Origin of the sequence: Brucella tritici (assembly GCF_008932295.1) — a bacterium.
In the GTDB taxonomy this organism is placed as follows: domain Bacteria; phylum Pseudomonadota; class Alphaproteobacteria; order Rhizobiales; family Rhizobiaceae; genus Brucella; species Brucella tritici.
Genome location: NZ_WBWA01000015.1, coordinates 57,232 through 114,902 on the forward strand (window position 1 = coordinate 57,232; position 57,671 = coordinate 114,902).

Sequence of the window (57,671 nt, forward strand, 5' to 3'; positions counted from 1 at the left end):
TGACCATTCCGCAAGGCGGCCATCTCATCAGTTCTTATGCGCTTGGTGTTCTGATCGGCGCGCCGGTGCTGGCCGTGATTGGCGCAAGGCTCGACCGCCGCAAACTCCTCTTCCTGCTTATGGGGCTGTTCGCTTTCGGTAATCTCGCAAGCGCATTCATGCAGGACTATGGCGGTCTTTACATGATGCGGTTCGTTGCGGGTTTTCCTCACGGAGCCTATTTCGGCGTCGCTTCACTTGTCGCCGCATCCTTGGCGGAACCGGGCAAGCGCGCTCAGGCTGTAGGGCGGGTCATGATGGGGCTGACCATTGCGACGTTGTGCGGGACACCGCTTGCGACCTCTCTCGGCCAGATTGCCGGATGGCGTGCAATGTTCGGGTCGGTTGGCTTGATTGCAATTCTGACCATGGTGCTGGTCGCGATCTATGTGCCTAGACAGCCCGCAGGCGAAGGAGCATCACCTTTGCGCGAACTGGGAGCGTTCCGTCGCAAGCAGGTCTGGCTGACGCTCGGGATTGGTGCAATCGGCACTGGTGGCCTGTTTTCGGTCTTTACCTATGTTGCGGCGACAGTCACCGAGGTTTCGCATGTCGATGTGAAATGGATGCCTTTCGTCTTCGCGATGTTCGGTCTCGGTATGGTGCTTGGCAATATAGTTGGTTCGCGTCTCACAGATCGTTCTGTCATGGGAACGGTTGGTCTGGTGCTGCTCTATGATATGGCCGTTATGCTTGCTTTCCCCGTTCTCATGCAGCATCCGGCGACCGCGTTCTTGAACGTGCTTCTGGTCGGTGGTGGCTTTGCGCTCGTCCCCGCATTGCAAACGCGTCTGATGGATGTGGCGGCGGATGCGCAGACGCTTGCGGCAGCCCTCAACCATTCCGCGCTCAATCTCGCCAATGCGCTCGGTGCATGGCTCGGCGGTCTGGCGGTCGCATGGGGCTATGGCTGGACATCGACAGGAACAGTCGGAGCATTGCTCGCCTTGTCCGGTTTGATCGTCTTTGCAATCTCGGTTGCGTTCGACAGGCGCGGTGCGGCAAGGCCTGTCTCGCAAGAGGCTTAAAGCATGTCTCCCAAAAGTGGAAACCGCCTTCGCGGGGAGATCAGTCCAATGGACTGATCTCTAGTCCCGCTACGATGGGATAAGGACATGCACGAAAACAAAAGCTTAAAGCGCGTTGTGTGAATATGATAAATCGCGACACGCTTTAATGACGCCTCATAAACGAAAACACCCGTCGCGGGAGGAGGCGACGGGTGTTTTATGGGGAAGACCGGACTTGGGAGGAGGATATCCGGTCTTGAATCACCGAGGGAATGGGAGGAGGAGAAAACACCCCGGTGATATTCTGGAAACTGTAGGACCGCGCGGTTATAAAGATTCGCGATCCTTGAAGAAGGCCGATGCCTTCCAGAGGCGCTATTAGCGAGCAGCGGCCTTGCGTGCGACGAACGGGATTTCCGAAGGCAGGATGCCAAGGTCGTTCAGTTCACGTGGGCTCAGGCGGCTCAGTTCGTTTACGGTGTTACGGTAACGGCGCCAGTTGTTGTACGAGCGGATCAGGTTCATTTCTCTCACCTAGTAAAATCTTATCTCTTTGTTGCAAACAGCATATAGGCTCGAAGCATTTCGAATTGGAGAGACAGATTTGCATAGCTGCAATGCGTTAAAGCTTGTCAGTTGCACGGCTTTTGCGCAGCTTGGTCATTATGCGATCACAATCTGATGCCCTGTTAAGCAAATCGGCTGGATTCGGGCTGCTTCGGAAGCTAACTGGTTAAAACTTCTTTAAAAATTCACCGGTCTGAAAACCGCTCCACAAATTGTGGTGGAGACCCGCACCTCCAGCGGCTTTAGTTGCCGGTAAATGCGCGGTCTCGTCTGTGCCGCAATATGCATGTATTATAGAGTATAAATCTGAACCTCCCGTACGCCTTAAATTTTGTCGCAAAAGTCCGGGAAATCGTCGGTTAGAGACAACAATTCTACATGACTTGCGCGCCGGATTGGGTTAAGGGAGTTTCGTCGGGTGTCGGGACGCCATATAATGTGACGTTCTTGCACTGTCTGTCTGCGGGAGAGCGCCAATTGGCCGCCGAAGGGGAAATCGCCCGAAATCTCTCAGGTACAAGGAACCGCAGACGGGTAAGACAACTCTGGAAAGTCAGGGGCAACCCTGCGCCGAAGGTGTAAGTATAGCATTCTTGCTATGCGAGTCTCTCAGGCCTGAGACAGAGGGGCACGAAGCAACCGCATTTTGCGGAGGCACACGTGCGACTCTGGAGTTGTTATGGGCGATACCGCACATCTGAATACCCTGCCTTTGCAGGATCTGCATGAACAGGCTGGCGCGCGCTTCGGCGGCTTTGCTGGCTGGAACATGCCGATCACCTATCCGCTGGGCGTAATGAAGGAGCATCTTCATACGCGTGAACATGCGGGCCTTTTCGATATTTCTCATATGAAGCTGATCGAAATTTCGGGCGTGGAGGCAGCAGCGCTTCTTGCCGAAACCTGTCCGCTTGACCCGACTGTGTTGAAGGAAGGTCAGTCGAAATACACTTTCTTCCTCAATGATAACGGCGGTGTGCTGGACGATCTGATCGTCACGCGCCTTGGCGAAGACCGTTTCATGGTCGTCGCTAACGCTGGCAATGCCGATGCCGATATCGAGCATCTGAATGAAGCCGCATCGGGTAAGGACGTCAAAGTCAATCCGCTCGACCGCGTATTCCTCGCCATTCAAGGCCCGGAAGCGGAAGCCATCATCAATGATGCCGGTCTGGCCGGTGCCGAGCTTGCTTTCATGAGCGGCTTTGAACCCAAAACTGGCTGGTTCATGACCCGTTCGGGCTATACCGGCGAAGACGGTTTCGAGATCGGCCTGCCAGCCGATGAAGCGCGTGTGCTTGCAACGAAACTGCTTGCCGACGAGCGCGTCGAATGGATTGGTCTTGCCGCTCGCGACAGTCTGCGCCTTGAAGCCGGTCTCTGCCTGCACGGTCAGGACATAACGCCGGAAACCGATCCTGTTTCGGCTGGCCTCATTTGGGCAATCGCCAAGCCTGTGCGCGAAAAGGCTGCATTCAACGGCGCAAAGGCCGTGCTGGACGCGATCGCCAAGGGCGCATCTGCCAAACGTGTCGGCCTCAAGCCGGAAGGCCGCCAGCCGGTCCGCGGTGGAGCTGATCTCTTTGATGAATCCGGTCGCCAGATCGGCACTGTTACTTCCGGTGGGTTCGGTCCATCGGCAGGATTTCCGGTTGCCATGGGCTATGTCGAGGCAAGTCTCGCTACCCCCGGCACACGTGTTTTCGCTGACGTTCGCGGCAACAAGGTTCCCGTTGACGTTTCGGCGCTTCCCTTCACTCCGCATCGCTATCGCAAAGGATAATTTCCATGGCCAAAATCCTGTTCACCGAAGATCACGAGTGGATCAGCGTCGAAAACGGCGTCGCCACTGTCGGCATTACGATCCACGCACAGGAACAACTGGGCGACCTCGTTTTCGTCGAGCTGCCGGAAGTCGGTCGCACCGCCTCCAAGGGCGAGGGCATCGTGGTTGTGGAATCGGTCAAGGCCGCTTCCGACGTTTACGCGCCGGTTGATGGCGAAGTGGTCGAAGTCAACGAAGCCGTTGCAAGCGATCCGGCTCTTATCAATCAGGCCGCAGAAGGCGAAGGCTGGCTTTTCAAGCTGAAGCTGTCCGATGAAGGCCAGCTCTCCGGCCTGCTCGACAAGGCCGGTTACGACAAACTGGTAGGGTAAACAAATGACGCAGCAGGTTCTTCCCTTTGTTGCCCGTCATATCGGGCCAAGATTGGAGGACGAGCGCGCAATGCTTGCAGCGCTCGGTCTTCCTTCCATGGAAACCCTTATCACCCAGGCGGTTCCCGCATCTATTCGTTTGAATCGCGCGCTCGATTTGCCCGCTGCTTTGAGCGAACATGCAGCGCTTGCGGAGCTCAACGAAATCATGGACCGCAATGTGGTGAAGAAGAGCTTCATCGGTGCTGGCTATCATGGTGTGGAAACACCGCCTGTCATTCAGCGCAACCTGTTTGAAAATCCGGCCTGGTACACGGCCTATACGCCTTACCAGTCGGAAATCAGCCAGGGCCGCCTCGAGCTTCTTTTCCACTTTCAGACGCTGGTTGCTGAACTGACCGGCCTGCCGGTTGCCTGCGCCTCGCTTCTCGATGAAGCGACCGCAGTTGCCGAAGCTATAGGCGTTGCCTGCCGTCATCATCGCGACAAGCGCAGCCGTATCCTGCTTGCAGGCGAACTGCATCCGCAGACGATTGATGTCGTCAACACCCGCGCCGAACCGCTTGGCTGGCAGATCGAAACCGGCAGCACTGTCGATGACAATACCGCTGCCATCGTCGTGCCGTGGCCGGATACGCGTGGTGTCTATGGCGATTTCGGCAAGGTCATCGCCGATGCGAAGGCTAAAGGCACACTGGTTATCGCAGTTGCTGATCCGTTGGCACTGACCATCATGGAAGCGCCAGCCAGTTGGGGCGCCGACATGGCTGTAGGCTCCATGCAGCGTTACGGCGTGCCGATGGGCTTCGGTGGTCCACATGCCGCATATCTGGCGGTGTCGGAACCTCTGACCCGCATCATTCCGGGCCGCATCGTCGGTCAGTCGGTCGATGCGCATGGCCGCGCGGCCTATCGTCTGGCGCTCCAGACCCGCGAACAGCATATCCGTCGCGACAAGGCGACCTCGAACATCTGTACCGCGCAGGCACTGCTCGCCAATATGGCCGCATCCTTCGCGATCTGGCACGGTCCTGCTGGTTTGCAGGCTATTGCAACGCGTGTTGCTGGTCTTGCTGCACGCTTTGCGGCTGGCCTCAAGGCTGCTGGTGTCGAGATCGCAGGCGATAGCCTGTTCGATACGGTGACGATTAAAGTTGCCGGTAAGGCTGCGAAGATTGCCGATGAAGCCGACAAGGGCGGTCGTCTGCTCCGCATCATCGATGCGGACACGGTTGGCGTGACTTTCGATGAAACCTCGACCGAAGACGATCTGGCCGCACTGGCTGTTCTTTTCGGCGCGAAGGCTGTCGAAGGCGACGCGGCTCTCGTTCCCGGCAAGGGACGCGGTGAAGGTTTCCTCACGCAGGACGTGTTCCACTCGCATCGTTCCGAAACCGAGATGATGCGCTTCCTGCGTCGTCTGGCCGACAAGGATCTAGCGCTTGACCGCGCGATGATCCCGCTCGGCTCCTGCACCATGAAGCTCAATGCGGCGGCAGAAATGATGCCGGTGAGCTGGAATACGGTTGCAAACCTGCATCCGTTCGCGCCTGCGGCACAGACCGAAGGCTATGCGAAGATGACATCTGACGTCGAAGCATGGCTTTGCGAAGTCACCGGCTTTGCAGGTGTATCGTTGCAGCCAAATGCAGGCAGCCAGGGCGAATATGCTGGTCTCTTGGCCATCCGTCATTATCACCAGTCGCGTGGCGAAGGTCATCGCAACATCTGCCTAATCCCATCTTCGGCACACGGCACCAATCCGGCCAGTGCTTCGATGGCAGGCATGAGCGTTGTCGTTGTCAATTGCCGCCCGGATGGCGATATCGATATCGACGATCTCAAGGCCAAGGCCGAGAAGCATCGCGATAATCTCGCCGCGTTCATGATTACCTATCCGTCGACCTATGGTGTCTTCGAAGAAGGCATCAAGGCATTCTGCGAGATCGTCCATGACAATGGCGGCCAGGTCTATTTCGACGGTGCGAACCTCAATGCGCTGGTTGGCCTTGCACGTCCTTGTGACATCGGTGCCGACGTTTGCCACATGAACCTGCACAAGACCTTCTGCATTCCGCATGGCGGCGGCGGTCCGGGTGTTGGTCCGATTGGCGTTGCCAAGCATCTGGTGCCTTATCTGCCGGGTCATGTCGACCTCGGTTCCAAGCACGCTGTTTCCGCAGCACCGTTTGGCAGTGCATCCATTCTGGTCATTACGTGGATGTATATCCGCATGATGGGCGGCGCGGGTCTCAAGAAGGCAACCGAGGCTGCAATCCTCAACGCCAACTACATCGCGCATCGCCTGAAGGACGCTTATCCGATCCTTTACACCGGCGCGCATGATCGTGTGGCGCATGAGTGCATCGTGGATACGCGTGTTCTCAAGGATAGCGCAGGCATCACCGTAGAAGACGTGGCCAAGCGCCTCATCGACTATGGTTTCCATGCACCGACCATGTCGTGGCCGGTCGCTGGAACGCTGATGATTGAGCCAACCGAGTCTGAGCCAAAGTCGGAAATCGATCGTCTTTGCGATGCAATGATTGCCATTGCAGGCGAAGCGAAGAAGGTTGCCGATGGTGTCTGGCCTTCGGATGACAATCCGCTTGCCAATGCACCGCACACGGCGGGCGATACGCTGGCAACGGAATGGACGCATCCTTACACGCGTGAGGAAGCCGTGTTCCCGGCAAGCGCGATCAATGGCGATTTCGATGCGACGGCAAAATACTGGCCGCCGGTCAGCCGTGTCGACAACGTTGGCGGCGATAGAAATCTCATTTGTTCGTGCCCGCCAGTAGCAGCCTACGGCTGAAATAAAATGTAGGTCAATCAATGGAAAGCGCCGCGGAAACGCGGCGCTTTTTTGCGTCGTACCCAAGTGTATCTCGCTGATTAACTGAAAATAAGTTAATGCGCAGAAGGACGATTTTGAAAAAACTGATTTTTGTGAATTAGTGTTTTTAAAACAGTGCTTTGTACAAGTTACGTATTTTTGGTGAAAAGAAGAGAGAGCCAGAAATTTGGGCAAAAAAAGAGCCGGACTGGGAAGTCCGGCTAAGTTATGAAGGTGCCACATTGGGCAAACCTCCAGAGGGGAACACTTACCGCGCGCAATGGGAGGAGGCACAGCGGTAAGTGACTGTGATATGTATCACCTTGCTCCAATCTTCAACCCCTGAAACACGAAATTTTTGACCATTTCGGAAAATTCTGAAACTTTTCGGATTCCGGCTGTGTTCTCCAGCTTATTGGTCAGCATTTGTATCCTGTTGTGCCTGTGGCGTGCTCCAAATCGAAACAATCTCCCGTTGCAAATGGCAAGTCGGTGCGACTCGCAAATCAGCCCGCGAAGTTTTGGGATGTATTCGCACTGGCTGATGGCTAGGATGTCTTCGGGAACGACTGGCATCGCTGCGAATGGGAGATTTCATGGATTTACGGCTGCTTCTGCTTATGGTTGTCGCCGGGATAGGTTTCGGCGTTCTGCTAATTCATTTTCTGGGTGGAGGGCTGAAACGCAGCATTCTTCCCAATGACGAAAGTGTCAAAACGCGCTTTCATCTTGACTATCCCGAGATCGAAATCAGTGAGATTTGTTATACGGATGATCGTCGCACCGCATTTTTCCCGTTGTGTGGCGCATCTACCGGGCTCGTCCATAGTGTTGGGGACCGCTTTCTGACGCGATTCATGACCGCCGCTGATATCCTTGCTCTTGAGGATAAGGGCAATACCGAACTGATATTGCATATGAAGGATTTTACCTGGCCCAAAGCGCGCTTCCTTTTCAGGAATGCTGCGGATCGGGAAAGAGTGATAGTCTGGCTTTCAGGTTCGTCTGGGGAGGTGAGCCCACATGGATAGCAATCCGGTTTTTTTCGATGTGACGCGTGTTGCGATCCCGCTTTATGTGCTGGGGATTCTGATTGAGCTCGTGGCTATCCGCTATTGGCAGCGTAAGGGCGAATTTGAAACGAAAGACGCCTTCACAAGCCTGCTCATGGGGGCGGGCAATGTTGCAGCAGGCTTGTTGCTCGGCTTCGTTTCCGTGACAGCTTTGTTGTGGGTCTGGCAGTTCCGTTTTTTTGATCTCGGTCTGCATTGGTGGGTATTCGTGATCGCCTTCATCTTCGATGATTTGCGCTATTACTGCTATCACCGGATTGCGCATCGTGTGCGCTGGGTCTGGGCGGAACACGTCAACCACCACTCCAGCCAGCACTATAATCTGACGACGGCGCTGCGTCAGTCGTGGACCGGACAGATGACGGGCATGTTCGTGTTGCAGGTGCCGATGGTACTGCTGGGATTTCACCCTGCGGTGATCGCTTTCGTCTATGGGTTCAATCTTATCTATCAATTCTGGATTCACACGGAAGCCATCGGCAAACTGCCGAAGCCTATCGAGTTCATCTTCAACACCCCGTCGCATCACCGCGTACACCATGCGACCAATCCGCGTTATCTTGACGCGAATTACGCAGGCACGCTGATTGTCTGGGATCGTATGTTGGGCACCTTCGTGGAGGAGTTGCCGGAAGATATGCCTCGCTATGGTATCGTGAAAAATGTTGGCACATTCAATCCGGTGCGTGTCGCGTTTCACGAATGGGTCGGTATGTTCAAGGACGTATTCTCGTCAGGTCTCACCTTGCAGCAGCGCCTGATGTATATGATCGCGCCTCCCGGCTGGAGCCATGATGGCAGTCGTAAGACATCCGAAGATTTGAAGGCAGATTATGTCAGGCTTAATCCGTCGCAAGCCGGGAAAGCAGGTTTGCCCGGGAGATTTGAAACCTAGACCGGTTTGATTTCAGCTCGTAGTCAACCGATGTTTAATCGGGCTCGGACCATGGCTTCAGTGCATTTTCAATGACTTATACAATCGCCTCTGAACTTGGCAGATTATCATTTCTCGCTAACAAACGGACTCATAAGTTCCTGAAATAGTTAGAATAATTCTAAAACATTCCTGTACTGGTCAACTTCATTTAACTTGCAGCGCCGGCTCAGCAGATATAAAAGATGACCAAATGGCGAAGGCTTCATGCCGGGTTTGAAGAGAAGCGACCAAGGGACAGGCCGATTTCTCTGTCTTTTGGATAGTCGGAATGCTCGTACCTTTTCTCATCATGTTCCGCGAAGGCGTTGAAGCAGCGCTGATCGTCGGTATTATAGCCAGTTATCTTCACCAGACCGGGCGTAGCGCATGGATGCCGGTAGTCTGGATCGGCATTTTGCTTGCTTTGGCTATGTCGCTTACCGTTGGCGCTATCCTGCAGCTTCTGAGTGCGGAATTCCCGCAGAAAGCGCAGGAACTTTTCGAAGCCATTATTGGTCTGATTGCCGTTGTTGTGCTGACCTCAATGGTGTTCTGGATGCGCAAGGCCGCACGCTCCATCAAGTCGGAACTGCATCACTCCATCGATGCAGCCTTTCAGACATCAACGCACAAAGGCTTCGGCCTCATTCTGATGGTGTTTTTTGCGGTCGCGCGTGAGGGACTGGAATCGGTCTTCTTTCTGCTGGCGGCTTTTCAGCAGAGCGAAGGGGCCGCAGCACCGCTTGGCGCGCTTCTCGGTGTGTTGCTGGCCGCCGCCGTTGGCTACGGCATCTTTAAGGGTGGCTTGAAGCTGAACCTTCGTCGCTTCTTCCGCTGGACCGGTGTTTTCATTTTGATCATCGCGGCGGGCATTCTCGCCAATTCTGTCATGGCGCTGCACGAAGCTGGTATCTGGAACCATTTCCAGACGGTTGTTTTCGATATGAGTGATGTTCTGCCACTCGACAGCACGCTTGGCTCGGTTCTGGCGGGTGTTTTCGGTTACATCGCAACGCCGACCGTCAGTGAAGTGGTCGCCTATGTCGCCTTCCTCGTTCCGGCGCTCATCCTGTTCCTGATGCCAGCCAGTGCACCGGCAACCGCAGGCCAGGCCAAAACAAGCGCACAGTAAAAGAGATTTCAATGACGAATCCGAAACCCGCTGAACCCATGTCGCGCAATCTGGTCCGCATAGGACTTGCTCTCGCCGTGCTGTTGCTGCTCGCCGCTGGTGCTGCGTTTTATTATGCATCCCGAGTGTCGGACAAAGCCCGCCATGCAGAAGCCGGTGACAAAATACAGGTCGCGATCAACGCAAAAAGCTGCGAGCCGAACGAACTGACGGTTCCGGCCGGGCGCTCGGTATTTGAAATCGTCAATAAGTCGGACCGGACGGTCGAGTGGGAAATCCTTGACGGTGTGATGGTTCTTGAAGAACGCGAAAATATTGCGCCTGGCTTCAAGCAGACCATAACCGCCAAGCTGACACCCGGCGAATACCAGATTACCTGCGGGCTCCTTTCCAATCCGCGCGGCAAGCTGACTGTAACTGCGACTGCTGCCAGTGAAGCGGAAAAGGGCAAGCTTCCGCTTACCGCTTTCATTGGTGCACTGGCCGAGTATCAGATTTATCTGACCACAGAGGTCGCTGAATTCCAGAAAGCTGTTGCGGCACTTTCCACGGCAATAGCGAGCGGCAACCTTGAGGCCGCACAAGCGGCTTACGGTTCTGCGCGCGAAGCCTATGCGCGCATTGCTCCTGTCTCGGAGGCGTTCTCCGATCTTGATACAGCTATCAATGCTCGCGCGGATTATTTTGAAAAGCGTGAGCAGGACCCTGCGTTCGGTGGTTTGCACCGTATCGAATACGGTTTGTTCGAGCAGAAATCCGTCGATGGACTGGCGCCTGTTGCTGGCAAGCTTGAGCAGGATGCTACTGCATTGAAAGAGCGTATTCGCGGGCTTCGCATTTCACCGGATCGCATGATGGCGGGCACTGCTTCCGCATTGAACCGTTTTGCTTCGACCGCGTCTGATGCCGGTGAAGACCGTTATGCGCACACCGATCTGCAGGCTTTGTCTGGCCTCCTCGAAGGTTCCGGGAAGACTGCCGATGTCCTGCGCCCCATCGTTGTAAAGACTGATCCGAAAGCCTTTGAAGGCATCGACAAGGATGCGACTTCGATCAAGGCACTGCTTGGTACAGGGGCCGAAGGCAATGGCTACAAGGCGTATGATGCTCTGTCGTCTGATGAAAAGACGAAAATTAAGGAAGGTGCAGCTCAACTCGCTGCACAGTTTACGAAACTCCGCGATCAGCTTGGGGTAGATTGATGACCATAAAATTTTTCAAAGCCGATAAGATTACCACTGAAGAACCTGTTTCCGTCGGTCGCCGTGCACTGCTCCTCGGGGCTGGTGCAACCGGGGTTGCCGGAGCCGTTGCAGGCGTGCTTGCCCCGCAGGCGGCCCATGCTCTTTCTTCGGAAAGCGTGACCAATGCGCCGGAAAGTGAAAAGCTTCACGAAAGCCAGCCTTTTTACGGAAAGCACCAGCCGGGTATTGTTACGCCGCGACCTGCTGCCGGTCTCATAGCCTCCTTTGATGTGCTGGCGCGTGACCGCGCTGAACTCGAGCGCATGTTCAAGCTGCTGACCGAGCGGACCGAATTCTTGATGAAGGGTGGGGAGCCGCCAGAACTCGACGCGAAGTTTCCGCCCTCGGATTCCGGCATCCTTGGACCTGTCGTCACGCCGGACAATCTCACGGTTACGATCGCGCTTGGTTCATCCTTGTTCGATGATCGTTTCGGTCTGAAGCCGTTGAAGCCGAAACTTCTGCAACGCATGACCGGCTTCCCCAACGACGCCTTGCAGAAGGACATCTGCCACGGGGATATCGTCATTCAGTTTTGTTCGAATACGCCGGACACCAACATCCATGCGCTGCGCGACATCATGAAGAATATGCCTGATCTTCTGATGGTTCGGTGGAAACAGGAAGGCACGGTTCCGGTGCAGCCGCCGCATTCGCCCCGGGCGAAGGAAAGCGCGCGAAACTTCCTCGGCTTCCGCGACGGGTCCGCCAATCCGGATTCCTCCGACAAGGAATTGATGAACCGCGTAGTCTGGGTGCAGAAGCAAAATGAAGAGCCGGACTGGGCGATCAATGGCAGCTATATGGCTGTACGCATTATTCGCAATTTCGTCGAACGCTGGGATCGCACACCGCTTCAGGAGCAGGAAGCCATTTTCGGACGTCGCAAGGATAGCGGTGCGCCGTTTGACGGCAAGACCGAAGCCGATGTTCCCGACTATGCGAAGGATGCGGACGGTAAGGTGACGCCGCTCGACTCGCATATCCGTTTGGCAAATCCGCGCGATGCCAATGCCGAACAGCACCTCATTCTGCGTCGGCCATTCAACTATTCAAACGGCGTCAGCAAGTCGGGTCAGCTTGATATGGGTCTCCTCTTCATCGCCTATCAGGCTGATTTGGAAAAGGGCTTCATCACGGTTCAGAACCGGCTCAACGGCGAGCCGTTGGAAGAATACCTGAAACCGATTGGAGGCGGGTATTTCTTCGCGCTGCCAGGTGTTCAGGATCACAAGGACTACTACGCGCGCGCACTTTTGGAGGCAAGCGGTCCGCAAAATGCACGCGGGTGAGGATCGCATCTCAAGTTTTTGATTTAACGCGCATTTCCCGCAATGCGCTTTATCTGGAGAGGCTAAATATGAAGTATCGTCTGCCATTGCTCGCATCGGCATGTGCTGTTGCTCTCACGCTCAGCTTCGGCGCAGCTAAGGCCGAAGTTTCACCGCTGGACCTCGTTCAGCCGATCGCCGACTACAAAGTCTATGTGCAGGAAAACCTCGACGTTCTGGTAAAGGACACCAAGGCTTTCACTGACGCGGTCAAGGCAGGCGATCTGGAAAAGGCCAAGGAGCTTTATCCTTCATCGCGCGTTTCGTATGAAAAGATTGAGCCGATTGCCGAGCTTTTCGCCGATCTTGACGCTTCGATCGACAGTCGAGCAGATGACCATGAAAATGGTGAGAAGTCGGAAGATTTTACCGGGTTTCACCGCATCGAATATGGCCTGTTTGCGCAGAATTCGACTGAAGGGCTCGCTCCGATTGCCGACAAACTCTATGCAGATGTGCTGGAACTCCAGAAGCGCGTGAAAGACCTGACTGTTCCGCCGGAAAAGGTCGTCGGTGGTGCCGCTGCCTTGCTGGAAGAAGTGGCTGCAACCAAGATTTCCGGTGAGGAGGATCGTTACAGCCACACTGATCTTTGGGATTTCAAGGCCAATGTCGATGGTGCCCAGAAGATCGTTGAGCTCTTCAAGCCTTTGCTGGAAAAGGAAAATCCAGACCTCGTGAAGAAGGTGGAAGCCAACTTCAAGACGGTCGACGACATTCTTGCAAAGTACAAGAAGGGTGACGGGTACGAATCCTACGACAAGCTGTCGGATGATGATCGCAAGGCACTTGCTGGTCCTGTGACCACGCTTGCCGAAGATCTTTCTACTCTGCGCGGCACGCTCGGCCTGAACTAAAAGAACGGAAACTAAAATGGCGGGATAACCCGCCATTTTTATGCGCTCATGCGCAGTTTGATTTCGGCATTAAGCAAAATGCGCTGTGTTTCCGGGAGTTCCAGTCGGTCATCCGTCGTTTCGCCCAATGTTCGAAACAAGAGCTCAATCGCCAGTCGCCCGATTTCATTATAATCCTGCGCCACCGTGGTGAGCGGCGGGCACGTATATTCCGACAGCGGATTATTGTCGTGACCGGCGACACGAACGTCGCAATCCTTGAGCCTGCCGATTTTCAGACCAGCCTGCCAGAGTGCGCTGGTTACGCCAAAGGCGATGCGATCATTGGAGCACAGAACGGTGCTTGTCGGAAGACGTCCCTTTTCTCGCAGAATTCGCGCGGTTTGCTCGAAGGCATAACGCTCGAAATCCCAGCTTCGGCTTTGTTCGAGGTCAATGATGCGCGGCTCATAACCGAGCTTTTCCATGGCCTGTCTATAGGCATCTTGTCGTTTGATAGCGTTGTTATTGACCATTGGCATGGAAAAATAACAGGGCTCGCTGCCCGAGCGGCACAGGTAGTCGACGATCAGATGAAAGGACTTGAGATTGTCGGTGCCGACAAAGGGCGAGGTGTTGTCGAGCGGAGAGTCGACATAGACAATCGGAACGTCATCGGCGAGGCGCGCCAGTGTCGAATGTTGCGACGCTTCCCCAAGCGGTGCGATGATGGCGCCTGCTACATTGAGCGAACGCAGAGTTTCAATTGCCTGCTTTTCCAGCTCAGGCTTGCCATCGGATGACAGAACAATCGCAAGATAGCCGCGTTGCTCTGCGAGCGACTGCAAGCGCTTCGTCATCGCCATGTAGAAATGATCGAGCTGGTTGGGAATAATTATACCCAGAATTGTCGTGCGACGTCGATTGAGGTTCACCGCGAAAAGATTGGGTCTAAAGCCGGATTGCTTGATCGCTGCTTCGATCAGTTCGCGGGTCTTGGGACGGACGGATGATGGATCACTGAAATATTTCGAAACCGTTGGACGTGAAAGCCCAACAAACTCCGAAAAATCCTCCATGGTGCGTATTGTCTTGCGCACGTCTTTACGTCCTGTTCGTCAGTTGTCGCGGGCAGGATGCACACGACGATGCTGTTTTTTGCGAAGCCGCCGCATAAACTGGAATGTGCTGATTTCTCAGGACAAAATCTGGCCCCGGTTGCCGCTTCTTCAACGATTTCAGGATGTTCCTCCAGCTCCGCTCGCCTTTATTTTCCTCCAGGCGAAGTTCAGCCAAACTGTCAAAGGCGGGGCAAAACGTCAAGCAGACAAATGTGTTCGCAGAGAATGATGCGGTGAATATCCATATGTGCTAAAACATCGGTTCGTGAATTTGGCAGGTAGAAATGTCCGCGATTTCAGCCTTCAGAACTGTTCACAACAGCGGTCGTTTCTCCTCGCAACGCAAAATTGAAAACCGTCCTTGACAAGCTACGGACGCTCGCGCCATAAATTTTACATATGTAAGAATTTTGCTATGCATTCGTAAAGGAGGAGACGAAATGCGGACCAAGTCTTATGTTGCAGGGCTTATTGCGTCTGCTGCAGGTGTTGCAATTATGGCCGGGGCTGCGTGGGCGGAAGAGCTCACTATCGCGACGGTCAATAATGGTGACATGATCATCATGCAGAAACTGTCGCCGGAATGGGAAAAAGCCACCGGCAATAAAATCAACTGGGTTGTACTTGAAGAAAACGTGCTGCGTCAGCGCGTCACGACCGATATCGCCACCAAGAGCGGCCAGTTCGATATCCTGACCATTGGCGGTTACGAGACACCAATCTGGGGCAAGGCTGGCTGGCTTCTGTCGGTTGATGATCTGGGTGATGATTACGGCTATGACGATCTCATCAAGCCGGTTCGTGCCGGTCTGACGGTCGATGGCAAGCTCTATGCAGTGCCATTCTATGCCGAGAGCTCGTTTACGCTTTATCGCAAGGACTTATTTGACGCGGCGGGCCTCAAAATGCCCGATGCGCCAACCTATGCGGAAATTAAGGATTTCGCGACCAAGCTGACCGACAAGTCCAAAGAGCAATATGGTCTCTGCCTGCGCGGAAAGCCGGGCTGGGGCGAAAACATGGCTTACCTCGGTACGCTGATCAATACGTTCGGTGGCAGGTGGTTCGATGAAAACTGGAAGCCTCAGATCAATTCGGACGAATGGAAGAAGGCGATCAACTTCTACGTCGATCTGATGAAGGAAGCAGGCCCTCCCGGAATTACCTCGAACGGCTTCAACGAAAATCAAGCTCTGTTTTCGACCGGTCATTGCGCCATGTGGATCGACGCTACGTCTGCTGCCGGACGCATCTATGATCCAAAGCAGAGCCAGGTTGCCGACAAGGTTGCCTTTACCAAGGCTCCGGTCGAGGTGACGCCAAACGGTTCCTCATGGGCGTGGTCATGGAATCTCGCAATTCCGGCATCGAGCAAGAAGGCGGAAGCCGCCAAGTCGTTCCTGAAATGGGCAACCTCGAAGGAATATGTCGAGCTCGTCGGCAAGTCGGAAGGTTGGGTTGCTGTTCCTCCGGGTACACGCCAGTCCACCTATGCCAATGAGGAATATAAGAAGGCAGCCCCCTTCGCGGATACTGTCCTGAAAGCCATTGAATCCGCCGATCCAACAAAGCCGACCAAGGACCCGGTCCCTTATACCGGCATCCAGTTTGTGGCCATACCTGAATTCCAGGCCATAGGCACGCTCGTCGGACAGGCGATTTCGTCGGCTGTTGCCGGTCAGCAGAGCGTCGATGCGGCGCTCGACGGTGCGCAGCGTCAGGTCGAGCAGATCATGACGCAGGCCGGTTACATCAAGTAACCGTGAAATAAAGGTCTGCCGCCTTCGGTAGGAGGAAGGCGGCGGACCTGATTTTCGTAGAGGTTCGCCACGGTGAATCCGAAACGGGAAGGGGAGGATAAGTCCGAATGCCAGCAAACCATGCGTTGGCCGCAGGCACGAAATCACGCTTTGCAGCAAAGTCGCGTCGCAGTGTCCGCACTGGACCTCTGCTCGCTCCAGCAGTCATTCTGCTTTTGCTGTGGATGATCGTTCCACTGGCGATGACCTTGTGGTTCTCGTTTCAGTATTACAATCTCATCAATCCATTCATTACTGGTTTTGCCGGTTTCTCGAACTATTCCTTCCTGTTATCCGATCCGACCTTATGGTCCGCAATTGCCAAGACACTGATCCTTGTCGTGTCGGTTCTGGTGATATCGGTTGTCTTTGGTGTACTTTTCGCGGTCATCTTCGATCAGGATTTCTGGGGCAAGAACATAGCGCGGCTTCTGGTCATTGCGCCGTTCTTCGTCATGCCTACCGTTTCGGCACTGATCTGGAAAAACCTGCTGATGCATCCGGTGAACGGGCTGTTCGCCTTCATTTCACGCAGTTTCGGCCTGCCAGTCATCGACTGGTTCTCGCAGTTCCCGATGGCTTCCGTCATCATAATTGTGTCCTGGCAATGGGTGCCGTTTGCGACACTGATCCTGATGACTGCGATGCAGTCACTCGATCGGGAACAGATGGAGGCGGCGCGCCTGGACGGGGCCAAAGGCCCGGTAATGTTCTATTATATCGTGCTGCCGCATCTGCTGCGCCCGATCTCGGTCGTCATCATGATCGAGACGATCTTCCTTCTATCGGTGTTTGCGGAAATTCTTGTCACCACTTCGGGTGGACCGGGTATCGCCACGACGACGCTTACCTATTTCATCTATCTGAAAGCGCTCCTGCAATGGGATATCGGCGGCGCTTCCGCAGCCGGCGTTATCGCCATCATCCTAGCCAACATCGTTGCCGCGTTCCTGATCCGGACTGTCGCACGAAATCTGGATAATTAGGAGGGCTGACCGATGGCTGCAAAACGCAAGATCAACAAGGCTGCCGTCTCGGCCGGGATCATTGGCTGGATCGTGGCACTGCTGATGTTCTTCCCGATCCTCTGGATGCTGCTCGCCGCATTCAAGACCGAAATCGACGCCGTGGCACCGCCAAAACTGTTCTTTGAGCCAACGCTGGAAAATTTTGTCGCGGTCAATCAGCGTGCCGATTATTTCCGCTATGCCATGAACAGTGTTGTTGAAAGTCTGGGCGCGACTATTCTCTCGCTCATTATCGCGGTTCCCGCGGCTTATGCAGCAGCGTTCTTCCCCGGTAAACGCACAAAAGACCTTCTTCTATGGATGCTGTCCACCAAGATGCTGCCTGCAGTCGGCGTGCTGGTGCCGATCTATCTTCTGGCACGTGACACCGGACTTCTTGATACACGTACCGGCCTCATCATCATCTTCACCCTGTCCAACCTGCCGATTGTGGTCTGGATGCTCTACTCCTTCTTCAAGGAAGTCCCCGGTGAGATCCTCGAAGCAAGCCGTATGGACGGTGCGAAAGTTGGCCAGCAGATACGCTATCTGCTTCTGCCGCTGAGCCTTCCGGGTATCGCATCGACGGCACTGCTGTCCATTATCCTGTGCTGGAACGAAGCGTTCTGGAGCCTGAACCTGACGGCTTCGCAAGCCGGTCCGCTCACTGCATTCATAGCATCCTTCTCGTCACCAGAAGGGCTGTTCTGGGCAAAACTTTCGGCAGCCTCGACGCTCGCAATCGCGCCAATTCTTGTCTTTGGATGGGTCACGCAGCGCCAGTTGGTGCGCGGGCTTACCTTTGGCGCAGTGAAATAAAGGGAACGAAATGGCTACACTGTCACTGAAAAACGCCACCAAGTCCTTCGGCAATATTGATGTTATCAAGGGCGTCGATCTCGACATTGCAGACCGCGAATTCGTGGTTTTCGTCGGGCCATCCGGTTCGGGCAAGTCAACACTTCTGCGCATGATTGCCGGGCTTGAGGAAATCACCGGCGGCGACCTCACGATTGATGGCGAACGTATCAACGATACGCCGCCGGACGAGCGTGGTCTTGCCATGGTTTTCCAGACCTATGCGCTTTATCCGCATATGAATGTGCGCGACAATATGGGTTTTGCGCTAAAACTTGCAGGCGTTGCCAAAGCCGAACGCGATCGCAAGGTGGAAGAGGTTGCAAAAACGCTGCAGCTTGACCAGTTGCTTGACCGCAAGCCGAAACAGCTTTCCGGCGGTCAGCGTCAGCGCGTTGCCATTGGACGCGCAATGGTGCGCGAGCCGAAGATTTTCCTGTTCGATGAGCCGCTTTCCAATCTCGATGCTGCTCTACGCGTGCAGATGCGTATCGAGCTGGCGCGTCTGCACGACCGGCTCAACGCGACAATGATTTATGTCACGCATGATCAGGTGGAAGCGATGACGCTTGCACACAAGATCGTGGTTCTCCGCGACGGGAAGGTGGAGCAGGTGGGATCGCCGCTGGAGCTTTATCACCATCCGGTCAACCGTTTTGTGGCTGGCTTTATCGGCTCGCCGACCATGAACTTCATCGAGGTCAAGGCCAGTGCCGTTGATGCCTCTGGGGTAACGGTTCAGCTTGCAAATGGCCGGTCCGTCAAAGCGCCTGTCAAAAGCGAGGGCGTAATTGCTGGGGCACCGCTGGTTCTTGGCATTCGTCCGGAACATCTTCATCCGGTAGCCGATGGTATCCTCGAAGGCGAGATCATGGTCGTCGAGCGCCTTGGCGGTGAGACCTATCTCTATGTGCAAAATGAAAGTGCAACCGGACTGATCGTGGCGGAGGCAGGCGGCGGGAGCGCGGCGCGTGCACACGAAACGGCTAAGCTGGGTTTTGACCCGGCTGACGCGCATTTGTTTACACCCGACGGCAAGGCTTTGGAGCGCTTTGAACGGCACCCGTTATTGCTGACGGAAAAGAAAACGCACCTGTAAGTGCAGGCTGCAATATCCCGGAGTAACCCCATGAGACTGAAAGACAAGGTGGCCCTCATCACTGGTGCTGCGCGCGGTATCGGACTTGGCTTCGCTGAGGCCTATGCGCGCGAGGGCGCGAAGGTTATTATCGCCGATATTAATATTGAGCGAGCAGAAGAGGCCGCACGCGGTATCGGCCCATCGGTCAAGGCGGTAAAGCTTGACGTGACCGACCTCCGTCAGATCGACAAGGTCGTGGTGGAGATCGATGCGGAATATGGCGGCATCGATATTCTGGTCAACAATGCCGCGATCTTCGATATGGCCCCTATCAACGAATTGACCGAGGACAGTTATGAGCGTGTGCTCGGTATCAATCTCAAGGGACCGCTTTTCATGATGAAGGCGGTTTCGAACGTGATGATCAAGCGCGGACGCGGCGGCAAGATCATCAATATGGCGAGCCAGGCCGGTCGTCGCGGCGAGGCGCTGGTGACCCTCTATTGCGCGTCTAAGGCTGCCATCATTTCTGCTACGCAGTCGGCAGCTCTCGCGCTTGTCAAGCACGGGATCAATGTCAATGCGATTGCGCCGGGTGTGGTCGATGGCGAACATTGGGACGTGGTGGATGCGAATTTCGCCAAATGGGAAGGCTTGAAGCCGGGTGAGAAAAAAGCGGCGGTGGCAAAGTCCGTGCCGATTGGTCGCTTTGCGACGCCGGAAGATATTACCGGCATGGCCGTTTTTCTTGCCTCATCTGATAGCGACTACATCCTCGCCCAGACTTTCGGGGTCGACGGTGGCAACTGGATGGCTTGAGTAGAGGCCGGGACATCTGCAATGAAAGCGATTTATTTTACCGGCCATGGGGAAGCAGGTCTGGCTGACTTGCCGGAACCGGCATTGCAGCCGGGACACGCGCTGATCGACGTCAAGGCATCAGGCCTCTGTCACACCGACATCGATGTCCTGCATGGCCGCTACGGTTCCAGCGCGTTTCCGCTGGTGCCTGGGCATGAATATGCGGGCATTGTGGTCGCGGTGGCGGAAGACGTGACCAATCTGAAGGTGGGCGACCGCATTGCGGTCGATCCGAATATTCCCTGCGGTCATTGCCGTGCCTGCCTCAAGGGACTGACCAATCTCTGCTCCGATCTCAAAGCCTATGGTGTGACCCATAATGGTGGCTTTGCGGGCATGAGCCTTGTCAATGCCAGTCATCTCTATCCCATCGGTGATCTGCCTTTTTATGTGGCAGCACTCGCAGAACCGCTTGCCTGTGTGTTGAACGGGCTTGGTGCAGCGGAGTTGAAGACCGGTCCGCGCGGCACCGAGAACGCGCTTGTCTTCGGTGCGGGGCCGATCGGCTTGTTGCTGGCTTTATCTTTAAAGGCGCGAGGTGTGCGGCAGGTTTTTGTGGCGGATATCAACGAACATCGTCTGGCCTTTGTCGAAAGTCTCGGCCTCGAGCCTGTCGTATCGGGCTCCGAAATGCTGGATAAGCGTAAACGCAGTTTCGATTTCGTTGCCGATGCAACCGGCATTGCCAAGGTCGTTGAAAGCATGGTCAGCTTCACGGCCGACGGCGGTACGGTTCTGGTGTTTGGCGTTTGCGCACCGGATGCACGGATTTCAGTCACGCCTTTCGAAATTTTCCGTCGTCAGATTCGAATTGCAGGCTCACATTCGCTGAACTGCAACATTCCGCAGGCCCTGGAAATACTCAAACAGGACAAGGGCGAAATGGCACGCCTCGTTTCGCACCGGTTACCGCTCAGCGAAATGCTGCCGTTCTTCACCAAGCACGGTGGCGATCCAGCCACGATGAAGGTCCAGTTTGTACCCGATTGAATTGAAGGAAATCGTCATGACCAAGCTGTCGCGCGCAACGCTCCAGAGCTTCGACAAGGTACACAAACCCGGCTACGACCCAACGAGGTTGAAACCGGGCATCGTGCATTTCGGCGTCGGTAATTTTCATCGTGCCCATCAGGCTGTCTATCTGGACGATTTGTTCGGAATGGGTGAGGGGCATGACTGGGCGCTGGTTGGCGCCGGTGTACGTGGAAGCGACGATGCCATGCGCGACACGCTCAAGGCGCAAGACTGGCTTACCACAGTTGTCGAACAGGAAGCCGATTATGCGGGGGCAAGGATTACCGCTTCTATGGTCGATTATGTGACCATATCGACTGAAGAAGGGCGAAGGGCTTTGATGGCCTATCTTACATCGCCCTCTATTCGCATTGTTTCCATGACGATCACCGAAGGCGGTTATTATATCGATCCGGCCAGTCAGACCTTTGATCCTGCTCATCCAGATATTGTGGCAGATGCCACCCATCCGGATCAGCCCAAGACTGTGTTCGGCCTGATCGTGCAGGCGCTGAAACTGCGTAAGGCGGCAGGCGTTCAGCCTTTCACGGTCATGTCCTGTGATAACATTCCGGGTAACGGGCATGTGACGGAAGACGCCGTGACGGGATTGGCCAAGTTGAAAGATCCGATCTTTGCCGACTGGATTTCCGCCAATGTCGCTTTCCCGAATTCCATGGTGGATCGCATCACGCCAGCCACCGGTGCACGCGAGCGTGAAATCGCTGCGAAGGATTTCGGGGTTAAAGACGGGTGGCCGGTTTTCTGTGAAGTGTTCAAGCAATGGGTGATGGAGGACAATTTCCCCACTGGGCGTCCTGCATTGGAAAAAGTCGGCGTCACGTTCACTGATCAGGTCGCTGCTTATGAACTGATGAAAATCCGTATCTTGAATGGCGGTCATGCGGCCATCGCCTATCCTGGCGGATTGCTCGACATACATTTCGTGCATGAAGCGATGGAGCATCCACTGATCCGGCGCTATCTGGAAAAGCTCACCAAGGATGAGATCATTCCGGAAGTGCCACCCGTGCCGGATACCAATCTCGAAGACTATCGCATCCTCATCGACGAACGCTTCGCCAATCCAAGCATCGGCGATACGATCCGCCGCCTGTGCCTCGATGGCTCCAATCGACAGCCGAAATTCATTCTGCCAACTGCTGCTGATCGGGTGGCAAAAGGCAAGTCGGTGACAGGGCTGGCGCTCGTTTCCGCGTTCTGGTGCCGCTATTGCTACGGTACGACCGATAGCGGTTCGATTATTGAACCAAACGATCCGTCATGGGGTCGCCTGACCAAGCAGGCGGCCCTTGCAAAAAACAATCCCGCGGCGTGGCTTGCGATGGATGATATCTTCGGCTCGCTTGCTTCAAATCCAGCTTATGTGGCGGCTTTTTCATCCGCACTGCTGCGCGTCTGGCAGGATGGGACTGTCAAAACGCTCGAGCGTTATCTGGCAGATGAGCCACTATAACTGAAAATTACAATGCGCCCGGATAGACCCTTACCGGGCGGTTGTCCTTGACCGACTCCATCACCACAAATGTCGATGTGCTTGCGACATTGGGCAGGCTCGAAATCTTTTCGCCCAGCACCTCGCGGTAGCGCCGGATGTTGGGCGTTCGCACCTTCAGAAGATAGTCGAAAGAGCTTGCGATCATATGGCACTCTTCGACTTCACGTATCTTGCGCACGGCTGTGTTGAACGCCTCAAGCGCGGCTTCGCGTGTGTCAGATAGCTTGACCGTCGTAAAAGCAATATGGTCGAGACCAAGTTTTTCAGGGTCAATGGCAGCGCGAAAGCCGACAATATAATCTTCATCGACCAGCCTCTTCAGCCTCGCTTGACACGGAGTCTTGGAAAGGCCGACTTTTTTTGAGAGTTCCGTTACGGGGATGCGCCCGTCTTCGCTCAAGACTTCTAGAATGCGCCTGTCGAATTGATCCAGATCGTCTACGGAATCTATCTTTCGCATCCGTTTAGCCTTTTAATGAACATATAATAAGATCGATATTCCTTCATATGGGGCAAATGAAGGCAGAATGCAATTTGCACAAATGATAGTGTGCGCCCACTTAAAGCAGAGCTAAACTGGGCAGAGACGCTCGGGGCTGTTTTCATTTGTGAGCATTGCACCATGACCGACACCATACCCGCTCCTACCAATCCGGTTTTCCAGAATTTTGCGCCGCCGATCCGCGAGCAAAGCACACTGAGGCAAGCGATTACCGCCGCTTATCGCCGTCCTGAGGCCGAATGCGTTTCGGCATTGGCTGCGCAGGCCGCCCTGCCGGAAGAAACGGCGAAGCAAGTCCGCTCCACTGCTCGCAAGCTGATTGAAGCGCTGCGTGCCAAGCATAAGGGTACGGGCGTCGAAGGCCTGGTGCATGAATATTCGCTGTCGAGCCAGGAGGGCGTGGCGCTTATGTGCCTTGCCGAGGCGCTGCTGCGCATTCCGGACATGGCGACGCGTGATGCATTGATCCGTGACAAGATTTCGAATGGCGACTGGAAATCTCATATCGGCGGAGGGCGCTCGCTCTTCGTCAATGCTGCGACCTGGGGGCTTGTCGTCACGGGCAAGCTGACAAACACGGTCAATGATCGCGGCCTGTCGGCTGCCCTGACACGCCTGATCGCCCGTTGTGGTGAACCTGTCATTCGTCGCGGCGTTGATATGGCCATGCGTATGATGGGCGAACAGTTTGTCACCGGCGAAACCATTGACGAAGCGCTGAAGCGCGCCAAGCCGCTGGAAGAACGTGGCTTCCGCTATTCCTACGACATGCTGGGTGAGGCCGCGACCACCGTTGCCGACGCCGAGCGTTACTACAAGGATTACGAAACCGCCATTCATGCCATTGGTCGCGCGTCCGCCGGTCGCGGCATCTACGATGGCCCCGGCATTTCCATCAAGTTGTCCGCTTTGCATCCGCGCTATGTCCGTGCGCAAAGCGAACGCGTCATGGGGGAATTGCTGCCGAAGGTAAAGGCGCTGGCCGCTATCGCGAAGTCCTACAATATCGGTCTCAACATTGATGCCGAGGAAGCCGATCGTCTGGAACTGTCGCTTGATCTGTTGCAGAGCCTGATCGAAGATCCGGATCTCGCAGATTGGGAAGGCATCGGCTTCGTGGTGCAGGCTTACGGTAAGCGCTGCCCGTTCGTGCTTGATTTTATCATTGATCTGGCCCGTCAGAACAAGCGCCGCGTCATGGTTCGTCTGGTGAAGGGCGCCTATTGGGACGCCGAAATCAAGCGCGCACAGGTTGACGGTCTGGAAGACTTCCCGGTTTATACCCGCAAGGTACATACCGACGTTTCCTACATTGCATGCGCACGCAAGCTCCTTGCGGCGACAGATGCCGTTTTCCCGCAGTTTGCAACGCATAATGCGCAGACGCTGGCCACCATCTATCATCTGGCTGGTCCGGATTTCAAAACCGGAAAGTTCGAGTTCCAGTGCCTGCATGGTATGGGGGAACCGCTTTATGACGAAGTCGTAGGTGCCGAAAAGCTCGGTCGCCCGGCCCGTATCTATGCGCCGGTCGGCACACATGAAACGCTTCTGGCCTACCTTGTTCGCCGACTTCTCGAAAACGGTGCGAACTCGTCTTTCGTCAATCGCATCGGCGATGAAAGTGTCTCCGTCGATGAGCTGATCGCTGATCCGGTTGATGTCGTTCGCTCAATGGCTGTTGTCGGAGCACGCCACGACCAGATTGCCCTGCCGGAAAATCTCTTTGGCGCTCGCAAGAACTCTGACGGTTTCGACCTGTCGAACGAAGTCACGCTCGCTGAACTCAGCAAGATTCTGAAAGAAAGCGCTGACCGCGTGTGGACATCGGAACCACAGGTTGCCGGAACCAAGGTAAAGGGCACCAACCGCTCGGTTCTCAACCCCGGTGACCGGAATGATGTTGTCGGTACGGTGACGGAGATCGCCGAAGGAGATGTGGCGAAAGCCATGAAGGCGGCACAGAAGGCAACGGCAAGTTGGTCTGCGGTTGCGCCAGCCGAACGTGCGGCTTGTCTTGAGCGCGCAGCGGATATCATGCAGCGTGATATGCCGGTTCTGCTCGGCCTCATCATGCGCGAAGCGGGCAAATCCATGCCGAACGCGATTGCTGAAGTGCGCGAAGCCATCGATTTTCTGCGTTATTATGCAGAACAGACCCGTCGTACGTTGGGCGTCGGCCACAAGGCGCTTGGACCTATCGTCTGCATCAGCCCGTGGAACTTCCCACTGGCGATCTTTACCGGCCAGATCGCAGCCGCACTCGTTGCAGGCAATCCCGTGCTGGCAAAGCCTGCCGAAGAAACGCCGCTGATTGCAGCACAGGGTGTTCGCATCCTGCACGAGGCTGGCATTCCAGCGGATGCGCTGCAACTTCTGCCGGGGGACGGCCGGATTGGGGCCGCGCTGGTTGCTGCGGAAGAGACTTGCGGCGTGATGTTCACCGGCTCGACCGAAGTGGCGCGCCTTATTCAGGCTCAGCTTGCCTCGCGCCTGTTGCCGAACGGCAAACCGATCCCGTTGATTGCCGAGACCGGCGGTCAGAACGCAATGATCGTGGATTCATCCGCTCTGGCCGAGCAGGTTGTGTTCGACGTGATTGCATCGGCGTTCGACAGTGCCGGTCAGCGTTGTTCGGCGCTGCGCGTTCTTTGCCTGCAGGAAGATGTCGCAGACCGTATCCTGACAATGCTCAAGGGCGCGCTGAAGGAACTATCCATCGGTCGAACGGACAAGCTGAAGGTCGATATCGGGCCGGTTATCACCGATGAAGCCAAGACCATCATCGAAAAGCACGTTCAGGGTATGCGCGATCTCGGTCGCAAGGTTGAGCAGCTTCCGCTCGGTCCTGAAACACAGAATGGAACTTTCGTTGCGCCGACCATCATCGAGATCAACTCGCTTCGCGATTTGAAGCGGGAAGTCTTCGGCCCGGTTCTGCATGTCGTGCGCTACAAGCGCGATGATATGGAGCGCCTGATCGATGATATCAACGCAACCGGTTACGGGCTTACTTTCGGCCTGCATACGCGCCTTGATGAGACGATCGCCAATGTTGCGGATCGTATCCGCGTCGGCAATATCTATATCAATCGCAACGTTATCGGCGCGGTTGTCGGCGTGCAGCCATTCGGCGGACGCGGCATGTCCGGCACTGGTCCCAAGGCAGGCGGTCCGCTCTACCTTGGACGTCTCGTCGAAACAGCGCCGATCCCGCCGCGCCACAGCTCGGTTCACACTGATCCGGCGCTCAAGGATTTTGCGAAATGGCTTGGCCAGCGCGGCATGAACGATCTGGCTCAGGCTGCGCGCGACACCGGTAGCGCTTCGGCTCTCGGTCTTGACCTTGAATTGCCGGGCCCGGTCGGCGAGCGCAATCTTTATGCGTTGCATCCGCGTGGAAATATCCTGCTGGTTCCGCAAACGGAAGCAGGCCTTTATCGCCAGATGACGGCTGCCCTCGCTACGGGCAACACTGTGTATGTCGACGAGGCTTCAGGTTTGCGGAATGTCTTGAAAGATGTTCCAGCTTCAGTCGCGGCGCGCACGATCTGGACCAATAACTGGGAATCCGACGCACCGTTCGCTGGAGCGTTGGTTGAAGGGGATGCTGAACGCATCGTCGAGATTAACAAGAAGCTTGCAACGCTTCCCGGACCGTTGGTTCTGACTCAGGCTGCTTCCACGGAAGAGCTGGCAATCAACCCGGACGTCTATTGCCTCAACTGGTTGCTGGAAGAGGTTTCGACGTCGATTAACACCACAGCAGCGGGTGGTAATGCGAGCTTGATGGCAATCGGCTGATCCCGTTCGGGACAGGAAAGGACAAAAAAGGGCGGCTTCAGCCGCCTTTTTCTTTTGTCGGTACAGATTTGCATGGCTGTGCAAATGATATTCGAAAACAGAATGATTGGATTATTTTTTGTAATTTCAGAATAAAATTTACAAAGGCATTGACAGGCTTTCATAAAAGGCAAACACTATGCACACGCTTGCAAAAGCGTCGGCGTGGAGGCGCCGTATAAAGGGAGGAAAACAATGCGTTCAGCATTTCTGGTTGCGGCGCTGGCCGCAGGTGTATCTTCATTCGCTTTTTCTGCGCAGGCCGCAGGCAATCTCAATCTTATCTGTTCCGCGGATGTGGTCATCTGTGAGCAGATGAAGAACATGTTCGAGAAGGATACTGGCATCAAGGTCAACATGGTGCGGCTTTCTTCCGGGGAAACCTATGCCAAGGTGCGTGCCGAAGCGCGCAATCCGAAGACGGATATCTGGTGGGCCGGTACAGGTGATCCGCACCTGCAGGCTGCATCTGAAGGGCTGACGCTCGAATACAAATCGCCAATGCTTGACCAACTGAATGATTGGGCCCAAAAGCAGGCTGAAAGCTCCGGCTTCCGTACGGTCGGGGTTTATGCCGGTGCGCTCGGTTGGGGTTACAACACCGATATTCTTGCCAAGAAGAACCTGAAAGAGCCGAAATGCTGGGCCGATCTGCTTGATGCGTCCTATAAGGGCGAAATCCAGATGGCCAATCCGAATTCTTCCGGTACCGCCTACACGGCACTGGCAACGCTTGTTCAGATCATGGGTGAAGACAAAGCCTATGATTATCTGAAGAAGCTCAACGAAAATGTATCGCAGTACACCAAGTCTGGCTCGGCTCCCGTCAAGTCGGCTGCGCGTGGTGAAACTGGCATCGGCATCGTCTTCATGCATGATGCAGTATCGATGACGGCAGAAGGTTTCCCGATCAAGTCGGTCGCACCGTGTGAAGGCACAGGCTACGAAATTGGTTCCATGTCGATCATCAAGGGCGCCAAGAATCTCGAAAGTGCGAAGAAGTGGTACGACTGGGCGCTGACCGCCGAAGTGCAGTCGCACATGAAGGATGCGAAGTCCTTCCAGTTGCCGTCCAACAAATCAGCCGAGGTTCCAAAGGAATCCCCGCGCTTCGAGGACATCAAGCTCATCGATTATGACTTCAAGACCTATGGCGAACCGGCCAAGCGCAAGGAATTGCTTGAGCGCTGGGATAAGGAAATCGGTGCTCACGCCAACTGATTTTTCATTGGCTTGAAATCCGGGTGCGCCGCTCTTGTTGCGCGACGCACCTGTCCCGGATGACGAAGTAAGGTAGCGGCTTCCTGAAATATGCAGGAACCGATGCCTCTCGTCATTCCTTGGAAATCCCCGATCTGGAGGGACGCGGACATCCATGAAACAGCACAATCGCAGACTGGATATCATTCTGGCACTAGCGTTCGCGGCATTTGCCGTGTTGCCGTGGTATCGCATAGAAGACGGCTTTCTGAGTTTCGGCTGGCTGGCTGGAATGTTCGGCGATGGTGCAACGGCACCGGGCCTTTGGCAGATAGCCTTCTTCGGGCGGCCTTGGCTTGGCGCTGTTGCTGTATTCATGCTGCTTTGTGCTGGTGCCCGCTTCCTATTGCCTGTCGAACGTCGGAGCGGCGTTCTGATATGGGCGAGCCTTCTTGGTGTACTTTTCCTGGCGCTGCAAGGCTTGGCCATCGGCTTTTCCGGCTGGAACTGGATGATCAGTGAAAACCTGTTCGGTGCACTTTCTGACGGACAGCCGGCCTTCGGTGCCGGAGCTATCCTGACGGGCTTCTGCTTTCTGTTGATTTTCTCGTTTGGTCTCGCAGAACGCGGCGTAATGAAGGGGGACGCATTCGTCGTCTCTTCCATTACCCTGCTTGTCGCCTTGGTTGCTGTATTCGTCTTCTATCCTGTTATCAGCATGTTTGCCGGATCGGTGCAGGACTTCGATGGCTCATTCAAGCCTGAGGGTTTCATTGGCAACATTCAGGATTCCTCGATCTGGAGTCTGGCCTGCGTTATTGGTGAGGGGCGATGTGGTGTCGCGTGGCGCACATTGTGGCTGGCGCTGATGACGGCAACCGGATCCACAGTGTTGGGGCTGGCATTTGCACTGGTTGCGACCCGCACAGGTTTCCCTTTCAAAAAGGGCTTACGGCTTCTCACCATATTGCCGATCATCACGCCGCCCTTCGTTGTCGGTCTTGCATTGACACTGCTTTTTGGCCGCGCAGGCGTGGTGACGGAACAGATATCTAATATATTCGGCGTGGAGCCGGGCCGATGGCTTTATGGCCTCACTGGCATATGGATCGCACAGGTCCTGTCTTTCACACCGATTTCTTTCCTCGTGCTTATTGGCGTTGTGGAAGGTGTGTCACCGTCGATGGAAGAGGCGTCGCAAACTTTGCGTGCTGATCGCTGGCGCACGTTTCGGAGGGTTTCTCTGCCGCTGATGGCACCGGGTCTTGCCAATGCATTTCTTATCGCTTTTATCGAAAGCATGGCGGATTTCGGCAATCCGATGGTACTTGGTGGCAGCAATGGCGTGCTTTCGACCGAAATATTCTTTGCCGTGGTGGGCGCGCAGAACGATCCATCGCGTGCGGCGGTTCTCGCCATCGTGCTGCTCTGCTTTACATTGACCGCATTTCTCATCCAGCGCGTCTGGCTGTCGGGTAAGAATTTTGCGACGGTGACCGGCAAGGGTGATTCCGGCATGCATGCTGGGTTGCCAAACGGGTTAAAGATTGGCGTTTATGCCCTTGTTATTCCCTGGATGATCTTCACTGTTGTTGTTTACGTGATGATCCTTATCGGCGGCTTTGTGCGGCAGTGGGGGCTCGATAATACATTGACAGTCGAACACTATGCGCGCGCCTTTTCGATTAATTGGACCGAGAATGGCATTGCATGGACCGGCGTGGCTTGGAATTCGTTCTGGACGACGATGGAAATCTCGCTGATTTCAGCTCCGCTGACTGCAGCAGTCGGTTTGCTGACCGCCTATCTGATCGTTCGCCAGCGTTTCGTCGGACGGAACATCTTCGAGTTCGCCCTGATGTTGAGCTTCGCCATTCCTGGAACCGTCATCGGTGTCAGCTACATCATGGCTTTCAATCTGCCACCGCTTGAAATGACTGGTACTGCGCTGATCCTGATCGCATGTTTCGTATTCCGTAACATGCCTGTTGGCGTCCGCGGCGGTATCGCAGCCATGAGCCAGCTCGACAAGAGTCTTGATGAAGCGTCTCTGACGTTGCGGGCAAACAGTTTCCGAACGATCCGGAAGGTCATTCTGCCACTGCTGCGTCCTGCAATCACAGCCGCACTGGTCTATTCCTTCGTACGCGCCATCACATCCATCAGCGCGGTCATTTTCCTCGTTTCGGCGCAATACAACATGGCGACATCCTACATTGTCGGTCTGGTCGAAAACGGTGAATTCGGCGTGGCCATCGCATATTCATCAATGCTGATTGTCGTGATGATCGTGGTCATTACAGGCTTCCAGCTTCTCGTGGGTGAACGCAAGCTCAGGCGCGAGAACCGCGTTGCCGCTGTCGCCCCCGTCAAAACCGTTCGTCAGGAGAAAACCGCATGACTGCGATCCGTCCCGGCTCCGTTACATTTGAAAATGTTACCAAGAAATTCGGTAATTTTACCGCCTTGCCCGATCTGTCCCTGACCGTCGAGCCGGGAACTCTGGTGACGCTCCTTGGACCATCCGGTTGTGGCAAGACGACGACATTGCGGCTGCTGGCTGGGCTTGAACACCCGACTTCGGGTCGCATTCTGATCGGTGGCAAGGACGTGACCAATCTGCCAGCCAATGAGCGGGACGTGTCGATGGTCTTCCAGTCCTATGCGCTCTTTCCGCATATGAACTCGCTCGACAATGTGGCCTACGGCCTGGAGTCGTCGGGCTTGAAAAAAGCGGAAGCGCGCGAACGTGCGGAAGAGGGGCTGAAGCTCGTGGGTCTTGCGGGAATGGGGCATCGCCTTCCGGCAGAACTGTCGGGTGGCCAGCAACAGCGCGTCGCGGTGGCCCGCGCTCTGGTGCTGGAGCCCCAGGTTTTGCTTCTGGATGAACCGCTTTCGAACCTTGACGCTCGTTTGCGCCGCCGGGTGCGCACCGAAATTCGCGAGCTTCAGCAGCGGCTCGGGTTTACCGCTGTCTATGTCACGCACGACCAGGACGAGGCGCTCGCTGTCTCCGACACAATCATCGTCATGAAAGAGGGCAATATCGCACAGAAGGGCAGCCCTCGTGATCTCTATGAAACACCGGCCTCAGCCTTTATAGCGGATTTCATGGGAGAGGCGAATGTTGTGCCGTGTGAGGTGATGACGGCAGATGGGAGCGAAGCTGTCATTCGTGTGGGCAGTCTGACTCACCGGGTTACCGCGCGCAACGCCCGACCGGGTCCGGCGCAGCTTGCGATCCGTCCCAATGCGGTGACCTTGCAGCCAAAGGCTGGCGGCGGCTTCCCCGGACGTGTCGCGCATTCGGCCTATCTCGGCGATCATATCGAGTATGAAATCGAGACCGAACACGGCAAGCTTTTCATAGTCGATCCGGCGGTCGAAGAGGCTCTGCCGCCACAAACCGACGTCTCTATCGAGTTCAAAACGCGCGGGCTTGCCATTATCAGTCAATAGGCGCAGAAACGTCGCGCCTTTCATTATCTCTCACCGGAAAATCATCATGACGTCTCATCCCCGACAGGAACTAGAAGCGCGGCTGGCGCTCGCCGAAAAGATCGCGCGCGAGGCGGGCGCCAAGGCTCTCGACTATTTCAAGCGGCGTGAAACACTGGTTATCGAAACCAAGCGCGATCCGCAGGATGTAGTGTCGATTGCGGACAGGGACGTTGAACAGCTTATCCGTGCTCGTGTGTCGGAAACCTTCTCTCAAGACGGATTTCTGGGAGAGGAGTACGGGCTGAATGAAGGCACTTCGGGTTACACTTGGGTTGTAGATCCGATCGATGGCACCAGTCCTTTCGTCAATGGCATGCCGAACTGGTGTGTTTCCATCGCGGTTCTGAAAGACGGTGAGCCTGTCATCGGCGTAATCCAGGCCCCGTGCTTTGACGAGCTGTATGCCTCCGCAAAAGGCCTGGGCGCAACACTTGATGGCAAGAGGCTGGTTCTCGATCCCAGCCGCACAATCCGTAATTCTGTGACGGGCATTGGTGCCAACAACTACGTTACGCCGCAGGTCGTGGCGAAAATCGTGGAAGACCTGCTTGAGGCGGGCGGAACATTTATTCGCAATGGTTCCGGCGCGTTGATGATCGCTTATGTCGCGGCTGGCAGGCTAGTTGGATATTATGAGCCTTATATGCATGCCTGGGATTGTATGGCCGGCTTTTGCCTCGTGCGTGAGGCGGGCGGCTATGCTCATCCGTTCCCTGTCGATGGAGAAAAGCTCACCAAGGGCAACAAAGTTTTCGTAGCTGGGCCCGGTGCAATCGAGGACCTCAAGAAGGTTGCTCGCCTATAGAATTGGATATGATCTTTTCGGGATTTCGGTTCCAGCCATATTCTGAATAGGGTTCGTTGCCAGCCGCGCAGAGGAGTGCCTGCCGGACGTAGGGAATCGTATTATCCGGCAGATTGTCCAGTCTCCTCCATTGCAGATCGGCATGCTTGTCTGGCTCACATAGGGTAGGCGTGCCGGTCCATTCATCGGCGCGGAAGAAATGACCCAGCCATTGATTGCCAGTCGTCAGACTGTGCAAGGTGTGGACCGGTCTTAGAGCTTCCGGCGCGATAATTATGCCAGTCTCTTCGAAGGCTTCACGTGCCGCTGCTGCCCGGATTGTTTCGCCCGCCTCCAGCCCTCCGGCTGGAATGCTGAACCAGCCGTCCATCCATCCGGTTGTCTTCCGCTGCAACATGCAGATTTCTGGCCCGCGTGCCAGAATGACAAAGACTGCAGACGACAGCTGGAAGCGTACACGCTCGTTCAATTGACTCTCCCAAAAAGCAAATAGGCAAAGTCCTCCACAGACTTGCCGGTAGTTTACACGAGTTGATCTTGCTCCGAAGTGAGATCAGAGACAGGTCAGGGATTGTCGCGCTTGAAAATCCAGTCGTGATCGGGATGGTTTTTGAACCGCCACTTGCGCAAAGGACCAGCCATCACGTTGAGATAATACATCTCATAGCCATAGGGTGCGCCACATGGATGATGGCCTTTGGGCACAAGCACAACATCTCCGTCAGAGACCGCCATGGTTTCATCAAGACTTCCATCTTCGCTGAAAACACGCTGGAAGCCGAAGCCCTGCGCCGGATTGAGGCGGTGATAATATGTCTCTTCCAGATAGGTCATGTCCGGAAAATTGTCTTCGTCATGTCTGTGGGGCGGATAGGATGACCAGTTTCCTTGCGGTGTGAATACCTCGGTAACAAGCAGGCTATCGGCAACATCGCGGCCTTCCATAGCGATATTATGGATGAAGCGGGTGTTGGCGCCTTTTCCCCGTTGTTCAAGTGTCAGGCTTTCTGGCCCAAGCTTCTGCACCTTGCGGCCCGGTTTGCCCGGCGCGGTGCAAACGGCCAAAACACAATCTGTCGTGGCGGTTGCATGCCAGTGGCTTTCAGCAGGCACATAGAGGCAATGTGGCGGCAGTTTCTCGAACACGTTCATGCGTTCGCCCATCTCGCCGAAATCCTTGTCTGAGGCGGAAATCTTTGCCTTGCCTTCGACAAGAACGAGGATCACTTCAGTCGATCCGGTCTTTTCGGAGACACTCTCGCCGGATTTGAGACGGTAGAGGCTGAACCCGACATAGCTCCATTCGGCGCTTTCCGGGGTAATGTCGTGGACCTTGCCATGCGTGCCCTTGGGCTTGCGTAACAAATTGGCCATGTGTCAGTCTCCTTCGTCGAGTCCTGCTTCGCGTGCGAATGATTTCAGCGATTTCAGTCCAAGCGACTGATACTCATAGGGATTACGAATATCCGGGTCCTGTTCGGCCTCGATCACCAGCCAGCCTTGATAGGTTTTGTCAGCGGCAACTTTCAGCACGGGCACGAAGTCGACGCCGCCATCTACATCGCCCGGAACGGTGAAGACGCCGCGACGGACTCCCTCCAGAAACGACAGGCTCTGGTTGCGTACTTCAGTGGCTATCGCCGGGCGAACGTTCTTGGCGTGGATATGCCCGACGCGGCCCATATGCTTTTTCGCAACCCGTTCTGGATCGCCGCCACCAAACAGGCAGTGACCTGTATCAAGAAGAAGCTTCGCATGTGGTCCTGTATGCTGCATCATAAGATCTATCTCGTCCTCGCTCTGCACTACCGTTCCCATGTGGTGATGGTAGACAAGCGCAATACCTTGGGCCGCAGCATATTCTGCGAGTGCTTCTACGCCCGCGCCGAATTCTTCCCAGCGCGCTTCTTCCAGCACCGGACGCTCGGATAACGGCTTGTCGTTGTCGCCGTGAATGGCATTCGACGTTTCGCAAACAATGATGACCTTCGAACCCATCGCCTTCAGGAGGTCGAGCGCAGGCTGCATTGCTTTCTTTTCTTCTTCGACCGGATTCACCAGCAGGTTGAGTGAATGCCAGCCCGATACATAGCGAAGTTTGCGCGGTTCAAGCACAGCTTTTAGTGCGGCCGGCTCCTGCGGAAACTTGTGACCTTTCTCTATCCCGTCGAAACCGATCTCAGCGGTTTCATCGAGACATTGATCCAGGGTGATATGCGCGCCGAGGCTGCGATCATCGTCGTTCGACCAGGCAATAGGATTGGTGCCATAGAGGATCATCGGTCAGTTTCTTTCTTTGAGCTTAGCTTCATAATCTTTACGTGCGGCACGCACCTGTTCGCGCTCCGAGACTTCCGGCACAGCGACATCCCACCACCAACCGCCAGTTTCAGGGGTAGGGTAAGGATCGGTGTCGATAATGACGACTGTGGTGCGTGGGCTGTTGCGGGTTTCCGCCAGTGCTTCTTCCAGTTCGCGGATTGAGCCTACTTTCTTCGTATCTGCACCCATGGCTCCGGCGTGAGCGGCGAAATCGATGTGCGACGGGTTCACGTGGCTCGAATGGTCGAGGAGATTGTTGAATTCGGCGCCGCCGGTTGCCATCTGCAGCCGGTTGATACAGCCAAAACCGCGATTGTCGGTAACAACAATTGTAATCTTCTGCCCCATCATGACGGCAGTGGCGAGTTCGGAATTGGCCATCATGTAGGAACCGTCGCCGACCATGACGATGATATCTCGACCCGGCTCGGCCATCTTGATGCCAAGGCCACCGGCGATTTCATAACCCATGCACGAAAAGCCATATTCCATGTGATAGGACATGGGACGACCGGCTTTCCAGAGTTGGTGCAACTCTCCCGGCATCGTGCCTGCCGCGCACATGACAACGGTGTTCTCTCGTGCCTGACGCTGCACTGCGCCGATTACCTGCATATCAGTCGGCAAGGTATTGCCATCGCTTGGGGCAGCGGTAAACCGGTCTGCCGCCGCAAACCATTTCTCTTTCAATGCTGCGTCTACGGGGTGGCGTTTATAGCTGCCAACCGCTTTCGTGAGCGCTTCAAGTCCAATCTTTGCATCGGCAACCAATGGAAGCGAACCGTGCTTTGAGCCGTCGTATGGTTGGACGTTTAGCGAGAGAAGCTTGCGTCCGGGGTGTTTGAACAGCGCCCATGATCCGGTCGTGAAGTCCTGAAAGCGCGTGCCAACACCGATCACCAGATCGGCTTCCGCTGCGATGGCATTGGCGCTGTCTGCCCCAGTCACGCCAACCGGACCAAAATTGAGCGGGTGATCCCACGGTAGCGCCGATTTCCCAGCCTGTGTCTCGATGACTGGAATGCCATGTGCTTCGGCAAAATTGTGCAACGCTTCGTGAGCGCCGGAGTAGTGCACTCCGCCGCCTGCAACGATAACGGGTTTAAGCGCTGCCTTGATTGCCGCTGCTGCGGCATTCAGTTCATTCTCATCCGGCGGTGGACGGCGCCAGTGCCAGACTTTCGGTTCAAAGAACTCTTCCGGCCAGTCATATGCTTCCGTTTGCACATCCTGACAGAAAGCAAGCGTAACCGGCCCACAATCAGCAGGATCGGTCATGGTGCGGAAGGAGCGGGGCAGGGCAGTGAGAAGCTGTTCAGGTCGGGTGATCCTGTCGAAATAGCGGCTGACCGGACGAAAACAGTCATTCACGGTCATAGTGCCGTCATTGAAATCTTCGATTTGCTGCAAGACAGGATCAGGTCCACGATTGGCAAAGACGTCGCCGGGAATGAGGAGAACTGGTAGGCGGTTCACATGGGCAAGGGCTGCTGCCGTGACCATATTTGTTGCGCCGGGGCCGATGGAGGAGGTGACAGCACAGGCACGCTTGCGGCCAAGCTGCTTGGTATAAGCAATAGCTGCATGGGCCATGGTCTGTTCATTATGGCCGCGCCATGTAGGCAGTTCTTCGCGAATGCCATGGAGGGCCTCGCCAAGTCCGGCCACGTTTCCGTGGCCGAAAATAGCCCAAACGCCTGCGATAAAGGTCTCACCATCCGGCGTCATCTGATTGGCGAGGTAGCGCACCAATGCCTGTGCGGCGGTCAATCGAACGGTTTTCATAGCTCCTCCAGCTTCCTCCCGGCAGAACGAATTCAAAATGTACGCACGCCATCCCAGACATTGCAAAGGCCACGATAGCGCGTCACCATGTCGGCGATTGCTTCTTCGTCGCTGATCAGGCCGTTCAGCCATTTGCGTGCCGCGTCACCAAAGATCGTACGTCCCACTGCAAAGCCTTTGACGAGGTCGAATTCAGCAGCAATTGCAAGACTGGCTTCCAGTTCTTCGGCCGGTGCGTCCAGTCCTAGAACAACGATACCGCGTGTGTGTGCATCGTTGCGTAGGATCGCGTCACAGGCATTGGCCCATGCCGCCCTGGTTTTCATGGGCTCTAGCTTCCACCAGTCGGGATAGACGCCGATTTCATAAAACCGCTCGATCACACGCGCAGTTGTGTTGTCATCGACGGGACCTGCTTTGGATGGGATGATTTCCAGCAGGAATTCCAGTCGGTTGCGCCGTGCGGCTGCGAAAAGACGTGAAACAGTTTCTTCCTGTTCTGCCTTGAACTCGGCTGTGTCATCCGGATGGTAGAAGCATAGCAACTTCACTACATTCTCGACAGGCCACTCAACCAGTCCACCGCAGTCTGGTCCGAGTTCCGGTTCCAGCTTGAGCGGACGCGAGCCGGGCCATTCGGTCGGGCGACCGATCCATAAGCCCGTGCCTGCGGCTCGGTAAAGAGCATCGCGGCCCAGTCGACCATCACACAATATGCCGTAACCTTCTGCCCCGTTTGCCACCTGCAAGGCCGCTTTCAGGCAAAGCTGTTTGAACTCCCCAATCTTTTCCGTTGAAACGCTCGCCTCGGCGGCCATTTCTTCCAGTTGAATACGGTGATCAAAGGCAAAAACGCGCATATGTGGCCAGTGGCCGTTGCGATTGGTGGACCAATGTATCTGCTCCAGCGCGGCATCCTTGCGCAAAGCCTTGTTGCGAATGCCGGTACGGAAAAAATACTGAAGCTCTTCCCAGCTCGGATAAGCTGGCGTGCATCCATGTCGCGAGACTGCAAAAGCCCCGCAGGCATTGGCGAATTTGAGGCTGGTAGGCCAGTCTCCATCTTTCAGCCAGCCGCGCAAAAGCCCGGACATGAACCCGTCACCCGCACCAAGCACATTAAAAACGTCAATCGGGAACCCTTCGCCGCTCTGTCCCTCGTCGAGGCTGTTAGGGATTGGGCCTTCGAAAACCACGGCTCCCATGGGGCCGCGTTTGCAAACCAGTGCAGCGTCCGTTACTGCGCGCACGGCTTTCAGCGCCTGAAGTGTATCTGTTGAGCCGCCTGCAATATGAAACTCTTCTTCTGTTCCGACGACAAGATCAAACAGGTGGAGCGTCGATTGCAGTTTGGTCGTGACATCTGCGGATTCGATAAAGCGGTTTTCGCCATCGCCGTGTCCGGAAAGTCCCCAGAGATTGGGGCGATAATCTATATCGAGCGCTGTCCGGCTGCCATTGTCGCGCGCAAGACGGAGTGCTTTCAGGACAGCTGCTTCCGTTTTTGGATGGGATAAGTGTGTGCCGGTAGCCAGAACACAGCCAGCTTCGGCGATGAAGGCCGGATCAATGTCGTTCTCGCACAATGCCATGTCGGCACAATTCTCGCGATAGAATATCAGCGGAAAATGCTGTTGGTCGCGAATGCCGAGAATGACGAGGGCGGTCAGGCGCTCCGGATCGGTGACGATGCCACGTGTATCCACGCCTTCGCGCTCGAGTTCGCGCAGCAGGAAGCGCCCCATATGCTCGTCGCCGACACGCGTGATCAACGCCGATTTAAGGCCCAACCGCGCAGTCCCAGTTGCAATATTGGTGGGAGAACCACCTACATATTTGTTGAAGGAGGCCATGTCTTCCAGAAGGCCGCCCACCTGCGCGCCATAAAGGTCAACCGAAGATCGGCCAATCGTGATCAAGTCGAGCCGCTTCACAACAATCCTCCCTCGCTACTTTCTTATTGCTGCAAGGCTGTGCATGATTCATGTGCACATAGCAGTTATTCCATTTTTGATTAAAATAGATTTATTATTCTATTTCAACTGAAAAATGGAATAATGCACGGGAAGGATCAGTCGCTTTGACGCGCGGTACCCACGGCGACAGCGAGCGCTATGGCGAGACAAAGCGTTGCGGAGAGTGAGCGGAAGGCGCCGAAATCCACCTCGGAAACGAGCAATGTCTGTTTTGCGGATTTGCTCATCGGACTGACAAACGTGTCGGTTATGCCGACGACATCGATACCGCGTGCGGCGACGGTTTCGGCCATGGCGACCGTTTCCGGTGAGTAGGGCGAAAACGTAATCGCCAGGAGCACGTCGCCTTCGCGAATGGCATGCAGATTCTCCAGTTTACCGACCGCACTATGCAGCATGGCAGGCACTTGCATCTTCTCCAGCGCATAAGCCAGGTAGCTCGCAACGGGAAAAGCGCGGCGGATGCCGACAATGTGGATTGTTTGTGCGCTGGCCAGTAGCTGAACGGCCTTTTCGAGTGCATTTGGATCGATGGTCTTGAGCAAGCCTTCGAGGGAAGTACGCCCTGCCTCAGCAAATTCGGCAAGAAGGGCAGGTGCACTGCCTGTTGCGGTCTCGCGCAAATGCTGCAATCTGGTCGAATAATCAGGCCAGCCTCCCGCATAGGAATCCCGGAACAGCTTCTGCATTTCCGAAAAGCCGGAGAACCCCATGATCTGGCAGAAGCGCATGAAGGCGGAACTCTGCACACCTGCGCCCTCAGCCATCTCAGCAACGGTCGACACAGCGATGCGATCCTGGTTGGCGGCGACGAAATCGGCGCATTGCTTGAGCCTCTTCGGCAAGCGATCGGAAACCTCCAGCAGCTTCGTTTCGAATTCCTTGATATTCACCGGAACGTTGATCGATGACGGGGCAGGGGAATCCATTGTTGGCCTTTCAATATGGTCCTTGACAATCTTTATGTCACATTCTAGCAAAATAGAATAAATATTCTATAGCGTATCTTCGATGACTGAAGATGGCCGTTTCCTGGGAGGATGAGGCAATGGTTACACGTCTGGCGCTGCTCGGCGCGGGCCGTATCGGCAAGGTTCATGCAGGCGCAATTGCTGCGGACAAGCGGGCCCGATTGGTTGCCGTCGCTGACGCCAATGAGGCGGCGGCGAGAGCAATTGCCGATACTGCTGGTGCGGACGTTCGAACCATCGACGAAATCGAGACATCAGACGATATAGATGCAGTGCTGATATGCACACCGACCAATACGCACGCCGATCTTATTGAACGGTTTTCTCGCGCCGGCAAGGCCGTTTTCTGCGAAAAGCCCATCGATCTCGATATTGCACGTGTTCGAGCTTGTCTCGCTGTCATTCGTGACACTGGCGCGAAGGTGATGCTGGGTTTCAATCGTCGTTTCGATCCCCATTTTGCGGCAGTCCACAAGGCTATCGAAGATGGACGCATCGGCAATGTTGAAATGGTGACGATCACCAGCCGCGATCCGGGGGCGCCGCCTGCAGAATATATCAAGGTATCCGGCGGTATTTTCCGCGACATGACGATCCACGATTTTGACATGGCGCGATTTCTTCTCGGTGAGGAAATCGAGAGCGTATCGGCCGCGGCTTCGGTACTCGTCGACCCAAAGATCGGAGAACTCGGCGATTATGACAGTGCGAGTGTCATTTTGACGACTGCTTCCGGCCGTCAGTGCGTTATTTCCAATTCACGTCGTGCTTCCTACGGCTACGATCAGCGCATTGAAGTTCACGGATCGCTCGGTGCTGTTTCGGCGGAAAACCAACGTCCAGTCTCGATAGAGATTGCGACCAGAGATGGCTATAACCGCCCGCCATTGCATGATTTTTTCATGACCCGCTATACGGCTGCTTATGCAGCGGAAATCGCCTCGTTTATCGATGCTTTGGATACTGGCAAAGCGCCGCACCCTTCAGCGGAGGATGGATTGCAAGCTTTGGCTCTGGCTGAGGCGGCACTTCGTTCGGTCAGGGAAGGCTGCACTGTCAAAGTTGCGGAAGTTCTCGGATAAGGCGGCAATTTTGTTTGCCTTTTTCCGCAATCGGCTGCGATATGCGGGGTATGGCCTACAAGATTGATGATTTGCCTTTTGAAGAGTTTTTCGTACCCGTGAGCAAGGCTACGGCGGCTCTGGTGCGGCTGGACGAGCGGCTTTCGCGCTCGCCCATTCGCGAAGGTATGGTCGAGCGGATGCATATGCACGATGCTGTCGCTTCGATGTGGCTTGAAGGCGAACTTGTGCATATGGAAGACTTGGTCCTACATGATGCCTTCATGGACAGTCGGATGCCAAGCCACGCGCTGACCATCGGACATGCCGTATTGCGCATGCGCCGACAGATTGCTGGAAGGTCGGCCGACTGGGCTCTTGGCCCGACCGGCATTCAACAATTGCTCGGCCCAACGGTTGATACGACACCTGCAGAAATTGAGCCGTCAGAGGCAACGGACGGCGAAGTCGATCCGTTGCTTGATGACATTGACAATTTGCTTGCGCGGACTGACGCACTTTTGAAAGGCGGAGTTCCAGGCAAACCCAAACCGGAAACTGCTGCGCGGGATACACTACTTTACGACGATGACTGGGATGAGGATGCACGTTTGCAGGAATGGCGGGATTGTCTTGCGGCGACAAAGCATCTGCCGCCACTCATGCGCGCCGCTTTGATCTACGATGCATGGTTTTCTCTGGAGGTTGTTCAGCGATCGTCATGGATTGGCCGATTGCTGACTGCCGCCTTCTTACGTCAAAGTGGTCTTGCAATGGGCCATTTGCCGGCGATCAGCCTCGGTCTCCGCGCGAAACGACCGGATGAACGGCGTTCACCCAATCGTCTGGTCCGTCTCAGGGCGTTTTTCGAAAGCATCGAAGATGCCGCCGATACGACCATGAAGGAGCATGACCGGCTGCTTCTGGCGCGCGAGCAGATGCAGCGTAAGCTCAAGGGGCGCAGGTCCAATTCGCGATTGCCGCAATTGATGGAGATGGTTCTGCGCAGCCCCGTGATTTCCAGCCAGATGGTGGAGAAGGAACTTCAGGTTACACAGCAAGGGGCGCTGAAGCTGATTTCGGAGCTCAATTTGCGGGAAATCACCGGGAGGGGGCGGTTTCGCGCGTGGGGAATTCTCTAGGCTGGTTTCATGCACTTGCTGCGAAGATGGTCAGCGAAGAGCTGGAATTCGTTGCGGCGGGCGGCGTTGGAGCGCCAGACGAGAACCAGTGAGCGGTAATTGTTCTTGCCCTCATATGGAACGATACTCAGCTCTGTTCCGCGGGTCACTCCGGCTTTGACTGCCACTTCAGGCAACAGAGTAACTCCCATCCCGAAATCAACGAGCTGTACCAAGGTCATGATGGAGGTGGCGTGAACGTCGCCGCTCGCTTGAGCTGGGGCGGAACCTATCGCAGCCATGACGTGTTCACGAAGGCAATGCCCGGTTTCCAGCAAAAGAAACGGCTGGTCCTGTAAATCATCTGCATCGACCCGATCACGATTGGCCAGCGCGTGATCGCGCCGTACTGCCAGATAGAAAATGTCCCGACTAAGTCCTGCTACCTCAAATTCATCGAGATCGTATGGATGGGCGACGAGTGCTACATCGAGCGAACCTGAACGCAAGCTGTCGAGCAACGACCGAGTGAGGCCTTCGCGAATGGTCAACTGCAATTCGGGAAAAGCTTTGGCGGTCGCGGGCAGGACTTTAGGCAGCAGAAATGGCGCTATTGAAGGGATGACACCCATTCGCAGTCTGGTGGTCAGCGGTCGCTCGGCCTGCCGCGCGTGTTCGGGTAGTTCTTCAATGAGGGCTATGATCGTACGAGCGCGTGCCAGAAAATCTTCACCGGCAGGCAGCAGCTGCATTCGCCTGCCCGATCGATCGATCAGTATTACGCCAAGCTCTGTCTCGAGTGCCTGGATCGCCGCACTCAGCGTCGACTGGGTAACACCCACAACCTCGGCTGCACGCGAAAAGGATCCCGCTTTGACAAGGGCCATAAAGTAATGGAGCTGACGGACACTTATGTTGAGCATTGAATCTTTCGATTTTTCTCCATCGTTATAATCGATGGATTTGATCGTTATAATCGCTTTGACCGATTTAACAAGAACGCCTATATCTGACTCGCAGACGGATAATTCTGAAATTTCAGAAATTTCCGTATAACAATTGAATTTACAGGCAGGTATAAAATGCTCGGTATCGGCGACAAGCTTCCCTCTTTCAAGGTCACCGGCGTAAAGCCCGGTTTTAACCATCACGAAGAAAACGGCGTTTCGGCATTTGAAGAAATCACCGAAGCAAGCTTCGCGGGCAAGTGGAAGGTTATCTTCTTTTACCCGAAGGATTTTACCTTTGTGTGCCCGACCGAAATCGCTGAATTTGCGCGTCTTGCTTCGGATTTCGAAGACCGCGACGCAGTCGTTCTGGGCGGTTCGACCGACAATGAATTCGTGAAGCTTGCATGGCGTCGCGATCACAAGGACCTCGACAAGCTGCCGATCTGGTCGTTTGCCGACACCAATGGTTCGCTGGTCGATGGCCTCGGTGTTCGTTCGCCGGACGGCGTCGCATACCGCTACACCTTTGTTGTCGATCCGGACAACACGATCCAGCACGTTTACGCAACCAACCTCAATGTTGGTCGCGCTCCAAAAGATACGCTGCGCGTTCTCGATGCGCTGCAGACCGATGAGCTTTGCCCATGCAACCGCGAAGTCGGCGGCGAGACGCTCAAGGCTGCCTGATAGGCCCTGATTGGTTTGCAGAAAGGCGGGTCAAGGCCCGCCTTTCTTTTATCTAATATCCAAATGACAGATAAAGAGGGTTCCATGTCCATTGATGATCTGAAGTCAAAGATCCCGGATTTCGCCAAGGACGTTCGTCTCAATCTTTCGTCGATGGCAAGCGACGAAACTCTGACATCGCAACAGAAATACGGTCTGTTTGTCGCCTGCGGCATTGCCTCTCGAAATGCCGATGTGCGCAAGGCGCTTGTTGCCGAAGCAGCTGCCAAGGTCGATGCTTCCGTCATCCAGGCGGCAAAGTCTGCTGCGTCGATCATGGGCATGAACAACGTCTATTACCGCTTCGTGCATCTTGCGACCAACAAGGACTATCGCACCATGCCAGCGAAGCTGCGCATGAATGTGATCGGTAATCCGGGTGTCGATAAGATCGATTTCGAACTCTGGTCGCTGGCTGTATCTGCGATCAACGGTTGTGGCATGTGCATTGATGCGCATGAGGATGTCCTGCGCAAGGCCAATGTGACGTCGGAAACGATCCAGACCGCCGTGCGTTTTGCATCGATTATTCAGTCGGTGGCTATCGCGCTGGAAGCTGCAGACACTGAATAAGAGCAGTACGCTTTTTTAGAAAAGAAAAGCCCGCGTGGATTAGTCCACGCGGGCTTTTTGTTTCGTAGGGTTTATTACTCGTCGCGCTTGAACGAGATGAAGGCAAAACCGATCAGCGATATAACCGCGGCAACAGACATGTAATAGCCGACATAGTTGAAGCTATAATGCGTTGCGAGCCAGGTTGCGATATAGGGTGCAACCGAAGCACCGAGGATACCCGCCAGATTGAAGGTCAATGAAGCGCCAGTGTAGCGCACGGAAGTTGGGAACGGCTCGGCCAGAGCGGCACCAATTGGACCGTAGGTCAGGCCCATCAAGCCGAAGCCAATGATGAGGAATGCGAGAACACCAGCCGTGCCAGCCATGAACAACGGCGCCATGATGAAGCCGTAGAGACCGATCAGGACTGTGACGAAGATCAGACTGGGCGCATGCCAAAGCGGTCGGACAGCAACGCTGCAACCGGAATCATGAGCCCGAAGAAGATTACGCCGGCCATTTGCAGGATAAGAAATTCCTCGCGGCTGTAACCAAGTGCGCGTGTGCCCCATCCCAGCGAGAAGACCGTCATCAGATAGAACAGGACGAAGGTCGCAACCGCACCGATGGTGCCGAGAAACAGGCTCGCCTTGTGTTTTTTGAACAGCGTGGCGACTGGTACTTCGACGCGTTCAGCCTTGTCGATTGCCTTCTGGAATTCTGGCGTTTCAGCGATTTTCAGTCGGATGAAGAGGCCGACACCGACCAGAAGGGCGCTGGCGATGAATGGAATGCGCCAGCCGAAAGCAAAAAACTGTTCTTCAGTGAGAGCTTCAGCCAGAACGAGGAAGATGCCTGTTGCCAGAATGAAGCCAACTGGTGCGCCGAGCTGCGGGAACATGCCGTACCATGTGCGCTTGCCTTCCGGTGCATTTTCTGTTGCAAGCAGCACTGCGCCGCCCCATTCACCACCAAGGCCAAGTCCCTGACCCAGACGGCAGAGAGCCAGCAGGAGAGCTGCCCATACGCCGATGGAGTCGTATGTTGGTAGGAAACCGATGGCGACCGTGGAAATGCCCATGGTCATGAGTGCGGCCACCAGCGTCGCCTTGCGCCCGACCTTGTCTCCAAAGTGACCGAACAGGGCGCCACCGATAGGACGGGCAAAGAAGGCAATCGCAAAGGTTGCCAGAGACTGGAGAAGCGCGGAGTTGCCGTCGCTCGCAGGGAAGAACAAATGCGGGAACACGATCACCGCAGCGGTTGCATAAATATAGAAGTCAAAGAATTCGATCGTTGTGCCGATCATGCTCGCGGCCAGAACGCGGCGCGCGGAATTTTTCTGCGGGGAAACCGCTACAGCGACAGTCATTTTTTCAGATCCAATATTTGCGGGCCGTCTAAATTAGGGGGAGGGGCCCGAGATATGGTTTCTTTAAAACCGCAGAGTATGGAATCGCAAGCAGAAAACGGCTTTTGAGCAACTTTATGATTTCGGATGGGCTGATTTAGAAAGAAAAGCGAAAGTGGATAAAATTCCCGTCATCACTCGGCCTGGTCTTTCAATTGCCGCGTCGTACGACTAGATTTCCCATGTCGTCTGTTTGGAAACAAAGATGTATCGAGCAAAGTACGATATCGGTATGAGGAATACAGCACGAGGCCATGCGGTCTTGCGTTTGCCTTCCCGTATGCTTGTGACATTGCTCTCGTTCCTGTTTCTCGTTTCCGTGCAGCTTTGTTATGCGATGGCGCATGACACGCCATCTGTGCAGACGGGTTCCGAATGTCATGTGAGTATGCCGCATCATATGGACGGCTTGTCGATGTCTATGTCGGTGGACAAGGGCAAGACTGCACCAATGGATCACGGTGCCAAAACACTAAATGTTTGTGTCATGATGACATGTGGATGTGTTGTTCAGTTGGCGACGGACTTGCGCGCCTCTGATTCCACACAGGATTTCGGCTTGCCGCCGCTTGTTGCGGCGCTGAATGGCAATTCTCCGAACAGAGATCTGCGCCCTCCGATAACGCATCAGGCTTGATCTGGAAATCGCCGTCAAAGATTTGGCGGCTATTATGATTATTGTCTGGAGACTTACCATGTCTGGAATTACACGCCGCCGCCTGCTGACCCTTGGGGCAGGGGCTGCCTTTATTACAGCAATTCGCCCCTTTGACAGCCGGGCACAAGATGCACATCAGCATATGGGGCACGGCGCATCTGCCCAGTCAACCGCTCGAGCCGGTCGTCCTTTGCCCTTACCGGCTCTGCTCGAACCCGATGCATCAGGTGTTGTTAAACTGAAAGTACAGAAGGGGCGACACAGTTTTGAAGAAGGAAGCGAAGCGGTATCTGCTGGCATCAATGGTGCTTACCTTGGCCCACTCGTCCGCTTGAAGAACGGGGAAACGGTTACCCTTTCCGTCAAAAATGACATGGATGAAGAAACCACGCTTCATTGGCATGGGCTGTTTGTTCCGTCCGTCCTCGACGGTGGACCGCATAATCTGATAGCAGCGGGCGGGGAGTGGAAGCCGAAAGTCACAGTTAATCAGGCAGCTTCGTTCAACTGGTTTCATCCGCATCTGCATGGAAACACTGCTCGCCAGGCGCATATGGGCATCGCGGGTTTGATGGTGGTAACTGATGGCAAGGATGCTGAACGCGGGCTGCCGGAAGATTACGGCGTGGATGATATTCCATTGGTGCTTCAGGATCGCCGAGTGATTGAGGGTGATAAGGTCTATCAACCCGATATCATGGATTTGATGCATGGCTTCCGAGGCGACAAGCTTATCGTCAATGGTGTCGTTTCACCGGAAGCGCGTGTTCCCGCGTCCATCGTGCGTCTGCGTATTTTGAACGGTGCCAATGCGCGAAACTTCCATATTCGTCTGGGTGATGATCGGCCTTTGCTTGTCATAGCATCAGATGGCGGCTTCATTGGAAAGCCAGAACAGGTCGAAAGGCTGACCATCAGCCCCGGTGAACGTTATGAGGTTCTGGTTGATTTCTCCAACGGCGAGGCGGCTGACCTGGTGACCTATGGCGATGACAGCGGCGGTGATGATCTGCAATTGATGCGGTTTGTCGTAGACGCTGCGTTGCAAGGGAAAATCGCGACCCTTCCAGATCGTCTCGATGGTCCTGATGCGCCTGATGAAAAACTTTCTGTAAAACGCCGTTCGTTCTTCTTCGACGAGCGGATGGCAGAGAATATGAAACTGATGATGGTTAAGCCATCAGCCGACCCTCATGCAGGGCATAATATGGGCAATATGGATATGAGCTCAATGTCCGGCGCGATGGATCATGATATGCACGGCGCCAGGAGTTCCGCCGATGCGGGGCCTGCGCTTGAAGCTCTGACCTCGGGTGTGGAAATGGCAATCGCGGGTAAACCGTTCGACATGGATCGCATTGATGTTGAGGCCAAACTTGGTTCTTGGGAGATTTGGGATCTTACAACGAAGGAGATGCCACACCCATTCCATATCCACGGAGCGTCATTCCGTATTCTTTCCCTTAACGGCAAGGCTCCGCCAGCGCACCAGTCGGGATGGAAGGATACTGCTTTGATCGATGGCAAGGCCGAAATACTTGTCCATTTCGACCGTGAGGGGGCGAAGAGTCACCCGTTCATGTTCCATTGCCATGTGCTGGAACATGAAGATGTGGGCATGATGGCTCAATTCGTGACGGTATAGTCTGTGGCGGGCCGCGTGGCAGCCGTTTGTCATGCGGTCCGCCCTTCGAACATTTATTTTCGAACAATTTCTGACGGTATGCGTTGTCCTCTCATCACGAATTATCGCGATCAGGAGGAAATGATGCAGCCGCTATTGATTGCTTCAGCAATGATGCTTCTGACAGTTCCAGCCGTTGCGGCGGATGTGAGTGTCAAACTCTACGAAGCTCTGCCGACGGGGCAGGGGAAAGAAATCGGCACCGTCAAGATCTCGCAGACTGCTGACGGATTGCAATTCAAACCCGATTTGCATGGTCTTCCTGCCGGTGAGCATGGCTTTCATGTTCACGAGAAAGGAAGCTGCGCACCGGCTGAGCAGGATGGAAAAACTGTTCCGGCGCAAGCTGCCGGTGGGCATTACGACCCCTCACATTCCAAGCATCATATGGGGCCGGAAGGCGAGGGGCACCTTGGTGATCTGCCTCTGCTCAAGACAGACGCCGCTGGCAATGTGACGCAAAGCGTCACGGCTCCGCGTCTGAAATCACTGGATGAAATCAAAGGTAGAGCTTTGATGGTTCACATGGGGGGCGACAATTACTCCGATGAGCCTAAGCCCCTTGGCGGCGGTGGAGCACGGTTTGCCTGCGGTGTGATCGAGTAGTCCGGAGCGAAGACCTATCCCCAATTCTCAATGCGGATTTTGGAACCATCGGAGAAGCGCGATATATGAAATGCCGAAGGATCGACAACCGGCGTTTCTCCCGTGACCATATCGGCTACAAGCTTACCCGCTCCTGGACCGATCCCGAAGCCGTGTCCTGAAAAACCCGTTGCCACGATCAATCCTTCAACGCCCGGAAGGGGTGAAATAACCGGAATGACATCCGGCATCGTATCGATGAGACCTGCCCACTCCTGCGCTATTGTGGCTGATGCGAAAGAAGGGATTGCCTGCTTCAGTTTCGCAAGCACCTGAGCATTGGCTGCCTTGTGTGGAGCAGGGTCGAGTGTACGGATTTTCTCGAAGATAGAGACCTGATCTGCAGGTCGAAGCTTCCACTGGAATGCTTCTTCGAAAAAGCGCTCGCCAAATCGGAACCGCAACGAGCGCCATTCGCTCGAAAGCGACGGTATGAAATCGCGAAAAAACCGGAAACTGTCGGGTACAATATCGGCGATGGACCCACCAAGGCTCGCGACCGTATAACCGCCATCCAGCCTTTTGCGTAGGGCAAAGTCTGAAAATGCAATCGCAGGTTCCACACCTGCATCGAGAGCCGCTGTACGGAAGACGGAAGAACGAACTTTCAACTGCGGCAAGTGGGCATTGAATTCAGAAACAATAAGTCTGGACCATGCTCCTCCCGCAACCACTACCGCCTCACAGCGCAGGCGGCCCTTTTCAGTCAGAACAGCAGTGACACGGCCATTGGTTGTTTCGATACCGCGCACCGCGCAATTTTGTAGAATGACGGCACCGTTTTCTTGGGCTTTTGCAGCGAAAGCCGGAACGGCCTTTTGCGGTTCTGCGCGACCGTCGAGCGGCGTAATCATACCGCCTGCGAGATTCCGATTGACGTTTGGTACAAGTGCAGCAGCTTGTTTGGAGTTGAGAAGTTCGGTTTCTATACCGTGTTCGCGGGCAATCTGGATCCAGTCGGTGTAAAGAGCCATTTGCTCTTCTTTTTCAGCAGTGTAGGCGATTCCGGTAACACGGAAACCTGTTTCGCGCCCAGTACGCTCGTTTATGCTGTCCCATAGTCGCATGCTCTCGACTATGAGCGGCATTTCGCGGCTGTCACGGCCCGTGCGTCGGCACCAACCCCAGTTGCGGCTGGACTGCTCGCCTGCGATCTCGCCTTTTTCAAGGAGGGTGACGGGGATGCCTCGCTCGGCCAGAAAGAGAGCCGTGGAAACACCGATGACGCCGCCACCGATGATGGCGATTTTGGTTTCCTGCGGCAAGCTTTCGGCTGTCGCCACCTTATCCGTGACCGGCCCCATTTCGGTGTTCTCCTGCAATGCGATTGGATGATTTGGGCATGTGGAAGCAGTGCGAACATGGCGCGCTTTTCGTTCGCGATCAACCAGATAAGCCGCTCTAAAAATACTTAGTTACGATATTCCTGAGATATTCTATCCTGTTTTAGTAGCTTTCTGGAGAATGTGCCTCTATATCCGCCTGAACTGCAATCTGGACACGCGATCTTGCCTATGGACGCACGCAACCCGTACGATGAAAGACAGGTTTCCGGTCATTCCGGTCCGGCATTGGCGTTATCCGGTATTAGCCGCCAATTTGGAGCAGCGCTTGCGCTTGACGACGTTTCCCTTGATGTCCAAGCGGGCGAGATCATTTGTCTGGTTGGCCATTCTGGCTGTGGCAAGACTTCTCTATTGCGCATCATTGCTGGCATTGATGCTCCAGATCGTGGAACACTTGCGATGGGTGGCAGAACATTTGTCGGCCCGTCGGTCTTCATCGAGCCGGAAAAGCGGAACGTAGGTGTGGTCTTTCAGGATTACGCCCTGTTTCCGCACCTGACGGTCAAGGAAAATATCCTGTTCGGTTTGCGGAAAATGCCCAGAGGCGAAGCGCGTGCGCGGGCAAAGGAGCTTCTGGAACTGGTGTCGCTGTCGCATATGGCGGATCGCTATCCGCACATGCTGTCTGGCGGCGAGCAACAACGTGTCGCTCTTGTCCGTGCCCTTGCTCCGAAACCACATCTGTTGCTGATGGACGAGCCTTTTTCAAATCTTGATAGAGGTCTGCGTGCCAGAGTTCGTCGCGAAACTGTCGCCTTATTGAGGGAACTCGGTACAACGGCGATTATTGTAACCCACGAGGCTGAAGAAGCATTGTCGACTGGGGATCGAGTGGTGCTGATGCGCTCTGGAACAATCGTTCAAAGTGGCCCCGCATGTGAACTCCATGACCGGCCTTTGAACCGTTATGCGGCAGATTTTTTCTGTGACTTCAATATGATACCGGGGAAAGTTGAAGGTGATAAACTAGCCACTCCCTTTGGGATGCTTGCCACGACCAAAAAGCTTGAGCCAAATGCTGAAGTGTTTGTCTATCTGCGTCCACGCGATTTTACGATCCTGACCCAAGGTGAGGCCGGCGAAGCTTCATTGCGTGGTCATATTGAATCGCGCACTTTTCTCGGTGAAATCGAAGAACTGGTCGTACAGGTGACAGGCGCAGCTCTGCGTCTGCGGGTGCGTACGGAGCTGCGGCTTCCTGCAACAGCTACCGATATTGTTCTGTGCCCACACTGGGACAAGGCGCTTATCTTCCCCAAGTGATCGAAAATATACGGCATCAGAGTTGTATGGGTAATTGACCGTCAGCGAGCCCCACCGTATAACTTGATTACTTCGCTCATAATTCAAAATGAAACCGGTCCATCTGGAGGTAGAATGTCCAAGTTTGCGCGTTATGGTCTCGCTCTCGCCGCAGCAACGTTTTTCGTAGGAGCCGCCCACGCAGATGAAGTGAACATTTACACGACACGCGAGCCGGGCCTTATTCAGCCCTTGCTCGATGCTTTCAAATCGTCCACGGGAATCACGGTAAATACGGTATTTCTGAAGGATGGCTTGGCGGAGCGCGTGGCCTCAGAGGGGGCGAATTCACCCGCCGACATTCTTATGACGGTGGATGCTGGTAATCTGGTTGACCTCGTTGACAAGGGCCTTACCCAGCCTGTCGATTCAAAGGTGCTGAAAGAGGCCGTCCCGGAACAGCTTCGCGATGCAAAGGATAATTGGTTCGCGCTTTCCATGCGCGCTCGTGTTGTCTATGCGGCCAAGGACCTTGCGATTGACAAGATCACTTACGAAGACCTCTCCGATCCGAAATGGAAGGGTAAAGTCTGTATTCGTGCAGGTCAGCATCCTTACAATACTGCTCTATTCGCGGACTATATCGCGCATTATGGTGCGGAAAAGACCGAAGAATGGCTGAAGGGTCTCAAGGACAATCTTGCGCGCAAAGCCGCTGGCGGAGATCGTGACGGAGCTAAGGATATCGTTGGCGGTATTTGCGATATTGCGGTCGCGAATTCCTATTATGTCGGCCTGATGCGTTCGGGTAAGGGCGGCGACGAGCAGAAGGCATGGGGCGAAGGCATCAAGGTCTTGCTGCCTACCTTCAAGGATGGCGGAACTCAGGTGAACATCAGTGGGGCGGCCATTGCCAAGAATGCGCCGAACAAGGAAGCAGCAGTCAAGTTGCTTGAATATCTGGTGTCTGATGAGGCTCAGCAGATCTATGCCAAGGCCAATTTTGAATATCCGGTCAGGCCGGGCGCGCCGCTCGATCCAATCGTGGAGTCGTTCGGTGAGCTGAAGATCGACAGCGTTCCGTTGTCTGAAATTGTCAGCCATCGCAAGCAGGCTAGCGAATTGGTCGACAAAGTTGGTTTTGATAACTAAAAGCCGAATGAACTAAGCAGTCTAACGCCGGTACAAATCATGTGCCGGCGTTGTATTATAGAGAGACCAATGGAAGTCTTTGCCGCCATGCGGAAACGAGTTTTGCAACCTGCAATGGCAGGGCGCAACTGGCTGTGGCTCTCGGCATTGGTCGCAATTCTGGTTGTGCTGCCGGTTTTCGCCCTTGCCATTGAAGCTATTCAGGGCTCGGCAGGGCTTTGGGGGCATCTGCTAACCACCAATCTGCCAACGGCTTTTCTCGAAACGGTTGTTCTGCTCGTAGGTGTCGGCACTATCGCCGCTGTTATTGGAACATCGACGGCATGGCTGGTGACGGCTTATGATTTTCGCGGGCGAGGTATACTCGAATGGGCGCTTTTGCTGCCGCTGGCTGTCCCGACCTACATAGTTGCCTATGCCTATCTCGATATCCTGCATCCTATCGGTCCGGTACAAGGCGCGGTACGCTTCATGCTGGGGTACGAAAGCCCGCGTCAGTTTCGATTGCCTGATATCCGTTCGATGACCGGGTGCATCATTCTTCTGGGCTTCGTTCTGTACCCCTATGTCTATATTCCTACACGGGCCATGTTTCTCACCCAATCCGCAAGTCTTATTGAGGCGGCAAGAACTCTGGGAGTCAGCCGCAAGGGTATTTTCTGGCGGGTCGCATTGCCACTTGCCCGCCCTGCTGTGGCGGTAGGTGTCAGTCTGGCCTTAATGGAAACGTTGAATGACGTGGGGGCCGCTGAATTTTTGGGCGTTCGCACGCTGACCGTTTCGATTTATACCACCTGGATAACGCGCTCGGATTTGCCGGGGGCTGCCCAATTGGCACTTGCGCTTCTGTTTCTGGTTGTTGCCCTCGTCTCAATTGAGCGTTGGGCGCGCCGTAAGCAGCGGTTTGCTTCGAATATTCGCCATTCGCGTGGGTTCGAGCCATTAAAAGTGAGAAGAGGCCACGCTGTCTGGCTGTTCAGCCTGTGCTCGCTACCGGTGATTATTGGATTTGTCTTGCCTGCGACTTATCTCGTTGTGGAAGCCGTAAAACGCATTCGCTTTGCCGGTGTATCTCCACGATTGGTTGGTGAAGCTTTCAATACAGTCGCCTTGGCCTCAATCGCGACGGCTCTGGTGCTGATATGCGGAATGTCTGTAGCATATGCCGTTCGGCTTTTCCCGGGTCCCATTTCACGCTGGTCTTATCGTCTATCGACGATGGGATACGCCGCGCCGGGTACCGTAATCGCCATTGGCATTCTGGTGGTCGCGGGTGGCTTTGATAGCCTCTTCAACCAGTTCACATCGCATTTCTTCGGGTATTCTGCCGGATTGGTGCTGATCGGAACGGGCGCAGCGGTCATTTATGCCTATGTCGTCCGTTTCCTCGCTATTTCCGCCGGTGGTATTGATTCAGGGCTGGAGCGAATTCCTTTGTCTCTCGATCATGCGTCACGCACATTGGGACGCGGTGTAACACAGACATTCTATGCAGTTCATTTGCCATTATCCAGAACAGCCATCGTGGCGGCGGGCCTGCTCGTATTCGTTGACTGCGTGAAAGAGCTACCCGCAACACTTTTGCTGCGCCCGCTCAACGTCGAAACCTTTGCAACACATCTTTATGGTGAAGCCGCACGCGGCACTTATGAAGAGGCATCCATAGCAGCACTTGCCATTGTGGTCGTCGGAATTTTGCCCGTGATATTACTTGCCCGTGTCGGGAAGCGTGTTGGCAGGCGTACTTGACCGATTTTTCTGGTATCGGCAGACGTGAACCCCGTATTCCATAATTCAGAGATACTTAAATAGTTATTGGTATTCTTAGATCGGGAACAAAGCACAATCTGGATGATACTTGCGGTTGCATTGACGTTGGAACTGCTTTCCGGAACGATGCAGGGGGCGACATGTTTAAAGTCCTGGAATGCGTGACAATACAGCACGATCAGCCCTTTGTGGTTCTCGCTGCATCCATTTCATTTGCAAGCATGTTTGCATTTTTCCTGTTGCTTGCCCGCGCGCGGGAGTGCACGGAAAGCCGCCGCGACAACTGGTTGGCGATAAGCGCTTTTGCAGGTGGGCTGGGCGTTTGGGCAACCCATTTTGTCGCCATGCTTGCCTATAGCGGCACCGTTGCAATCGAGTTTGATTTCACAATCACAGTTCTTTCCGCAGCTATAGCGGTTCTTGGCTTTTGGTTGAGTTTGCGCCTTCTCAAGGGGCCAACGTTCAAATTCAGCTTGATCGCCGCCGTTTCGGCGACGTTGTCAATTGCAGCGATGCATTTCACGGGTATGAGCGCAATCAAAGCGGCAGCCGATGTCCACTATGATCTCCCGCCAATCGTCGTGGGTAGCATCGTGTCAATTCTACTTCTGCTCGCGGCTTTCTGGCTGGTGACGAATGCTTCCGGCTGGATGCGTATTCTGCTTCCTACTGTCGGAGGTATACTGGCAGTCTGTACGCTCCATTTCACAGCAGTCGCGTCTACTGAACTGGTTCCGAACCCGAGCCTTCCCGCAGCCGATCCTCTTGGTATCGGACGTCTCTGGCTGATCGGTGCCATTGCCGCTGTGGTTTGTATCGTAGCCTTGACGACGATTATTGCCGTATTTGTAGACCGTTATATGACGGATCTAAAGGGATTTGCGAACGCCACATTGGACGGACTGGCTGTTATCCGTGACGGCGGAATCGTTGAAATGAATGCTCGGTTTTCCGAACTTATGCGGAGAAGCGAAAGGGCGCTTGTTGGTGTCGCGCCGGATACTCTGTTGTTGGCGGCTGACGGGCTCCCGGTCTGTGCGTCTCGTTTGGAAGCGATTGAGGCGGCACCCCGGTTTCCAAATGATGAGCGTATCTTTGAACTTGCAGTTCACACGATTGAGTATCAAGGGCGTCCTTGTGAGGTGTTGGCCGTCCGTGACCTTACCGAAAAACGCACAGCCCAGCGTCAAATCGAACATATGGCGCGGCATGATGCACTCACCGATTTGCCCAATCGCATGTTCTTCGAGGAGCGTCTTGCGAATGCGGTAGCGCGCCGCAATCGTGAACCGTTTGCTGTGCTGGCGCTTGATCTGGACCGCTTCAAAGCCGTGAACGATATTTTCGGCCATGCCGAAGGCGACCGCGTATTGAAAACGGTCTCCAACATTCTGAAACGTTCTATCAACGGTATAGATACGGCTGCGCGTATCGGCGGTGACGAGTTTATTATTCTGCAAGTGGGGGTGCCGCAGCCGAAGGGTGCGCGGAAACTATCCGAGAAGATTCTGGACACCTTCAGGTCGGAACTGAACACTGTGCTCGATCCGACCGCCGTTGGCGTCAGTATTGGCGTCGCCGTATACCCGAATGACGGCAAGGACTCAGAATCGATCCGACACGCTGCTGATATTGCGCTTTACCGGGCAAAGACGGAAGGGCGGGGTACGGTTGCATTCTACTCACCTGAAATGGACCGTGAAATAAGCGAGCGTCGCCAGATGGAGGCGGATTTGCGCCATGCGATGGTGCGCGGTCAGATTGGTATTGCCTACCAACCCTTGTTTGCGACCGCCGATGGAAGTTGCACCGGTTATGAGGCGCTGGTTCGCTGGAACCATCCTGAACGTGGACAGATACCACCGGAAGTCTTCATTCCAATCGCCGAAGAGACAGGAGCAATTGTAGCTTTGGGCGAGTGGGTTCTGCGTGAAGCTTGCCGCACGGCTGCAGGGTGGGAGAAAAATCTGACTATTGCTGTAAACCTCTCACCCGTGCAGTTCCGCTTGGTTAATCTCCCGGATACGGTTAGTTCGGTTCTTGCAGAAACCGGCCTTGACCCGACGAGGTTGGAGCTGGAAGTAACAGAATCCGCCTTGATGAAGGATCGGCTCACCACACTTGAACTGTTGCGCCGTATGAAGAAACTGGGCGTCCGCATAGTGATGGATGATTTCGGTACCGGCTATTCATCGCTCAGCAATCTTCAAAGCTTTCCGTTCGACAAGATCAAAATCGACCGCAGCTTCATCACCAGTATGGAAACCGATGTCAGTGCAAGAGCCATTGTGCGAGCCATTGTTGGGCTAGGCCGAAGCCTCGATCTGCCTGTGGTGGCCGAGGGTATTGAAACCTTTGACCAGCATCGCATGGTGATCGAAGAGGGCTGCGAACAGGTGCAGGGTTTCCTTTTCGGACGACCGGCCAATGCGCCAGCGTCGGTAGACCGGTCTTCCCGGCTTCCCAGCAAAAAGGGTGGCGGGCAAGTAAAAGCCACCTAATCAACTGCAAGCTTGTGAATAACTGTAGGGTCTCGGTGTTTCCGGACCCTCTTTGCTGTGCCGAATTGTTACAAAGCTGTTATCTGATGCGATTGTGAATGAAATATTGCAGCGATATTTCCTGAGGGTGGAACCGCAATTTTCTCAATCAGTGTAAGGGGTTGCACCGCATCGGGTACGGCGGAACACCGCAAATAACCTAGCGTTTTCAACACGATATTTCGCGTGATCGCAATAATAAGTGAATTTATCTGATGGAGCTTTCCATGCTTGTAACACGTTGCGGCCACAAAGCGAAAGCTGAATAGGACGAACAGTAACAGTACTTGGGATCGTAAAGACAAATCCTCTAATGGATTCCCTCGATACGCATCTTGGTTAAGTGGATGATGGAAACGATGCTTACTTCGCAACAATGGCTTCCGGTCGAGTTGCTCAATATCGGTCTGGCCGCTGCCCTTTTCTTTGCCTGCCTTGTTCACTCGCTGTGGAAGGCCGTCTTTGATGAGCTCAACCCGGTATTCTGGCGCCGTACCGCGGCTCTGCTCTGGGCGGGTATCTTTATTGTCGCACTGAGTGGTGGGATCGAAAGCTTCAACTGGCCGCAGGCTATTGGCTGGCTTCTCGTTCTTGGCGGCGTGGTTGCGACTGTCACGCGTACCGGTATGAGCTATTATCGCCAATATTGCGCCCATACATCACGCGGTGTCCATTCGGGCCGCACCCGATTGTCGGGACGGTGATCGTCATGTTTGCAAAGACTGTAGAAATGCCTTTGCGACTTCACCGCCCTCATAGTTTGCGCTCGTTTTTTATCCGCGCCTTTGCTGCTGTACGATCCCGTAAATATTCGTAGAGCGAGCACCTGATCGGCAGTAGCCAAGAATGGGGCCTTCGGCTTCATCCAGCGCTGCCGCCATTGCATCCACATCTTCCTGCGTCAACTGCCCGCCAACGACGGGAATGTAATAGGTTGCAAGTCCGGCTTTCTCTGCCACACGTGCAATCTCGTTGAACTCGGGCTGCTCAGGGCCACCTTCGCCATCGGGCCGATTGCAGATGATCGTGCGAAATCCCTCCGAAGCAATATCGCGTACATCGTCGGGTTCGATCTGGCCCGAAACGGAATAATTGTCGTCTACTTGGCGAATGTCCATCTTTTCCTCGCTTGCCGTCCAAATTGCGACGGCTTGTCCGGTGGCAACTTACATTAAAGTTGTTTTCATGCCACATGAAACTGTCGGGAGAACGGATGCGATGACAGGGAGCGATTAAGATGACGATTCACAAGGTGAGCCGGAGTGCTGCGCGTCTCGCCCTTCGCGTGTCCAGCTTCCATGAGGGTACCCGCATTGTACCGGAAGAAGTGCCGGTCGCAGTAAGCTATAACGGCTCAACGCAAGCCGTGATGATGGCTACTCCTGACAATCTTGAGGACTTCGCGATAGGTTTCACTCTCACAGAGAATATCGTCGATCACGTTTCGGAGATAGAAGCGGTTGAGGTGGTAGCCTTCGAGAAAGGTATTGACGTTCAGATC

Annotated in this window: 47 protein-coding genes, 1 pseudogene and 1 riboswitch (2 of these 49 only partly in view); of the genes and pseudogenes, 35 read left to right on the forward strand and 13 right to left on the reverse strand. The window is 54.8% G+C overall.

All coding sequences use genetic code 11. From position 1 onward, the window contains the following. Positions 1 to 1,067, forward strand: the 3' portion of a protein-coding gene (locus F9K91_RS15735) for an MFS transporter (protein ID WP_151678163.1). 157 nt of this gene lie to the left of the window's left edge; only the last 1,067 of its 1,224 coding nucleotides appear in the window; its start codon lies off the left edge, out of view; the stop codon is at positions 1,065 to 1,067. A 360-nt stretch (positions 1,068 to 1,427) separates the two neighbouring features. Here the strand turns inward: F9K91_RS15735 and F9K91_RS15740 are convergent, their stop codons facing one another. Then, complete coding sequence (locus tag F9K91_RS15740; RefSeq protein WP_002965914.1) at positions 1,428 to 1,574, reverse strand: DUF1127 domain-containing protein; 147 nt, start codon at positions 1,572 to 1,574, stop codon at positions 1,428 to 1,430. A 495-nt stretch (positions 1,575 to 2,069) separates the two neighbouring features. Next, positions 2,070 to 2,153, forward strand: a riboswitch (glycine riboswitch). Positions 2,154 to 2,295: 142 nt separating this feature from the next. On the opposite strand from F9K91_RS15740, the gene gcvT reads away from it, so the two are divergent. From gcvT to efeO (F9K91_RS15785), 9 genes are all read left to right on the forward strand, one after another. Further along, positions 2,296 to 3,399 carry a glycine cleavage system aminomethyltransferase GcvT gene (gene gcvT, locus F9K91_RS15745; protein ID WP_151678164.1) on the forward strand — a complete coding sequence of 368 codons (1,104 nt, stop codon included), beginning with the start codon at positions 2,296 to 2,298 and terminating at the stop codon, positions 3,397 to 3,399. 5 nt (positions 3,400 to 3,404) lie between these two features. Continuing rightward, positions 3,405 to 3,773 carry a glycine cleavage system protein GcvH gene (gene gcvH / locus F9K91_RS15750; protein WP_151651003.1) on the forward strand — a complete coding sequence of 123 codons (369 nt, stop codon included), beginning with the start codon at positions 3,405 to 3,407 and terminating at the stop codon, positions 3,771 to 3,773. 4 nt (positions 3,774 to 3,777) lie between these two features. After that, positions 3,778 to 6,591, forward strand: coding sequence for an aminomethyl-transferring glycine dehydrogenase (gene gcvP / locus F9K91_RS15755; RefSeq protein ID WP_151651004.1), 2,814 nt, complete (start codon positions 3,778 to 3,780; stop codon positions 6,589 to 6,591). A gap of 617 nt (positions 6,592 to 7,208) precedes the next feature. After that, the gene (locus F9K91_RS15760) at positions 7,209 to 7,643 is read left to right on the forward strand and encodes a hypothetical protein (RefSeq protein WP_235913086.1); all 435 of its coding nucleotides are present in this window, start codon (positions 7,209 to 7,211) and stop codon (positions 7,641 to 7,643) included. After that, on the forward strand, positions 7,636 to 8,580 hold the full coding sequence (locus F9K91_RS15765) for a sterol desaturase family protein (protein ID WP_151678165.1): 945 nt from the start codon (positions 7,636 to 7,638) through the stop codon (positions 8,578 to 8,580). Before F9K91_RS15760 ends, F9K91_RS15765 begins: the two co-directional genes overlap by 8 nt. A 310-nt stretch (positions 8,581 to 8,890) precedes the next feature. After that, complete coding sequence (gene efeU, locus F9K91_RS15770; protein WP_061347012.1) at positions 8,891 to 9,733, forward strand: iron uptake transporter permease EfeU; 843 nt, start codon at positions 8,891 to 8,893, stop codon at positions 9,731 to 9,733. 11 nt (positions 9,734 to 9,744) lie between these two features. Continuing rightward, complete coding sequence (gene efeO / locus F9K91_RS15775; protein WP_151651007.1) at positions 9,745 to 10,935, forward strand: iron uptake system protein EfeO; 1,191 nt, start codon at positions 9,745 to 9,747, stop codon at positions 10,933 to 10,935. After that, positions 10,935 to 12,269: an iron uptake transporter deferrochelatase/peroxidase subunit gene (gene efeB / locus F9K91_RS15780; protein ID WP_151678166.1), complete on the forward strand. Its 1,335-nt coding sequence runs from the start codon at positions 10,935 to 10,937 to the stop codon at positions 12,267 to 12,269. Before efeO (F9K91_RS15775) ends, efeB begins: the two co-directional genes overlap by 1 nt. Positions 12,270 to 12,337: 68 nt before the next feature. Next, on the forward strand, positions 12,338 to 13,165 hold the full coding sequence (efeO, locus tag F9K91_RS15785) for an iron uptake system protein EfeO (protein ID WP_151651009.1): 828 nt from the start codon (positions 12,338 to 12,340) through the stop codon (positions 13,163 to 13,165). Positions 13,166 to 13,203: 38 nt separating this feature from the next. On the opposite strand, the gene F9K91_RS15790 is transcribed toward efeO (F9K91_RS15785), so the two are convergent. Beyond that, positions 13,204 to 14,223, reverse strand: a complete 1,020-nt coding sequence (locus F9K91_RS15790; protein ID WP_151554657.1) for a LacI family DNA-binding transcriptional regulator — start codon at positions 14,221 to 14,223, stop codon at positions 13,204 to 13,206. Between the two features lie 482 nt (positions 14,224 to 14,705). Here F9K91_RS15790 and F9K91_RS15795 point away from each other — a divergent pair, with 482 nt between their 5' ends. The 7 genes from F9K91_RS15795 to F9K91_RS15825 all read left to right on the forward strand — a co-directional run bounded on the left by F9K91_RS15795 (position 14,706) and on the right by F9K91_RS15825 (position 22,362). Continuing rightward, complete coding sequence (locus F9K91_RS15795) at positions 14,706 to 16,025, forward strand: ABC transporter substrate-binding protein (RefSeq protein WP_167522224.1); 1,320 nt, start codon at positions 14,706 to 14,708, stop codon at positions 16,023 to 16,025. 107 nt (positions 16,026 to 16,132) lie between these two features. Further along, positions 16,133 to 17,050, forward strand: coding sequence for a carbohydrate ABC transporter permease (locus F9K91_RS15800; RefSeq protein ID WP_061347018.1), 918 nt, complete (start codon positions 16,133 to 16,135; stop codon positions 17,048 to 17,050). A 12-nt stretch (positions 17,051 to 17,062) separates the two neighbouring features. Beyond that, entirely contained in the window at positions 17,063 to 17,890 is an 828-nt protein-coding gene (locus tag F9K91_RS15805) for a carbohydrate ABC transporter permease (RefSeq protein WP_010659038.1), read from the forward strand. A 10-nt stretch (positions 17,891 to 17,900) separates the two neighbouring features. Continuing rightward, positions 17,901 to 19,028 carry an ABC transporter ATP-binding protein gene (locus F9K91_RS15810; protein WP_151678167.1) on the forward strand — a complete coding sequence of 376 codons (1,128 nt, stop codon included), beginning with the start codon at positions 17,901 to 17,903 and terminating at the stop codon, positions 19,026 to 19,028. A gap of 30 nt (positions 19,029 to 19,058) precedes the next feature. Continuing rightward, complete coding sequence (locus F9K91_RS15815; RefSeq protein ID WP_151554491.1) at positions 19,059 to 19,829, forward strand: L-iditol 2-dehydrogenase; 771 nt, start codon at positions 19,059 to 19,061, stop codon at positions 19,827 to 19,829. A gap of 21 nt (positions 19,830 to 19,850) precedes the next feature. Beyond that, positions 19,851 to 20,861 carry a zinc-dependent alcohol dehydrogenase family protein gene (locus tag F9K91_RS15820; protein WP_151678168.1) on the forward strand — a complete coding sequence of 337 codons (1,011 nt, stop codon included), beginning with the start codon at positions 19,851 to 19,853 and terminating at the stop codon, positions 20,859 to 20,861. Positions 20,862 to 20,877: 16 nt separating this feature from the next. Beyond that, positions 20,878 to 22,362: a mannitol dehydrogenase family protein gene (locus tag F9K91_RS15825; RefSeq protein ID WP_151678169.1), complete on the forward strand. Its 1,485-nt coding sequence runs from the start codon at positions 20,878 to 20,880 to the stop codon at positions 22,360 to 22,362. 7 nt (positions 22,363 to 22,369) lie between these two features. On the opposite strand, the gene F9K91_RS15830 is transcribed toward F9K91_RS15825, so the two are convergent. Beyond that, positions 22,370 to 22,864: an Lrp/AsnC family transcriptional regulator gene (locus tag F9K91_RS15830; protein ID WP_151554494.1), complete on the reverse strand. Its 495-nt coding sequence runs from the start codon at positions 22,862 to 22,864 to the stop codon at positions 22,370 to 22,372. Positions 22,865 to 23,026: 162 nt separating this feature from the next. On the opposite strand from F9K91_RS15830, the gene putA reads away from it, so the two are divergent. The 5 genes from putA to F9K91_RS15855 all read left to right on the forward strand — a co-directional run bounded on the left by putA (position 23,027) and on the right by F9K91_RS15855 (position 32,255). Next, a complete protein-coding gene (gene putA, locus F9K91_RS15835) occupies positions 23,027 to 26,710 on the forward strand; it encodes a trifunctional transcriptional regulator/proline dehydrogenase/L-glutamate gamma-semialdehyde dehydrogenase (protein WP_151678170.1) in 3,684 nt (1,227 codons plus the stop codon). Positions 26,711 to 26,944: 234 nt separating this feature from the next. Beyond that, complete coding sequence (locus F9K91_RS15840; RefSeq protein ID WP_151678171.1) at positions 26,945 to 27,970, forward strand: ABC transporter substrate-binding protein; 1,026 nt, start codon at positions 26,945 to 26,947, stop codon at positions 27,968 to 27,970. A gap of 154 nt (positions 27,971 to 28,124) precedes the next feature. After that, positions 28,125 to 30,350: an ABC transporter permease gene (locus tag F9K91_RS15845; RefSeq protein WP_151678172.1), complete on the forward strand. Its 2,226-nt coding sequence runs from the start codon at positions 28,125 to 28,127 to the stop codon at positions 30,348 to 30,350. Continuing rightward, complete coding sequence (locus tag F9K91_RS15850) at positions 30,347 to 31,408, forward strand: ABC transporter ATP-binding protein (RefSeq protein ID WP_151651014.1); 1,062 nt, start codon at positions 30,347 to 30,349, stop codon at positions 31,406 to 31,408. The genes F9K91_RS15845 and F9K91_RS15850 overlap by 4 nt, the downstream gene beginning before the upstream one ends. A gap of 46 nt (positions 31,409 to 31,454) precedes the next feature. Continuing rightward, positions 31,455 to 32,255, forward strand: a complete 801-nt coding sequence (locus tag F9K91_RS15855) for an inositol monophosphatase family protein (protein ID WP_151678173.1) — start codon at positions 31,455 to 31,457, stop codon at positions 32,253 to 32,255. Here the strand turns inward: F9K91_RS15855 and F9K91_RS15860 are convergent. The 6 genes from F9K91_RS15860 to F9K91_RS15885 all read right to left on the reverse strand — a co-directional run bounded on the left by F9K91_RS15860 (position 32,233) and on the right by F9K91_RS15885 (position 39,267). Continuing rightward, positions 32,233 to 32,724: an NUDIX hydrolase gene (locus F9K91_RS15860; RefSeq protein WP_151678174.1), complete on the reverse strand. Its 492-nt coding sequence runs from the start codon at positions 32,722 to 32,724 to the stop codon at positions 32,233 to 32,235. The genes F9K91_RS15855 and F9K91_RS15860 overlap by 23 nt on opposite strands. A gap of 95 nt (positions 32,725 to 32,819) precedes the next feature. Continuing rightward, a complete protein-coding gene (iolB, locus tag F9K91_RS15865) occupies positions 32,820 to 33,629 on the reverse strand; it encodes a 5-deoxy-glucuronate isomerase (protein WP_151678175.1) in 810 nt (269 codons plus the stop codon). A gap of 3 nt (positions 33,630 to 33,632) precedes the next feature. Beyond that, on the reverse strand, positions 33,633 to 34,535 hold the full coding sequence (gene iolE / locus F9K91_RS15870) for a myo-inosose-2 dehydratase (RefSeq protein WP_151678176.1): 903 nt from the start codon (positions 34,533 to 34,535) through the stop codon (positions 33,633 to 33,635). Between the two features lie 3 nt (positions 34,536 to 34,538). Continuing rightward, positions 34,539 to 36,362, reverse strand: a complete 1,824-nt coding sequence (gene iolD / locus F9K91_RS15875) for a 3D-(3,5/4)-trihydroxycyclohexane-1,2-dione acylhydrolase (decyclizing) (RefSeq protein WP_151678177.1) — start codon at positions 36,360 to 36,362, stop codon at positions 34,539 to 34,541. Positions 36,363 to 36,394: 32 nt separating this feature from the next. Further along, positions 36,395 to 38,296 carry a bifunctional 5-dehydro-2-deoxygluconokinase/5-dehydro-2-deoxyphosphogluconate aldolase gene (locus F9K91_RS15880; RefSeq protein ID WP_151678178.1) on the reverse strand — a complete coding sequence of 634 codons (1,902 nt, stop codon included), beginning with the start codon at positions 38,294 to 38,296 and terminating at the stop codon, positions 36,395 to 36,397. Positions 38,297 to 38,433: 137 nt separating this feature from the next. After that, positions 38,434 to 39,267, reverse strand: a complete 834-nt coding sequence (locus F9K91_RS15885; protein WP_151678179.1) for a MurR/RpiR family transcriptional regulator — start codon at positions 39,265 to 39,267, stop codon at positions 38,434 to 38,436. A gap of 119 nt (positions 39,268 to 39,386) precedes the next feature. Here F9K91_RS15885 and iolG point away from each other — a divergent pair, with 119 nt between their 5' ends. Together iolG and F9K91_RS15895 are read left to right on the forward strand one after the other, a co-directional pair. Beyond that, positions 39,387 to 40,391 carry an inositol 2-dehydrogenase gene (iolG, locus tag F9K91_RS15890; RefSeq protein WP_151678180.1) on the forward strand — a complete coding sequence of 335 codons (1,005 nt, stop codon included), beginning with the start codon at positions 39,387 to 39,389 and terminating at the stop codon, positions 40,389 to 40,391. A 41-nt stretch (positions 40,392 to 40,432) separates the two neighbouring features. Further along, the gene (locus F9K91_RS15895; RefSeq protein ID WP_412842171.1) at positions 40,433 to 41,512 is read left to right on the forward strand and encodes an RHE_PE00001 family protein; all 1,080 of its coding nucleotides are present in this window, start codon (positions 40,433 to 40,435) and stop codon (positions 41,510 to 41,512) included. On the opposite strand, the gene F9K91_RS15900 is transcribed toward F9K91_RS15895, so the two are convergent. After that, entirely contained in the window at positions 41,509 to 42,414 is a 906-nt protein-coding gene (locus F9K91_RS15900) for a hydrogen peroxide-inducible genes activator (protein ID WP_151651094.1), read from the reverse strand. The two genes, F9K91_RS15895 and F9K91_RS15900, sit on opposite strands and share 4 nt — an antisense overlap. A 159-nt stretch (positions 42,415 to 42,573) precedes the next feature. Between F9K91_RS15900 and F9K91_RS15905 the strand changes: the two genes are divergently transcribed. Both F9K91_RS15905 and F9K91_RS15910 read left to right on the forward strand, forming a co-directional pair. Beyond that, the gene (locus F9K91_RS15905) at positions 42,574 to 43,128 is read left to right on the forward strand and encodes a peroxiredoxin (RefSeq protein WP_006469087.1); all 555 of its coding nucleotides are present in this window, start codon (positions 42,574 to 42,576) and stop codon (positions 43,126 to 43,128) included. Positions 43,129 to 43,212: 84 nt separating this feature from the next. Beyond that, positions 43,213 to 43,740, forward strand: coding sequence for a carboxymuconolactone decarboxylase family protein (locus tag F9K91_RS15910; protein ID WP_151554507.1), 528 nt, complete (start codon positions 43,213 to 43,215; stop codon positions 43,738 to 43,740). 74 nt (positions 43,741 to 43,814) lie between these two features. Here F9K91_RS15910 and F9K91_RS15915 read toward each other — a convergent pair. Beyond that, positions 43,815 to 45,094 (reverse strand): annotated as a pseudogene (locus tag F9K91_RS15915) (MFS transporter). Between the two features lie 244 nt (positions 45,095 to 45,338). Here F9K91_RS15915 and F9K91_RS15920 point away from each other — a divergent pair. From F9K91_RS15920 to sodC, 3 genes are all read left to right on the forward strand, one after another. Then, on the forward strand, positions 45,339 to 45,770 hold the full coding sequence (locus F9K91_RS15920) for a hypothetical protein (protein WP_151651191.1): 432 nt from the start codon (positions 45,339 to 45,341) through the stop codon (positions 45,768 to 45,770). Between the two features lie 58 nt (positions 45,771 to 45,828). Then, positions 45,829 to 47,436: a multicopper oxidase CueO gene (gene cueO / locus F9K91_RS15925; RefSeq protein WP_151678182.1), complete on the forward strand. Its 1,608-nt coding sequence runs from the start codon at positions 45,829 to 45,831 to the stop codon at positions 47,434 to 47,436. A gap of 123 nt (positions 47,437 to 47,559) precedes the next feature. Further along, positions 47,560 to 48,081, forward strand: a complete 522-nt coding sequence (gene sodC, locus F9K91_RS15930) for a superoxide dismutase family protein (protein ID WP_061347040.1) — start codon at positions 47,560 to 47,562, stop codon at positions 48,079 to 48,081. A 14-nt stretch (positions 48,082 to 48,095) separates the two neighbouring features. Here sodC and F9K91_RS15935 read toward each other — a convergent pair whose 3' ends face one another. Beyond that, positions 48,096 to 49,424 carry an NAD(P)/FAD-dependent oxidoreductase gene (locus F9K91_RS15935; RefSeq protein WP_151678183.1) on the reverse strand — a complete coding sequence of 443 codons (1,329 nt, stop codon included), beginning with the start codon at positions 49,422 to 49,424 and terminating at the stop codon, positions 48,096 to 48,098. Between the two features lie 210 nt (positions 49,425 to 49,634). On the opposite strand from F9K91_RS15935, the gene F9K91_RS15940 reads away from it, so the two are divergent. The 5 genes from F9K91_RS15940 (at position 49,635) to F9K91_RS15960 (ending at position 56,874) form a co-directional block, all read left to right on the forward strand. Next, a complete protein-coding gene (locus F9K91_RS15940; RefSeq protein ID WP_151678184.1) occupies positions 49,635 to 50,729 on the forward strand; it encodes an ABC transporter ATP-binding protein in 1,095 nt (364 codons plus the stop codon). A gap of 114 nt (positions 50,730 to 50,843) precedes the next feature. Further along, complete coding sequence (locus F9K91_RS15945) at positions 50,844 to 51,860, forward strand: Fe(3+) ABC transporter substrate-binding protein (protein ID WP_151554513.1); 1,017 nt, start codon at positions 50,844 to 50,846, stop codon at positions 51,858 to 51,860. Positions 51,861 to 51,929: 69 nt separating this feature from the next. Further along, positions 51,930 to 53,609: an ABC transporter permease gene (locus F9K91_RS15950; protein WP_151678185.1), complete on the forward strand. Its 1,680-nt coding sequence runs from the start codon at positions 51,930 to 51,932 to the stop codon at positions 53,607 to 53,609. A gap of 161 nt (positions 53,610 to 53,770) precedes the next feature. Continuing rightward, entirely contained in the window at positions 53,771 to 56,131 is a 2,361-nt protein-coding gene (locus tag F9K91_RS15955; RefSeq protein WP_151554515.1) for a bifunctional diguanylate cyclase/phosphodiesterase, read from the forward strand. Positions 56,132 to 56,529: 398 nt separating this feature from the next. Then, entirely contained in the window at positions 56,530 to 56,874 is a 345-nt protein-coding gene (locus F9K91_RS15960; protein ID WP_010659008.1) for a hypothetical protein, read from the forward strand. 69 nt (positions 56,875 to 56,943) lie between these two features. Here the strand turns inward: F9K91_RS15960 and F9K91_RS15965 are convergent, their stop codons facing one another. After that, a complete protein-coding gene (locus tag F9K91_RS15965) occupies positions 56,944 to 57,288 on the reverse strand; it encodes a protein tyrosine phosphatase family protein (RefSeq protein ID WP_061347046.1) in 345 nt (114 codons plus the stop codon). Between the two features lie 119 nt (positions 57,289 to 57,407). On the opposite strand from F9K91_RS15965, the gene fdhD reads away from it, so the two are divergent. After that, positions 57,408 to 57,671 carry the start of a formate dehydrogenase accessory sulfurtransferase FdhD gene (gene fdhD, locus F9K91_RS15970; protein ID WP_151554516.1) on the forward strand. Its footprint extends 546 nt past the window's final position, so the window shows 264 of its 810 coding nt (coding positions 1-264); the start codon lies at positions 57,408 to 57,410; its stop codon lies beyond the right edge, outside the window.

Bases quoted from the DNA above. Each gene is read 5' to 3' on its own strand.
- F9K91_RS15855 (WP_151678173.1), top strand. From the start codon at position 31,455: ATGACGTCTCATCCCCGACAGGAACTAGAAGCGCGGCTGGCGCTCGCC.
- iolB (WP_151678175.1), bottom strand. From the start codon at position 33,629: ATGGCCAATTTGTTACGCAAGCCCAAGGGCACGCATGGCAAGGTCCAC.
- F9K91_RS15810 (WP_151678167.1), top strand. From the start codon at position 17,901: ATGGCTACACTGTCACTGAAAAACGCCACCAAGTCCTTCGGCAATATT.
- iolD (WP_151678177.1), bottom strand. From the start codon at position 36,362: ATGAAAACCGTTCGATTGACCGCCGCACAGGCATTGGTGCGCTACCTC.
- F9K91_RS15830 (WP_151554494.1), bottom strand. From the start codon at position 22,864: ATGCGAAAGATAGATTCCGTAGACGATCTGGATCAATTCGACAGGCGC.
- sodC (WP_061347040.1), top strand. From the start codon at position 47,560: ATGCAGCCGCTATTGATTGCTTCAGCAATGATGCTTCTGACAGTTCCA.
- F9K91_RS15845 (WP_151678172.1), top strand. From the start codon at position 28,125: ATGAAACAGCACAATCGCAGACTGGATATCATTCTGGCACTAGCGTTC.
- F9K91_RS15920 (WP_151651191.1), top strand. From the start codon at position 45,339: ATGTATCGAGCAAAGTACGATATCGGTATGAGGAATACAGCACGAGGC.
- F9K91_RS15790 (WP_151554657.1), bottom strand. From the start codon at position 14,223: ATGGAGGATTTTTCGGAGTTTGTTGGGCTTTCACGTCCAACGGTTTCG.
- F9K91_RS15940 (WP_151678184.1), top strand. From the start codon at position 49,635: ATGGACGCACGCAACCCGTACGATGAAAGACAGGTTTCCGGTCATTCC.
- efeO (WP_151651007.1), top strand. From the start codon at position 9,745: ATGACGAATCCGAAACCCGCTGAACCCATGTCGCGCAATCTGGTCCGC.
- efeU (WP_061347012.1), top strand. From the start codon at position 8,891: ATGCTCGTACCTTTTCTCATCATGTTCCGCGAAGGCGTTGAAGCAGCG.
- F9K91_RS15840 (WP_151678171.1), top strand. From the start codon at position 26,945: ATGCGTTCAGCATTTCTGGTTGCGGCGCTGGCCGCAGGTGTATCTTCA.
- F9K91_RS15805 (WP_010659038.1), top strand. From the start codon at position 17,063: ATGGCTGCAAAACGCAAGATCAACAAGGCTGCCGTCTCGGCCGGGATC.
- gcvP (WP_151651004.1), top strand. From the start codon at position 3,778: ATGACGCAGCAGGTTCTTCCCTTTGTTGCCCGTCATATCGGGCCAAGA.
- efeB (WP_151678166.1), top strand. From the start codon at position 10,935: ATGACCATAAAATTTTTCAAAGCCGATAAGATTACCACTGAAGAACCT.
- F9K91_RS15965 (WP_061347046.1), bottom strand. From the start codon at position 57,288: ATGGACATTCGCCAAGTAGACGACAATTATTCCGTTTCGGGCCAGATC.
- gcvH (WP_151651003.1), top strand. From the start codon at position 3,405: ATGGCCAAAATCCTGTTCACCGAAGATCACGAGTGGATCAGCGTCGAA.
- F9K91_RS15765 (WP_151678165.1), top strand. From the start codon at position 7,636: ATGGATAGCAATCCGGTTTTTTTCGATGTGACGCGTGTTGCGATCCCG.
- F9K91_RS15955 (WP_151554515.1), top strand. From the start codon at position 53,771: ATGTTTAAAGTCCTGGAATGCGTGACAATACAGCACGATCAGCCCTTT.
- F9K91_RS15935 (WP_151678183.1), bottom strand. From the start codon at position 49,424: ATGGGGCCGGTCACGGATAAGGTGGCGACAGCCGAAAGCTTGCCGCAG.
- F9K91_RS15945 (WP_151554513.1), top strand. From the start codon at position 50,844: ATGTCCAAGTTTGCGCGTTATGGTCTCGCTCTCGCCGCAGCAACGTTT.
- F9K91_RS15850 (WP_151651014.1), top strand. From the start codon at position 30,347: ATGACTGCGATCCGTCCCGGCTCCGTTACATTTGAAAATGTTACCAAG.
- putA (WP_151678170.1), top strand. From the start codon at position 23,027: ATGACCGACACCATACCCGCTCCTACCAATCCGGTTTTCCAGAATTTT.
- F9K91_RS15885 (WP_151678179.1), bottom strand. From the start codon at position 39,267: ATGGATTCCCCTGCCCCGTCATCGATCAACGTTCCGGTGAATATCAAG.
- efeO (WP_151651009.1), top strand. From the start codon at position 12,338: ATGAAGTATCGTCTGCCATTGCTCGCATCGGCATGTGCTGTTGCTCTC.
- gcvT (WP_151678164.1), top strand. From the start codon at position 2,296: ATGGGCGATACCGCACATCTGAATACCCTGCCTTTGCAGGATCTGCAT.
- F9K91_RS15795 (WP_167522224.1), top strand. From the start codon at position 14,706: ATGCGGACCAAGTCTTATGTTGCAGGGCTTATTGCGTCTGCTGCAGGT.
- iolG (WP_151678180.1), top strand. From the start codon at position 39,387: ATGGTTACACGTCTGGCGCTGCTCGGCGCGGGCCGTATCGGCAAGGTT.
- F9K91_RS15895 (WP_412842171.1), top strand. From the start codon at position 40,433: ATGCGGGGTATGGCCTACAAGATTGATGATTTGCCTTTTGAAGAGTTT.
- F9K91_RS15960 (WP_010659008.1), top strand. From the start codon at position 56,530: ATGCTTACTTCGCAACAATGGCTTCCGGTCGAGTTGCTCAATATCGGT.
- F9K91_RS15950 (WP_151678185.1), top strand. From the start codon at position 51,930: ATGGAAGTCTTTGCCGCCATGCGGAAACGAGTTTTGCAACCTGCAATG.
- cueO (WP_151678182.1), top strand. From the start codon at position 45,829: ATGTCTGGAATTACACGCCGCCGCCTGCTGACCCTTGGGGCAGGGGCT.
- F9K91_RS15760 (WP_235913086.1), top strand. From the start codon at position 7,209: ATGGATTTACGGCTGCTTCTGCTTATGGTTGTCGCCGGGATAGGTTTC.
- F9K91_RS15740 (WP_002965914.1), bottom strand. From the start codon at position 1,574: ATGAACCTGATCCGCTCGTACAACAACTGGCGCCGTTACCGTAACACC.
- F9K91_RS15825 (WP_151678169.1), top strand. From the start codon at position 20,878: ATGACCAAGCTGTCGCGCGCAACGCTCCAGAGCTTCGACAAGGTACAC.
- F9K91_RS15905 (WP_006469087.1), top strand. From the start codon at position 42,574: ATGCTCGGTATCGGCGACAAGCTTCCCTCTTTCAAGGTCACCGGCGTA.
- F9K91_RS15800 (WP_061347018.1), top strand. From the start codon at position 16,133: ATGCCAGCAAACCATGCGTTGGCCGCAGGCACGAAATCACGCTTTGCA.
- F9K91_RS15900 (WP_151651094.1), bottom strand. From the start codon at position 42,414: ATGCTCAACATAAGTGTCCGTCAGCTCCATTACTTTATGGCCCTTGTC.
- iolE (WP_151678176.1), bottom strand. From the start codon at position 34,535: ATGATCCTCTATGGCACCAATCCTATTGCCTGGTCGAACGACGATGAT.
- F9K91_RS15910 (WP_151554507.1), top strand. From the start codon at position 43,213: ATGTCCATTGATGATCTGAAGTCAAAGATCCCGGATTTCGCCAAGGAC.
- F9K91_RS15820 (WP_151678168.1), top strand. From the start codon at position 19,851: ATGAAAGCGATTTATTTTACCGGCCATGGGGAAGCAGGTCTGGCTGAC.
- F9K91_RS15815 (WP_151554491.1), top strand. From the start codon at position 19,059: ATGAGACTGAAAGACAAGGTGGCCCTCATCACTGGTGCTGCGCGCGGT.